51 protein-coding genes, 4 pseudogenes and 1 other annotated feature (1 of these 56 running past the window's edge) are annotated in these 57,671 nt (G+C 59.9%); of the genes and pseudogenes, 33 read left to right on the forward strand and 22 right to left on the reverse strand.

Annotated elements, in window-relative coordinates:
* The coding region (locus HGO38_RS28185; protein WP_250959195.1) for a hypothetical protein at positions 1-239 on the forward strand (239 nt) is incomplete at its 5' end.
* Between the two features lie 31 nt (positions 240-270).
* Here the strand turns inward: HGO38_RS28185 and HGO38_RS28190 are convergent.
* Both HGO38_RS28190 and HGO38_RS28195 read right to left on the reverse strand, forming a co-directional pair.
* Positions 271-1,023 (reverse strand): sulfite exporter TauE/SafE family protein, encoded by a 753-nt coding sequence (locus tag HGO38_RS28190; protein WP_250959135.1) that lies wholly within the window; start codon positions 1,021-1,023, stop codon positions 271-273.
* Positions 1,024-1,033: 10 nt separating this feature from the next.
* Positions 1,034-2,107 (reverse strand): nuclear transport factor 2 family protein, encoded by a 1,074-nt coding sequence (locus tag HGO38_RS28195; protein ID WP_250959136.1) that lies wholly within the window; start codon positions 2,105-2,107, stop codon positions 1,034-1,036.
* Positions 2,108-2,348: 241 nt separating this feature from the next.
* Here HGO38_RS28195 and HGO38_RS28200 point away from each other — a divergent pair, with 241 nt between their 5' ends.
* The 11 genes and pseudogenes from HGO38_RS28200 to HGO38_RS28250 all read left to right on the forward strand — a co-directional run bounded on the left by HGO38_RS28200 (position 2,349) and on the right by HGO38_RS28250 (position 11,956).
* Positions 2,349-3,587, forward strand: a complete 1,239-nt coding sequence (locus HGO38_RS28200; protein WP_250959137.1) for an ABC transporter substrate-binding protein — start codon at positions 2,349-2,351, stop codon at positions 3,585-3,587.
* 71 nt (positions 3,588-3,658) lie between these two features.
* On the forward strand, positions 3,659-4,687 hold the full coding sequence (locus HGO38_RS28205; RefSeq protein ID WP_250959138.1) for a carbohydrate ABC transporter permease: 1,029 nt from the start codon (positions 3,659-3,661) through the stop codon (positions 4,685-4,687).
* 2 nt (positions 4,688-4,689) lie between these two features.
* Positions 4,690-5,574: a carbohydrate ABC transporter permease gene (locus HGO38_RS28210; protein WP_250959139.1), complete on the forward strand. Its 885-nt coding sequence runs from the start codon at positions 4,690-4,692 to the stop codon at positions 5,572-5,574.
* A 5-nt stretch (positions 5,575-5,579) separates the two neighbouring features.
* Complete coding sequence (locus HGO38_RS28215) at positions 5,580-6,632, forward strand: ABC transporter ATP-binding protein (protein WP_250959140.1); 1,053 nt, start codon at positions 5,580-5,582, stop codon at positions 6,630-6,632.
* 19 nt (positions 6,633-6,651) lie between these two features.
* Positions 6,652-7,185 carry an ester cyclase gene (locus HGO38_RS28220; protein WP_250959141.1) on the forward strand — a complete coding sequence of 178 codons (534 nt, stop codon included), beginning with the start codon at positions 6,652-6,654 and terminating at the stop codon, positions 7,183-7,185.
* Between the two features lie 84 nt (positions 7,186-7,269).
* The gene (locus HGO38_RS28225; protein ID WP_250959142.1) at positions 7,270-8,289 is read left to right on the forward strand and encodes a LacI family DNA-binding transcriptional regulator; all 1,020 of its coding nucleotides are present in this window, start codon (positions 7,270-7,272) and stop codon (positions 8,287-8,289) included.
* Positions 8,289-9,257, forward strand: coding sequence for a nuclear transport factor 2 family protein (locus tag HGO38_RS28230; protein ID WP_250959143.1), 969 nt, complete (start codon positions 8,289-8,291; stop codon positions 9,255-9,257). The genes HGO38_RS28225 and HGO38_RS28230 overlap by 1 nt, the downstream gene beginning before the upstream one ends.
* Before the next feature lie 15 nt (positions 9,258-9,272).
* A pseudogene (locus HGO38_RS28235) lies at positions 9,273-9,469 on the forward strand (type II toxin-antitoxin system HipA family toxin); the annotation flags it as partial.
* A gap of 237 nt (positions 9,470-9,706) precedes the next feature.
* Positions 9,707-10,603: pseudogene (locus tag HGO38_RS28240) on the forward strand (IS110 family RNA-guided transposase); the annotation flags it as partial.
* A gap of 56 nt (positions 10,604-10,659) precedes the next feature.
* Positions 10,660-11,013, forward strand: a complete 354-nt coding sequence (locus HGO38_RS28245) for a zincin-like metallopeptidase domain-containing protein (protein WP_250959144.1) — start codon at positions 10,660-10,662, stop codon at positions 11,011-11,013.
* A 34-nt stretch (positions 11,014-11,047) separates the two neighbouring features.
* A complete protein-coding gene (locus HGO38_RS28250; protein WP_250959191.1) occupies positions 11,048-11,956 on the forward strand; it encodes an IS481 family transposase in 909 nt (302 codons plus the stop codon).
* 316 nt (positions 11,957-12,272) lie between these two features.
* Here the strand turns inward: HGO38_RS28250 and HGO38_RS28255 are convergent, their stop codons facing one another.
* From HGO38_RS28255 to HGO38_RS28270, 4 genes are all read right to left on the reverse strand, one after another.
* Positions 12,273-13,025, reverse strand: coding sequence for a GntR family transcriptional regulator (locus HGO38_RS28255; protein WP_250959145.1), 753 nt, complete (start codon positions 13,023-13,025; stop codon positions 12,273-12,275).
* Between the two features lie 145 nt (positions 13,026-13,170).
* Positions 13,171-14,301 carry a sugar phosphate isomerase/epimerase family protein gene (locus HGO38_RS28260; RefSeq protein ID WP_250959146.1) on the reverse strand — a complete coding sequence of 377 codons (1,131 nt, stop codon included), beginning with the start codon at positions 14,299-14,301 and terminating at the stop codon, positions 13,171-13,173.
* A gap of 79 nt (positions 14,302-14,380) precedes the next feature.
* On the reverse strand, positions 14,381-15,253 hold the full coding sequence (locus tag HGO38_RS28265) for an amino acid ABC transporter permease (protein WP_250959147.1): 873 nt from the start codon (positions 15,251-15,253) through the stop codon (positions 14,381-14,383).
* A gap of 3 nt (positions 15,254-15,256) precedes the next feature.
* Entirely contained in the window at positions 15,257-16,189 is a 933-nt protein-coding gene (locus HGO38_RS28270) for an ABC transporter substrate-binding protein (protein ID WP_250959148.1), read from the reverse strand.
* 616 nt (positions 16,190-16,805) lie between these two features.
* Here HGO38_RS28270 and HGO38_RS28275 point away from each other — a divergent pair.
* From HGO38_RS28275 to HGO38_RS28305, 7 genes are read left to right on the forward strand one after another with little or no spacing between them, the layout of a single operon-like run.
* Positions 16,806-17,921, forward strand: coding sequence for an ABC transporter ATP-binding protein (locus HGO38_RS28275; protein ID WP_502941657.1), 1,116 nt, complete (start codon positions 16,806-16,808; stop codon positions 17,919-17,921).
* Between the two features lie 20 nt (positions 17,922-17,941).
* Positions 17,942-18,982: an extracellular solute-binding protein gene (locus tag HGO38_RS28280; RefSeq protein WP_250959192.1), complete on the forward strand. Its 1,041-nt coding sequence runs from the start codon at positions 17,942-17,944 to the stop codon at positions 18,980-18,982.
* Positions 18,983-18,992: 10 nt separating this feature from the next.
* Positions 18,993-19,820 carry an ABC transporter permease gene (locus HGO38_RS28285; protein WP_250959150.1) on the forward strand — a complete coding sequence of 276 codons (828 nt, stop codon included), beginning with the start codon at positions 18,993-18,995 and terminating at the stop codon, positions 19,818-19,820.
* Positions 19,813-20,634, forward strand: a complete 822-nt coding sequence (locus tag HGO38_RS28290) for an ABC transporter permease (protein WP_250959151.1) — start codon at positions 19,813-19,815, stop codon at positions 20,632-20,634. The genes HGO38_RS28285 and HGO38_RS28290 overlap by 8 nt, the downstream gene beginning before the upstream one ends.
* A 31-nt stretch (positions 20,635-20,665) precedes the next feature.
* Positions 20,666-22,090, forward strand: coding sequence for a Xaa-Pro peptidase family protein (locus HGO38_RS28295; RefSeq protein ID WP_250959152.1), 1,425 nt, complete (start codon positions 20,666-20,668; stop codon positions 22,088-22,090).
* Between the two features lies 1 nt (position 22,091).
* On the forward strand, positions 22,092-22,754 hold the full coding sequence (locus HGO38_RS28300) for a flavin reductase family protein (RefSeq protein ID WP_250959153.1): 663 nt from the start codon (positions 22,092-22,094) through the stop codon (positions 22,752-22,754).
* Positions 22,751-23,569: a bifunctional allantoicase/(S)-ureidoglycine aminohydrolase gene (locus HGO38_RS28305; RefSeq protein WP_250959154.1), complete on the forward strand. Its 819-nt coding sequence runs from the start codon at positions 22,751-22,753 to the stop codon at positions 23,567-23,569. The genes HGO38_RS28300 and HGO38_RS28305 overlap by 4 nt, the downstream gene beginning before the upstream one ends.
* A 632-nt stretch (positions 23,570-24,201) precedes the next feature.
* On the opposite strand, the pseudogene HGO38_RS28310 reads toward HGO38_RS28305, so the two are convergent.
* Positions 24,202-24,843, reverse strand: a pseudogene (locus HGO38_RS28310) (IS3 family transposase); the annotation flags it as partial.
* Positions 24,448-24,604 (reverse strand) — a sequence feature (AL1L pseudoknot). Its footprint overlaps the pseudogene before it by 157 nt.
* 146 nt (positions 24,844-24,989) lie before the next feature.
* On the opposite strand from HGO38_RS28310, the gene mprF reads away from it, so the two are divergent.
* On the forward strand, positions 24,990-27,593 hold the full coding sequence (mprF, locus tag HGO38_RS28315) for a bifunctional lysylphosphatidylglycerol flippase/synthetase MprF (RefSeq protein WP_250959155.1): 2,604 nt from the start codon (positions 24,990-24,992) through the stop codon (positions 27,591-27,593).
* Positions 27,590-28,951: a virulence factor family protein gene (locus tag HGO38_RS28320; protein WP_250959156.1), complete on the forward strand. Its 1,362-nt coding sequence runs from the start codon at positions 27,590-27,592 to the stop codon at positions 28,949-28,951. Before mprF ends, HGO38_RS28320 begins: the two co-directional genes overlap by 4 nt.
* A gap of 275 nt (positions 28,952-29,226) precedes the next feature.
* On the opposite strand, the gene HGO38_RS28325 is transcribed toward HGO38_RS28320, so the two are convergent.
* Positions 29,227-30,117 (reverse strand): AraC family transcriptional regulator, encoded by an 891-nt coding sequence (locus tag HGO38_RS28325; protein ID WP_250959157.1) that lies wholly within the window; start codon positions 30,115-30,117, stop codon positions 29,227-29,229.
* 112 nt (positions 30,118-30,229) lie between these two features.
* Between HGO38_RS28325 and HGO38_RS28330 the strand changes: the two genes are divergently transcribed.
* Both HGO38_RS28330 and HGO38_RS28335 read left to right on the forward strand, forming a co-directional pair.
* Positions 30,230-31,426, forward strand: coding sequence for an MFS transporter (locus tag HGO38_RS28330; RefSeq protein ID WP_250959158.1), 1,197 nt, complete (start codon positions 30,230-30,232; stop codon positions 31,424-31,426).
* A 220-nt stretch (positions 31,427-31,646) separates the two neighbouring features.
* The gene (locus HGO38_RS28335) at positions 31,647-31,814 is read left to right on the forward strand and encodes a hypothetical protein (RefSeq protein ID WP_250959159.1); all 168 of its coding nucleotides are present in this window, start codon (positions 31,647-31,649) and stop codon (positions 31,812-31,814) included.
* Between the two features lie 240 nt (positions 31,815-32,054).
* Here HGO38_RS28335 and HGO38_RS28340 read toward each other — a convergent pair whose 3' ends face one another.
* The 9 genes from HGO38_RS28340 to HGO38_RS28380 all read right to left on the reverse strand — a co-directional run bounded on the left by HGO38_RS28340 (position 32,055) and on the right by HGO38_RS28380 (position 40,150).
* Positions 32,055-32,390, reverse strand: a complete 336-nt coding sequence (locus HGO38_RS28340; protein WP_250959160.1) for a cupin domain-containing protein — start codon at positions 32,388-32,390, stop codon at positions 32,055-32,057.
* Between the two features lie 11 nt (positions 32,391-32,401).
* A complete protein-coding gene (locus HGO38_RS28345) occupies positions 32,402-33,406 on the reverse strand; it encodes a quinone oxidoreductase family protein (protein WP_250959161.1) in 1,005 nt (334 codons plus the stop codon).
* A gap of 15 nt (positions 33,407-33,421) precedes the next feature.
* Positions 33,422-34,300 carry a beta-keto acid cleavage family enzyme gene (locus HGO38_RS28350; RefSeq protein ID WP_250959193.1) on the reverse strand — a complete coding sequence of 293 codons (879 nt, stop codon included), beginning with the start codon at positions 34,298-34,300 and terminating at the stop codon, positions 33,422-33,424.
* Positions 34,300-35,052 (reverse strand): SDR family NAD(P)-dependent oxidoreductase, encoded by a 753-nt coding sequence (locus HGO38_RS28355; RefSeq protein ID WP_250959162.1) that lies wholly within the window; start codon positions 35,050-35,052, stop codon positions 34,300-34,302. Before HGO38_RS28355 ends, HGO38_RS28350 begins: the two co-directional genes overlap by 1 nt.
* 11 nt (positions 35,053-35,063) lie before the next feature.
* Entirely contained in the window at positions 35,064-35,963 is a 900-nt protein-coding gene (locus HGO38_RS28360) for a dioxygenase family protein (RefSeq protein ID WP_250959163.1), read from the reverse strand.
* Between the two features lie 130 nt (positions 35,964-36,093).
* Complete coding sequence (locus tag HGO38_RS28365; RefSeq protein ID WP_250959164.1) at positions 36,094-37,392, reverse strand: M24 family metallopeptidase; 1,299 nt, start codon at positions 37,390-37,392, stop codon at positions 36,094-36,096.
* A gap of 5 nt (positions 37,393-37,397) precedes the next feature.
* Positions 37,398-38,450, reverse strand: coding sequence for an ABC transporter substrate-binding protein (locus tag HGO38_RS28370; RefSeq protein ID WP_250959165.1), 1,053 nt, complete (start codon positions 38,448-38,450; stop codon positions 37,398-37,400).
* A 42-nt stretch (positions 38,451-38,492) separates the two neighbouring features.
* A complete protein-coding gene (locus tag HGO38_RS28375; RefSeq protein ID WP_250959166.1) occupies positions 38,493-39,323 on the reverse strand; it encodes an ABC transporter permease in 831 nt (276 codons plus the stop codon).
* Entirely contained in the window at positions 39,320-40,150 is an 831-nt protein-coding gene (locus HGO38_RS28380) for an ABC transporter ATP-binding protein (RefSeq protein ID WP_250959167.1), read from the reverse strand. Before HGO38_RS28380 ends, HGO38_RS28375 begins: the two co-directional genes overlap by 4 nt.
* Positions 40,151-40,508: 358 nt before the next feature.
* Between HGO38_RS28380 and HGO38_RS28385 the strand changes: the two genes are divergently transcribed.
* Positions 40,509-40,958 carry a MarR family winged helix-turn-helix transcriptional regulator gene (locus HGO38_RS28385; protein ID WP_250959168.1) on the forward strand — a complete coding sequence of 150 codons (450 nt, stop codon included), beginning with the start codon at positions 40,509-40,511 and terminating at the stop codon, positions 40,956-40,958.
* Between the two features lie 2 nt (positions 40,959-40,960).
* On the opposite strand, the gene HGO38_RS28390 is transcribed toward HGO38_RS28385, so the two are convergent.
* The 4 genes and pseudogenes from HGO38_RS28390 to HGO38_RS28405 all read right to left on the reverse strand — a co-directional run bounded on the left by HGO38_RS28390 (position 40,961) and on the right by HGO38_RS28405 (position 44,961).
* On the reverse strand, positions 40,961-42,670 hold the full coding sequence (locus HGO38_RS28390) for a thiamine pyrophosphate-requiring protein (protein ID WP_250959169.1): 1,710 nt from the start codon (positions 42,668-42,670) through the stop codon (positions 40,961-40,963).
* Positions 42,671-42,751: 81 nt separating this feature from the next.
* The gene (locus tag HGO38_RS28395) at positions 42,752-44,197 is read right to left on the reverse strand and encodes an aldehyde dehydrogenase (RefSeq protein ID WP_250959170.1); all 1,446 of its coding nucleotides are present in this window, start codon (positions 44,195-44,197) and stop codon (positions 42,752-42,754) included.
* Between the two features lie 128 nt (positions 44,198-44,325).
* Positions 44,326-44,625: pseudogene (locus HGO38_RS28400) on the reverse strand (transposase); the annotation flags it as partial.
* 21 nt (positions 44,626-44,646) lie between these two features.
* Positions 44,647-44,961: a hypothetical protein gene (locus HGO38_RS28405; protein WP_250959171.1), complete on the reverse strand. Its 315-nt coding sequence runs from the start codon at positions 44,959-44,961 to the stop codon at positions 44,647-44,649.
* Between HGO38_RS28405 and HGO38_RS28410 the strand changes: the two genes are divergently transcribed.
* A complete protein-coding gene (locus tag HGO38_RS28410) occupies positions 44,941-45,918 on the forward strand; it encodes a membrane dipeptidase (protein ID WP_250959172.1) in 978 nt (325 codons plus the stop codon). The genes HGO38_RS28405 and HGO38_RS28410 overlap by 21 nt on opposite strands.
* A gap of 97 nt (positions 45,919-46,015) precedes the next feature.
* On the opposite strand, the gene HGO38_RS28415 is transcribed toward HGO38_RS28410, so the two are convergent.
* The gene (locus HGO38_RS28415) at positions 46,016-46,822 is read right to left on the reverse strand and encodes an IclR family transcriptional regulator domain-containing protein (RefSeq protein ID WP_250959173.1); all 807 of its coding nucleotides are present in this window, start codon (positions 46,820-46,822) and stop codon (positions 46,016-46,018) included.
* 700 nt (positions 46,823-47,522) lie between these two features.
* On the opposite strand from HGO38_RS28415, the gene HGO38_RS28420 reads away from it, so the two are divergent.
* The 8 genes from HGO38_RS28420 to HGO38_RS28455 all read left to right on the forward strand — a co-directional run.
* Positions 47,523-48,899, forward strand: coding sequence for an aldehyde dehydrogenase family protein (locus HGO38_RS28420; protein WP_250959174.1), 1,377 nt, complete (start codon positions 47,523-47,525; stop codon positions 48,897-48,899).
* A 4-nt stretch (positions 48,900-48,903) separates the two neighbouring features.
* Positions 48,904-49,938: a D-cysteine desulfhydrase family protein gene (locus HGO38_RS28425; RefSeq protein ID WP_250959175.1), complete on the forward strand. Its 1,035-nt coding sequence runs from the start codon at positions 48,904-48,906 to the stop codon at positions 49,936-49,938.
* Positions 49,935-51,191 carry a sarcosine oxidase subunit beta family protein gene (locus HGO38_RS28430; RefSeq protein WP_250959176.1) on the forward strand — a complete coding sequence of 419 codons (1,257 nt, stop codon included), beginning with the start codon at positions 49,935-49,937 and terminating at the stop codon, positions 51,189-51,191. Before HGO38_RS28425 ends, HGO38_RS28430 begins: the two co-directional genes overlap by 4 nt.
* Positions 51,192-51,194: 3 nt before the next feature.
* Positions 51,195-51,458, forward strand: a complete 264-nt coding sequence (locus HGO38_RS28435; RefSeq protein ID WP_250959177.1) for a sarcosine oxidase subunit delta — start codon at positions 51,195-51,197, stop codon at positions 51,456-51,458.
* Positions 51,455-54,382 (forward strand): sarcosine oxidase subunit alpha family protein, encoded by a 2,928-nt coding sequence (locus tag HGO38_RS28440; RefSeq protein ID WP_250959178.1) that lies wholly within the window; start codon positions 51,455-51,457, stop codon positions 54,380-54,382. The genes HGO38_RS28435 and HGO38_RS28440 overlap by 4 nt, the downstream gene beginning before the upstream one ends.
* Positions 54,375-54,881: a sarcosine oxidase subunit gamma family protein gene (locus tag HGO38_RS28445; RefSeq protein ID WP_250959179.1), complete on the forward strand. Its 507-nt coding sequence runs from the start codon at positions 54,375-54,377 to the stop codon at positions 54,879-54,881. Before HGO38_RS28440 ends, HGO38_RS28445 begins: the two co-directional genes overlap by 8 nt.
* Before the next feature lie 78 nt (positions 54,882-54,959).
* Positions 54,960-56,321, forward strand: coding sequence for an aminotransferase family protein (locus tag HGO38_RS28450; protein WP_250959180.1), 1,362 nt, complete (start codon positions 54,960-54,962; stop codon positions 56,319-56,321).
* A gap of 240 nt (positions 56,322-56,561) precedes the next feature.
* Positions 56,562-57,671, forward strand: the 5' portion of a protein-coding gene (locus tag HGO38_RS28455; RefSeq protein ID WP_250959181.1) for an ABC transporter substrate-binding protein. Its footprint extends 498 nt past the window's final position; the window shows 1,110 of its 1,608 coding nt (coding positions 1-1,110); its start codon is at positions 56,562-56,564; its stop codon lies beyond the right edge, outside the window.

The raw sequence follows: 57,671 nt of genomic DNA on the forward strand, positions 1-57,671 counted from the left end.
GCGACGTGATGCGGTGCTGCGCAGCCGAAATGGCTCCGCACCGCAACCCGCCGCTACCGCACAAAATGCAGCAACCCAAAACCGCCGGAGCGAACTCAAAACTGGATAAAACTTGGGGGCAAGGTCAGGCGCTCTTCTCAACGAGTGAGCGCAGGTTCATCATGTCGTCGGTCATCGGTGGTGTCCCTCAGGTTGGTCATAAGCAACCCGACCCTACCGGAAATCACCGATGGCTATGAAATCCAGCTGCAACACTCCTCGGGACACGATCTAAGGTCCGGCTAGACTGCTGTAGATCAGCTGAACCGAAATTCCCGCCAGCAGGATTTCTGCCAGGGTGTAGTAGGCCCTCTGCGGAATAACCTTTACGAGGTAGACACCGAGCAGCGTCGAAAGAACGCCGACGGGGACGAGCATCATTGAGATCTTCAGCGTGGACGCGGGGAATTCGCCCAAGGCCCAGTACGGTACGAGTTTGGCAGCGTTCATGGAGGCGAAGACGATTGCCGATGTCCCGGCATAGACAAGCTTGTCCAGCCTCTGGGGCAGGACATAGATCTGGTAGGGCGGCGCACCGGAGTGGCTGACGAAGCTGGTAAAGCCCGACAGCATGCCGCAGATCCAGCCGACAACTCTGTTGGGCCGATGTTGGGTGGCCGATAACCGGCGCAGCCCGGAATGGGCATAGAGGACATAGGCAAGACCGATCACCCCGATCATAGCTGCCACGGCGCGTTCAGGGACGGACGCGGCCAGCAGCCAGCCTAGGAATATTCCGAAAAATGCCGAGGGGATCAGGATTGACAGGTTTCTTGCGTCGTAACGCTTTCGGAAGGTCCAGACCCCGACTGCGTCGCTGATGATGAACACCGGTAGCAGGATTGCCGCCGCCCGCAGCGGGTCGGTCTGGAGTGACAGGATTGGTGTTGCCAGCATGCCGGTAACCTGCATGCCACCCTTGGAAAGGCCGACGAAGAATGTCGCCAGCACGGCAGCTACGGCAAACCCTATTTCAATGTGCATGGCGCATCGCCTACCGGAACGGCCGGTGATCGAAGAAGGAGCGCATCCGGTCGAAGACATCAATGTCCATCTGCTTAAGCAGATCGAGGATATCGAGCGGTACCCAGTTTTCGCGGATCAGGCCTTCGTGGTGGAGATAGAAATCCATGACCCGCATGGTGACTGGCCGGCCCGTCGGCCCGAGGCCCAGGAAGCCGCCGCCGTCGTGAATGGCGTAGACGCTTGGCCAGCCACCGGTGACGGAATAAGGGCCGTCGCCGATCCGAACATAGTGCCCGGCACCATGCGCCTGCCTGATGGCGTGCACTTCTTCGAGCGTACCGACTGGCCGCTTGAAGGCCTCCCGGAACGGCAGTTGGTGGTAGTCGACGAAGCCTTGAAGGCCGCGCGTGGTGCCGATGCCTGAAGGACCGTACCACATCATTTTCTCGTGCCAGTAGCTTTTCTGAGGCATGTTCAGAAGGCCCTGACGCTTGTCGACGGCGTTGTCACCATAGGCACCAAGAGCCTGATGCATGCCAAGCGTTTGCGCGATGCTGGACGCAGACTGCGCCGCATCGGTTTCGGTCAGCACAATTCCATCGGCCGTCAACGGACCCGGCCACATGCCTTCCGTGCCCAGGCTCGGAGCAAGCGGCCAGAAGCCTGCCTGGCGCATGACGTCGAGTATGTCCCAGAGGCAATTGCTCTGGACGATGCGACCGTCCTCGACCTGATGCACTTCGCCATAGCGGATATAGACGGGCCGTCCCGTCGCGGGGATTGTCAGCCACGGTTCGCGGAATGTGCCGCAGTATTGGCCAACCGTTGCCACGTAGTCGCGACCTTCGTAGCTGCCGCCGATCAGGATCGTGTCGCGCCGCTCCAAATCCGGAAACGATCGCTTCAGCGGAAGCCAGACGGTTTCAACCAATGTGTCTATACCCCGCATCTCATTGAGCGGGTGAGCGCCGCGCCAATGCACCTGCGGATGGTACAGATTGCCGATGCTTGCCTTGAGCTTTTCGGGGGACGCTTCTGCGATGGCTTGCAGGCCCTCATAGAGGCGGTGCTTACAGGTGAGAATGCTTGCCGGGCCGGACATGATGAAGCCTTCTTAAGTCTGATCGCGATCAACGCCAGGTACTATTCCTACAAAATGCATACGTATGCAAATTTTCATTTGCATTCGTATGCAGTGCTGTTAACGTTGATGGCGACCACGGATCGAAACGGTGTATGGCCGGCACTTGGCTGCTTCCTTTCGTCACCGCGGCAACAGAATTGAGAGGTCCGGAACAGGACCTCCGGGAACAGAAACCCTCTCCAGATACTGGGAGCATTCAATGAATATCATGCTGAAAACCGCATTTGTTGCGGGGGTTGCGGTGCTGTCGTCCGGCACTGCCTATGCAGGCTGCGGTATCGAGAAGGGATCCGTCAGGGTCCTCGCAAATGATTTCCCCGCGCTGCGCCAGATTATCGATGCCGCTTCGGCCTGCGCCGGAGACGGCGTGACCGTGACGCGCAATCAGACGACCGAGCACGAAAGCCTCGATGTCCCCTCGCTTTCAGCCAACCCGGCTGAATATACCTCTTCGATTGTCGCGACCTCGTCGATCCAGCCGCTGCTTGGCGCGGGGCTCATTCGCCCGCTCGACGACTACATCGCCAAATACGGCAAGAATATTTCCGACAAGCAGAAGATCTCGCTCGGCGGCCATGTCATGGCGATCGCCTTCGATGCCAATACACAGCATCTCTTCTACCGCGCCGATATACTCGAGAAGGCCGGCGTGCAGCCGCCAAAGTCCTACGAGGATGTGCTGGCTGCGGCGAAGGCCATCAAGGACAAGGGGCTGATGCAGTATCCGCTCGGCGGCACCTACAAGGCCGGCTGGAACCTCGCGGAGGAATTCGTCAGCATGTATGTCGGCTATGACGGTGCCTTCTTTGAACCCGGCACTGCCAAGCCTGCAATCAACAACGACAAGGGCGTGGCTGCGCTCAACATGATGAAGTCGCTCAGCGCCTACATGACGCCCGATTTCCTGACATTCGATTCCAACGCATTGCAGGCAGAGTTCGAGGCCGGCAAGGTTGCGCTCGCCAACTTCTGGGGCTCGCGCTACGGCGCCGTGGTGGACGACAAGGGCTCGACGCCGGATATCACCAAGGCGATCAAGGTTGCGGCGGCTCCGACCGTCGGTGGCGGCAAGATTCCCGCAACGACGCTATGGTGGGATGGCTATACGATAGCCAAGAACATCAGCGACGCCGATGCGATCGCGACGTTCCAGGCGCTTGACCATGCCTCTTCGACGGCGACCGCGAATGCCCATCCTGACGATGCCGTATGGCTGATGGACGGCTACAAGCCGGGTGCCGGTGCCGGCGGCGTGCTCGATACGTTGAAGGCAGGCGCCAAGCCTTATCCGATGAACCCCTACATGGGTCTGCTGCACACTGCGCTGGGCCGCGAAATCGTCCCCTTCATGCAGGGCAAGGAGGATGCCAAGGCCGCGCTTGCGAAGGCGGAGGCGGCCTATGTCGCCGGGGCCAGGGAGAAAGGCTTCCTGAAATAGTCGCCAACTGATCATCCTGTCGCGGGGAGGCGCGATGGCCGCCTTCCCGTCCAACCCACAGGTTTGAAGCGATGCCGCACAGAACGTTCCTCTGGTTAATCATGCCGTCGGCGCTGGCAATGATCCTGTTCATCGCGTTGCCGATCGTCTCGGTCGTCGTCCAGTCCCTTTATGTCGAAAACGATCGGGTTCTGATCGAGGTCGACAATTGCGGACCCTTCGGCTGCCAGAAGGAAGTGCGCGTCGATGTCGAGGCGACCGCGCTGCAGCAGGCCGAACACCCGCTCGGCCGCTTCAACGGTCTCGCCACCTATTTCAACCGCAACCACCTTGCGTTCGACGAAGTGGGCGAAGCCTGGGGCGCCTCTTCCGGCATGGGTGATTTTCTCGGGCGGCTGATCGGCCTGCCTTTCTACAAGGCACTGACGTTCACGCTCGCCTATACGTTCGTCGTGACGCCGATCGTCATTGCGCTCGGCTTCCTTATCGCGCTGGGGGTCAACGCGCTGCCGAAGCTGGTCAAGGGTCCGGTCATCTTCGTTTCGCTTCTGCCGATGATCATCACGCCGCTGATCGGTTCGTTGATCCTGTTCTGGATGATCGACGCGAACGGCATCATCGGCGCCAGTCTGCAGCGAATTTTCTCCGACCCCAACCTGTCGCTCAAGGCCTCTCCCGGCCTGACATGGCTGATGCTGTTCGTCTACGGCATCTGGCACCAGGCGCCATTCGCCTTCGTCGTTCTTTATGCCGGACTGCAGACGGTACCGCAGGATACGCTGGAATCGGCGATGATCGACGGTGCCTCGCGATGGGAGCGGGTGCGCTATGTCGTGATGCCGCATCTGGCACCGCTTACCGTCTTCGTCGCACTGATCCAGCTTATGGACAATTTCCGCGTCTTCGAGCCGATCGTCGGCTTCAGCGCCGAGGCTAGCGCCACGTCACTGTCGTGGATCATCTTCAACGACCTGCGCAACACCGGCACGCCGCTCTACGGCTCGGCCGGCGCCACCTCGACGCTGACGCTGATCGGCGTCTCCATTCTCCTCATGCCGGTGCTGATCCGCACCTGGCGCGACTTCAACGGGAAGAGGTAGACATGACCACGTCGCTCGCCTCCAGACAGCCGACTGCGCTTCGCCTGTTTTCGATTGCCTTCATTGTTTTGTGGATGCTGGTTGCAGCCTTTCCCTTCGTATGGACCCTGTGGGGCTCCTTCAAAGTCCAGGGCGACTTCTTCTCACGCCTGGACTGGCTGCATGCCCTCACCGGAATGCAGACGATGGCCGAGACCGGTCATGCCTTTACCGGGAGCGGCTATTACGGAGCCTGGGTGACGAGCGAGTTCTGGCGCTCGGTCATCAACACCGCAATCGTCACCATCTTCGTGGTCGTCATTTCGCTGACCTTCGGCACGCTCGGCGGCTACGCCCTGTCGCGCTCGAATTTCCGCTACGCGTTCTGGATCCTCATCGCCGCGCTGATCTTCCGCGCCATGCCACACATCACCCTGGTATCAGGATATCTCCTGCCTTTCTTCCAGCTGAACATCTGGGGGTATCTACCGACGGCAATCATCGTGCTGGTCGCCATCAACCAGCCATTCACGCTGTGGATGCTGCATTCCTTCTTCCAGAGCATTCCAAAGGACCTGGACGAAAGCGCCATGGTGGACGGTTGCTCGCGGTTCCAGGCCTTTCGCCTCGTGATCATCCCGGTCATGTGGCCGGGGGTGATCACCACCGGGCTGTTCTCCTTCCTGCTTGCCTATAACGATTTCGCTGTGACGGCGGTGCTGCTCAGCCAGGAAAACCAAACCATGGTGCCGAAGATCGCGAGCTTCCTCGGCACCACCCAGGTTCAGGGCAATGTCATGTATGCGGTCGCAGCTGTCGTTTCGGCCACTGCGCCACTGTTCATGCTCGTTCTTTTCTTCCAGCGCCAAATCGTCGGCGGGCTTACCGCCGGCGCCGTCAAGGGATAATTGCCATGGCCGACATTCATCTCAAGAACCTGTCCAAGCGCTGGGGCAAAGTCGTCAGCGTCGACAAGTTCGACCTTCATATCGCGGACGAGGAATTTCTCGTTCTGCTCGGCCCTTCCGGTTGCGGCAAGACGACAACCATGCGGATGATCGCCGGCCTGGAGGACGCATCTGATGGCGAGATCTGGATCGGCGGGCGGGTCGTCAACCGGCTTGAGCCAAAGGATCGGGACATTGCCATGGTCTTCCAGAGCTACGGCCTCTATCCGACAATGACGGTCTACGAGAATATTCGCTTTCCGCTGAAGGTGCGAAAGATCCCGAAGGAGCAGCATCATGAACGGGTGATGCGGGCCGCGGCGATGGTCGAGCTCACGGATCTTCTGGAGCGACGCCCGGCAGCACTTTCCGGTGGCCAGCGCCAGCGGGTTGCCCTCGCTCGGGCGATCGTCCGCCAGCCGGCTGTCTTCCTGATGGATGAGCCACTGTCCAACCTCGATGCCAAGCTCAGGGTTTCGACACGGGCGCAGATCAAGAACCTGCATCACGAGCTTCGCACCACGACGATCTACGTCACCCACGACCAGATTGAAGCGATGACGCTTGCCGATCGTGTCGTCGTCATGAACCGGGGCGTCGTCCAGCAGGTCGGCACCCCGCGGCAGATTTACGACAAGCCGGCCAATACGTTCGTCGCAAGCTTTATCGGTTCGCCGGCTATGAATCTGATGGAGGGTGAGATCCTGGATGGGGTCTTTACCGGCCAGAACGTCCGGATCGCGGGATTTACGACCAAGGCTTCAGGCCGGGTGACCGTCGGTTTCCGCGCCGAGGACGCGACAGTCAATATGCAGGGCGGCGAGATCAGCGCGCCGGTCTATGCACTGGAACTCCTAGGCGACGCGTCTCTGGTCACTCTCCAGGCTGGGGGAGGGCTTGTCGCCATTAAAGTGCCCAAGGATTTCGAGGCCGATATCGGCAGTCCCTTTTCGGCCTCTGTTCCTGCCGCAATCTGCCATCTCTATGACCCGGTAGCGGGCAATCTCATCGAAACTTGACACAAGAGGAGTTACCCAGATGAAAGGCGCACGCCCGCAGCAGGCTGTCCTGACCAAGGACAACGACCAGACCAAGACGGCCGAGACCCGCGCCGTCATCGAAGGCATGGTCGATGGTCTCAATGATCACCGTATCGATGATATCGGCGAGTTCTTCTCCGCATCCTTCCGCTGGCTTGGCAATGCGGGCTGCGGGACCAAAAGCGGGCTGAAGGAATTTCAGGAAAACTGGCAGCGTCCCTTCCAGGCGGCCTTTTCCGACAAGGTCTGCGTCGACGAGGCACGCCTCTTTGACGGAGAATGGGCAGCTGCCTTCGGCCGGCAGGAAGCCACCCATTCCGGCGAGTTCATGGGCATCGCCCCGACCGGCAAGCGGGTCGAGATCCGCTACATGGATTTCTGGAAGGTCAAGGATGGCAGGATCGCCGACAACTGGGTGATGGTCGATTTCCCGTATGTGATGCAGCAGCTGGGCGTCGATCCGTTCAACGGGCATGGCTGGGAGGAATATGATGCCGGCCGCAAGGTCGCGCCACGGCCTGACGCCGCATGATGAGCACCATCCAGGGAGGAGCATTTGCATGATGGGCCCAATTTTGAATGCGTATCGCCTGCGCGATCAGCGGGCAGGTGGTGCATGGTAAGCGATAAGGTGACATCGCTTGACGTCGCGCGGCTGGCAGGTGTCAGCCAGTCCGCGGTCTCCCGTGTCTTCACGGAAGGGACCTCGGTCTCGAAGAAGACGGCGGAGAAGGTCCGGTTGGCAGCCGAGCAGCTCGGCTACCGGCCAAACGTGCTGGCCCGGTCGCTGATCACCGGCAAGAGCCGGATCATAGGCCTGGTGGTCGCCAATCTCGACAACCAATTCTACCCGTTGGCGCTTGAGCTGTTGTCAAAGGCATTGCAGGCGCGGGGTTATCACATCCTCGTCTTCATGGCTTCCAATTCAAGCGATGTCGCCGAGAGCGTGATCCAGGAATTGCTGGATTACCAGGTCGACGGCATCATCACCGCATCGGTGGCAATGACCAACGACCTGACCGGGCAGTGCGTCGCGGCCGGCATTCCGATCGTGATGTTCAATCGTGGCCAGGACGATCCGCGTCTGTCCGAAGTCACGTCAAACAATCTGCTTGGCGGCCGAGCCGTTGCCGACTTCCTGCTTAAGGGTGGGCACAGGCGGATCGCGCATATCGCCGGCTGGGCGGGATCGTCCACCGGTCGGGATCGCGCGAAAGGCTTCATCGAGCGGCTTGCCGAATCCGGCGTCGAGCCCTTTGCCATCATCGACGGCATGTACAGCCGCGATGGGGCGGCTGAGGCTGCGCGCAGCCTGTTCATTGGCGCCGAAAGGCCCGACGCGATCTTTGTCGGCGGCGATTACATGGCCTTTTCGGTCATGGACGTGCTGCGGCACGAGCTCGGTCTCGATGTTCCAGGCGACGTTTCGGTGGTCGGTTATGACGATGTGCCGATGGCTGCCTGGCCGGCCTACAGCCTGACCACTTTCCGCCAGCCAGTGGAGGAAATGGTCGCTGCCACAGTGGCCACGCTTCTCTCTCTGGTGGAGGAGGGAAGCGATCAGCCGCAGAAACTTCGCATCGAGGGCTCGCTGACGGTGCGGGGCTCGGCACGCAAAACGAAAGGACAGGACTGATGAAGGGCTTCGACCCCAAGTTCAAGGATTTCCCCGATTACATCATCGGCATTACCAAGGAGATCTGGGAAGATCGCGGCATTGCCACGCTGCATCAGTATTACGCGCCGGACATCGTCGTCCGCTCGCCAACCTCGGTAGTGATCGGCAACAATGGCGTCATCGCCGCGACCATGGCGACGCTTTCGGAGTTTCCGGATCGCACGTTGCTCGGCGAGGATGTGATATGGTCGGGTACTCCGGAGGACGGCATGCTGTCGTCGCACCGGCTTTTTTCCCAAGCCACGCATACCGGCGACGGTGTTTACGGCAAAGCCACCGGTAGAAAGCTCTCCTACCGCATTCTCGCAGACTGCCATGCCATCGACAACCAGATCAACGACGAGTGGCTGGTTCGCGACCAGGGCGCAATCGTCCGCCAGATGGGCTGGGAGCCGCTCGCCTATGTTCGTGACCTGATCGAGCGGGAAGGTGGCCCGGATGCCTGCGTCAAACCGTTGACGCCCGCCAACGACCGCCCGGGTCCCTATGCCGGGCATGGCAATAACAACGCGTGGGGCCAGAAATATGCCGACATCCTCACCCGCCTGATGCGAGCCGACATGGCACTCATCCCGGTGGAATACGACCGGGCCTGCCAAGTCGAATATCCGGGCGGATTTACCGGTCACGGCCATGGCGATGTGGACCGCTTCTGGCTGGGCGTCCGAGCGAGTTTCCCGAATGCGGATTTCAAGATCGAACATGTGATCGGCCGCGACGATCCGATGATGCCGCCGCGCGCGGCTGTCCGTTGGAGCCTGCATGGCAAGCATGATGGCTGGGGCGTTTTCGGGACGCCGACGGGCGCCGAGGTCTATGTTCTTGGCATAAGCCATGCGGAATTCGGCTCATGGGGTTTGAGACGGGAATTCACCCTGTTCGACGAGACCGCGATCTGGAAGCAGATCGTGCTGAAGATGGAATAGGATCTATCCCTGCGCGGCGACAAACCCGGGTTCGCTCCAATTTATGACGTGCTCCCAACCGTTCCCTACGCACCGGCAGATGCCCTGGCGCTGTCGCTTGCCGGTGAGCGCTCCTTCAAGGTGGTGAATGCACAGCGATTGAAAGTCTTCGCCAATCGCCTACGTTTGCCGGAAGCCGCGGTGCTGCCGTCGAACGTGTCAACGAGCTTTGGTAGTCGCTGCAGGAGCGTGAGGTCGTTCCGGCAAAGGAGCTCGCAAAAACCGCAAGCGTTGCCCTTGGTCCACCCCAAATTCCTAATATTACAGCATCGACTGACACGTCGATAGTCGATATTTCGTCGGCCTCTGGCGATGTTGAGTGTCGCTGAACCATCCCCGTGATACCCGAGGTGTCCCGGTGCCGATACGCATGATAAACCCCTGTTATTCCCAACGTTGATGGGGTCATCTCTGTATGCCGAATCACAGCCTGCGCCGCTTCGCATCACTGGGCGCGGTTGCTGACGGGGTTCGGAAATGAGGTAAAGCTGATCGCGCCACATTTGGTGAAGCCCTACGTCAAGCGCGGCAAGAATGATGCCGCCGATGCCGAAGCGCTATGCGAGGCGATGAGCCTCCCGTCGTTTGTTCCGGTGAAGAGTGCGGATCAGCAAGCCGCGCTGATGTTCATGGGCATGCGTGAGCGCTCTGTCGCCGCACAGACGCAGCTTGCCAATACAATTCGTGGCTATGCAGCAGAGTTCGGGCTGACTGCAGCCAAAGGCATGTTTCATATTCCGCTCCTTCTGGAGCGCATCATGATCGACGAAACCGTACCAGTCATGGCGCGTGATCTGCTCGCATCACTCGCTGAGGAATTTGCCCAGTTGGGTGTGCGCCTGAAAGAGGTGGAGGCAAAGCTGATGGCCTGGTATCGCAACAATGAATGTTGTCGCCGTCTTGCAAAGATCCCTGGCGTCGGACCAATTGGCGCGATCTTGCCGGTGATGAAAGCGCCTGCACCGGAACAGTTCACATCCGGAAGGCAGTTTGCCGCCTGGATGGGCCTGACGCCCAAAGATCATTCGACTGCGGGCAAAGTCAGGCTCGGTGTTATTACGAGAGCCGGCGATGAAGCATTGCGTAAGACACTGGTTGTGGGCGCAACCTCATCGCTTCGACAGATAAGAGCGGGACGAGGCAGGCACACTTCATCATGGCCTGTAGAATTGCTCAAGCGCAGGCCGCCAAAACTCGCGGCTGTCGCGTTGGCCAATAAGATCGCAAGGATCGCCTGGAAAATGATGGTGACCGGCGAGTCTTATACGGGCAACGCTGCGCGACCGGCTGTGGCCTGCGCGGCGTAAAGAGATCAGTCGGTCACGGTCAGCCGGATACAGACGCTACCGTGCTGAACTGATGCGTGAACTTGCAGGAAACGAGTAGATGGTGTGATCGCTCGATCCGAGACGCGGTACACTTCGCAGATGCCAATGGCCCAACGAGGCCGAACAAGTGTTTGGAACCGACGTCGCGGACTGAAGGTTATGCCCGCGAGGAATTGGTTGCCGAGCTTGGCGCAGCATTTTTGTGCGCCGATCTGGAATTGACGCCGGAGCCTCGTGCGGACCACTCGGCCTATATTCAGGGCTGGCTTAAGGTGCTGAAGGAAGACAAGCGCGCAATCTTCAGCGCCGCCGCCCATGCGCAGCGCGCCGCCGATTTCCTGCGCGGTCTGCAAAGCGTTGCGGACACCGAGGAAGGAGCCGCCGCGTAAGAATGCCCGACTGACTCCCTTGCGTCGAGCGGAAATGGCTGTCGCCGTTCTCGGTGGCACGCTTACCAAGGCGCAGGCTGCCTGCGTCTATGCCGTTTCCCCGAAGATCGTGTCGCGCTGGGTTGAGCGCTTCAAACAGGGCGGGCGCTCTTCGATGGCCGACCGCTCGTCGCGGCCCAAGAGCAGTCCCCGCCAGACAGATGCGGTTTTGAGCGAGCGCATTGCCGCCCTTCGTCGCCAGCGCCTCACCGGCAAGCACATCTCCTTGGAAACAGGCGTGTCGCCCGCCACGGTCAGCCGCGTCCTCAAGCGGGCCGGCCTGTCCCGGATGAAGGACATTGCTCCAGCCGAACCCGTCGTGCGCTATGAGTATGCCGAGCCAGGCGGCCTGATCCATCTCGACATCAAGCGCCTCGGTCGCTTCAATCGGGTCGGCCATCGCATCAGCGGCGACAGGGCCGGCCAGAGCAATTCACGCGGCATTGGCTGGGAATACGTGCATGTCTGCATCGACGATGCCTCTCGCATCGCGTTTACCGACATCTTCCCGAACGAGAAGGCTGAAAGCGCCATCGCGTTCCTCAAGGCGGCCTTGAGTTATTACGAAAGCCTCGGCATTACGGTCACACGGGTCATGACCGACAACGGCTCCTGTTACATCGCCAAGGATTTCGCAAAAGCCTGCAAGGCGATCGGTCTCAAGCATATCCGTACCAAACCTTATACACCAAAGACCAACGGCAAGGCGGAGCGCTTCATCCAAACCGCGTTACGAGAATGGGCCTACGCACGTGCATATCCATCCTCAGATCATCGCAAAGCGCATCTGCCGAGATGGAACCACATGTACAATTGGCATCGCCCTCACGGCAGTCTAAAATCACAAACGCCGATCAGTCGCCTCCCTCATATGCGGGACAACCTCTTGAGGCTCCACATCTAGTGACGTTGGAAGGGGTGTTTTGCGCCTTCGTTCCTGTCATTCGGAGCTTCTTGCTAAGCCCTGAAAAGCCGCCATTGGTAGACAGGGCGAAGGAGCGGAGCAGAAATCACTGCAGTTGTAGGCTGTCGGGGCGGGTTAGCGCGCGCCGACCTGTTCTTGCGGAAGCGCACATCCTCTAAATTCTGATGCCCTAACATCGAATAGGTCGCGTACTCTTCCGCTTAAATGTGCGAGCGCCGCGCGCGGAGTTGTTTAGCGAATATCGCTCTGGACCCGCAGTTCTGGATTCAACTTCCCGGCCTGTCGAATACCCTTCTCAGGAAAAATTCTCTAAAACGGCCAGGAATGTGTGCCGATCGCCTTGTCCCTCGGTCAGCCGAACGCGCCCCTCGATGTCGGCCAGATGGTGATCCATCAGCTGTTGTGCTTTTGACAGGTCCTTTGCTTTCAGGGCGCCGACAATCTGGCGGTGGTGATCGGCGCCGCAATCGTCTTTCCGCTCTTCCTCGTAAAGCGCCATGACGAGGGAGAGACGCGCAACGATCTTCGACAGCATCTCCGTCAAGACGGCATTGCCACCAAGCTCTGCCAAAACGACATGGAACTTGCCCGACAGCACCGTTTTCGACTTTTCATCACCATGGTGATGGATGTGCTCTTCCTCATCAGTCAGCTTTTCCAGCGCGTCCAGCTGATCGGTGGTCGCGTGGTGCAGGACAAGCTCCAGTATGACATGCTCAAGCTTGCGCCGGGCCTCGAACAAAGCCTTCGCCTCTTCGATGCCGGGCTCAGCCACAAACGTGCCGCGGTTTTTCTTGCGTTCCAGAAGATGGTCGCTCTCCAGAACGCCGAGCGCGCCCCGCACGACCGTGCGGCTCACGCCGAAGTGGTCGGCAATCGCGTCCTCAAGGATCTTGACGCCGGGCTTGAGCGCGCCTTCGCCGATCGCCGTGGCAAGGGTGATGCGGATGCGTTCCGTAACATCGTCATGGGCGCTCTCGGCCGCGTCCACCGGGCCGTTGGCCTTCGGTGCAGGCTTGGCGCCCTGACGTCGTGTCGTCCTCTTCATGTCTGTTTCCACCTCAGATCAAGCGACCTAATTATTTTCATGGGAATATTCCTGCGTATATGCGTTCGGTGCCAAAAGTCGAGATCTTCCCACGGTTTTTCGGAGCACCGGCAACAACCGCCGCCGGTGCTGAAACTTTGCCCCGTCAGGCTGCCCGCTGTTTCGTGGACGGCGTCGAGAGCGGAATTCCAGTCTCCGTGCAAACCTCTTCGATATGTCGGGCCGAACTTTTGATGAACTCTACCGCTTCGCTGTAGCCATAGGACTGGTTCTCATAGGTCGGGTAGCCATACTGGCTGGCCTCATAGGATTCCCAATCCGGAATTTCACCGGAGGCCACGCGTTTCTCGAACGCGTCCACCAGGGCCAGATAGGCCTCCAGTTCTTCCGTGCTCAGGTCGGGATGGCCGGCGCGCCAGATCGGATCGTTGATCTCGATGCATTGGCGAGGATTGGGTATGCGCGGCCTGTCCTCGACGGATGCCGCGACCTCCAGGGAGAGGTTCAGGTCGGGATTGGCCTTGGCGAGGATGGGGATGATCGCCGCGAAATCGACAATGCCGCGACCGACGGGCCTCGTCTGGAAATCAAGACCCCCTGCTGTATGGCCGACATAGGCATCCTTTATATGGGTCTGGCGGACATAGGGAGCCACGCGTCTTGCGGCAAAGACCGGGTGCTCTGCGCGTTGAAGGCCATTGGCCGTGTCGAAGACCACGCCCATGCAATCCTCACCCACCTTCTCGATCAGCCGGAGGATTTCGAAGGAGGTGATCTCGTCATGGGTCTCCGTGTTGAGATGGACGCCATGGGCGCGCGCCACGGGGGCAAGTTTCAACAGTACCCTTTCGATGGCCAACAATTGCTCGTCCCAGGTGACATCGGTCCGGAAGCGGTCATTGGCTAGGCGCCCGCGATATTCTGATTTGAAATTTCCCGGCGACACCCAGAGCTCGCGGCAGCCGATGGCCGCACTTGCTTCTATCATGCGGGTGAAACCGAGCATGACGTCGCCATCGCCGATGGCCCGGAGCTCCGGGGCCTCCGCACTGCAATAGGGGTTGATTTTGCCGACGCCCGCTTCGAGATAAAGGCCAAGCTCGTCGGCTTTGGTCCGGATGTCGCGTAGTTCGCCCTTGTCCAGCGTCGCGCTCATGTCGAGGATCGTGCTGAAGAAGATGCCACCGAGACCCAGTTCCTTGACGTGGTCCAGGCTTTTGAGCGGCCCGCGTTTTTTCGCTTCGGGCAGTTTCTGTCCGTCTATGCCTAGTCTCATGATCTGATCCTTGATGTTTCCTGATCGGATGCGCTGCAATGGCGATCCTGGTTGGTTGATGGATTGAACGGGCGATATGTCAGGCGCGTCGGGGCGTGCCTTGCTGCGCATCGGCGTTCCGGCCTTTCGGGGCTAGGTGCTTTTCCAGAAAATGTTGGCCGATCGATGCGATGGTTGTGATGAGCAGGTACCAGAGCGAGGCCACGCACAAGAGCTCGATGACAAGGAAGTTGCGCGCGTAGATGGCCTGCGCCTGGGTCAGCAAATCCTGCATGCCGATGACGGAAACGATGGCGCTGGCCTTCAGCATACCGATCGCCTGGTTGCCGGTCGGCGGCACGATCAGGCGGATCGCCTGGGGCAGAACCACGGTTCGAAGGGTCTGGAGCGGGCGCAAGCCCAGTGACGAGGCCGCCTCGCGCTGGCCACGATCGACGGCCGTCAATCCGCCGCGAATGATCTCGCTCATGTTCGCGGCTTCATGCAGGCCGAGCGCCAGGAAGCCGGCAAGCGCCGGCGTGACGAGTTCGTTGATCGAGATGGAATAGTGGCCCACGCCCACCATCGGAATGAACAGCGCGATGTTGAACCAGAAGAAGATCTGGACGATGAGCGGTACGCCGCGAAACCACCAGACGAAGGCGACGGCAATCGCTTTCAAGACGATATTCTGGCTGGTGGCCATGATCGCAACGATGCAGCCGAAGGCGACGCCGAACACCATCGCGCCCGCCGTCAGTTGCAAGGTGAGAGCAACGCCGTCGAGGATAACCGGATCGACCATGTAGCGGGGTATTTCGCCCCACTGAACAGTCTGGTTTCGTGCGATCGTGGTGGCGAAGAGCGCCAGCGCGAGGATTGCGCTGGTACCGGTTGCGATCTGCCCCCACCGGATCGGCTTGCCGACCGGAGGTGCGATGGCCATGCTGACGGGTTGAGCAAACAGCGACATGGCTCAGTTCACCGGCATGCTGGCGGCGTCGTTGAACTTGACGGTCGTCACCGCCAGCGGACCGAGGCCCCATTTTTCCATGATCGTCTTGTAGGCGCCGCTGTCGACCATATGTTGCAAGGAAGCGATGACCGCGTCCCGCAGCTCCGGATTGTCCTTCGACGTCAGCATGCCGAGATAGCCGACAGCCAGGCGGACATCCGGCAGGGCCTGCAGGCCGACGCCCTTGCCGGTCTGGTTTTCCGTGGTGTAGACGCTCGTCGCATAACCGTTGACGGTGGCGTCGGCGCGGCCGGTGCGAACGGCCTGCAGAACGTCAGGCATTTTCGGGATCGACATGATGGTCATCGCTGTCGCGCATTTTGCCGATGCGGCTTCCACCAGGCGCGCCTGGAACGTGCCGACGGGCACGGCGACCTTCTTGCCGCAGAGGTCCTCCATGCTCTTGATGCCAAGGGGATTGCCCTTGATGGTCATGATCGTCGTGGCGTCGAACATGTAGTCGATGACATCGACCTGTTTTTCCAGCTCCACATCGTCGTTGATGCCGGAGATGGTCATGTCGAAGCGCTTGGACAGGACGGCCGGCACGATCGCGGCGCCGGCGCCGACATTGGTCATCTGTACATCTATGCCGAGAATGACGCCCAGTGCTGCGGCAATATCGGCATCGATCCCGATGAGCTTTCCGTCCTCTGCCTGGAAGCTGATCGGCGGCGTCAGGTCGGTTGCCACCTTGATCGTCTTTTTGTCCTTGATCGCAGGTGGCAGGCGATCCGCGAGTGTCTGTTCGAACGCGACGCCGGGCAGTTTGGCGACGTCCGCATCCGGCACCATCTTGACGGCGGACCCTTCTGCGGCCTGTGTCGAGGTTGCAAGCAGCGCGAGCGCGATACCAGCCAGGCCGCCTTTGAGACTTTTTGTGAAGCTGCGCATGTGATCCCCTTGTCGCTTTTTATCGGCGTGAATTTACGCAAGCCTTAATGCAATCGGTGTGCCACCTTGGTCGATGGATTTTTAGTGCACTGTTTTTAAATGATTATTTTTGGCGTTGGCGGTCTTCAGAAGTTACGAATAAAGTTTCGCATAAACATTCGAAAAGTGCTGATTAAAAAATCGGCGCGCGTATCGATCCAGATGCGTGAATTGGCGAGCGGTTGCCTAAGTCTCTGCTTTGGCAAGGCATTTTTCTGCTTACCCGTCTGGCGTGGAGAATGGTCTGTAGCGATTCCATCCGAAAAATCCCTCATTCAAGCCTCAAATGCTGCTTAATGCGTGAGCGATTTCGACGAAAGTTGCACATATTTTATATTCGGCAGTATGTTCGGATAAATATTATTGTAAAGGTTCGAAACCTACTAAATCATAAATAAGCATATATAAACAGTAAGTTGTGGATACTGACCGGACGTAATCCGAAAACTGGCATGCCGATTGCAGCTCCCCTGCCATGACCCAAACAGAAGCCAACATCGTCGTCCGACCGCGTCTCTGCCTGGTGCCGCCAAGCGCCGAGCGCTTGGACGACACGGCGCAACCGAAGGGGATATTCATGGCAGGGGCCTCGAAGGTAGGAGAGGGCAAGCAGCTTAGTGTTCGGGGTCTGACCCACAGTTACGGTGGGCAGAACGCGATCAAAGACATCGCGTTCGAGGTCGAGGCTGGTGAGATCGTAGCCCTTCTGGGGCCAAGCGGCTGCGGCAAGTCCACCGTCCTGCGGGCGATCGCCGGACTGATCCAGCCGAAGAGCGGGTTCATCCAGCTCGGTGGCCAGGATCTTGCCAATGTGTCCGCAAGGTCCCGTGGCATCGGCATGGTGTTCCAGAACTACGCACTGTTTCCGCACCTGACGGTGGCCGAGAACATCGCCTATCCGCTGGCCTGCCAGCAGGTGCCGCGTGCGAAGGGCAGGGAGCGGGTCGAGGAAATGCTCTCGCTCGTGCAGTTGAAGAGCTATGGAAACCGCCTGCCGCGTGAACTCTCGGGCGGCCAGCAGCAGCGCGTGGCCGTTGCCCGCGCCATTGCCGGCCGTCCCTCGCTTCTGTTGCTCGACGAGCCGTTCGGGGCGCTCGACCGGGCGCTTCGCTTCGATCTGCAGGTGGAGCTTCTGCATTTGCAGAAGACGCTCGGGATCACGACGCTGATCGTTACCCATGACCAAGAAGAGGCGCAAAGCCTTGCCGGTCGCCTCGTGCTGATGAACAAGGGCAATGTCGAGCAGATCGACACGCCCATGGCAGTCTATGACCGGCCGAAGACGCTGTTCGTCAACACCTTCATCGGCCAGGCCAATATGCTGCATGGCACCGTGGAGGGGCTGGACGCAGAGGCAACGACCATTGCGCTCACGAATGGCAAATCGGTTGTTCTGCCGCGCCGCCTGAACTTTACCATCGGCTCCAAGGTCACCATCACTTTCCGTCCAGAAGACGTGCGTCTGTCGACGGCCGCGAGCGGCTTTGCATTGCCGGCACGGCTGACCGTGTCCGTCCCTCTTGGGCCGACGCTCGTCCATGACCTTCTTCTCGAGGATGGCACGGGCCTGCGCGCGTCGCAGGTCCGGGGACCGTCTACCTTCATTCCCGAGCCGGGAGCCCAGCTCTTTGCCGAAATTGACACCACAAGGTGTCACGCCTTTCCGAGCGAACCGGAAGCATCCAGTGAATGAACAACAACAGAGGTGAACAGATGCAAGATCTCAACATTACACGACGTCATTTCGGACTGCTCGCCGTCGGTGCGGCGGCAGCCGCCACACTGCCTTTCGCCGCACGCGCGGCTGGGGGAACCGCAGTTGCCGCGACTTTCCCCGGCAACTGGGAAGATGCCTATCGCACGGTGCTGACGCCGCTCGTGAAGGAAGCCGGTTTCGACCTGACGGTTGCCCCCGCCATGGCGCAGGATCAGCTTGCCAAGGTCATGGCGAGCCCCGGCAACCCGCCTTATGACACGCTGCTGATGTCGCCCGGCCAGATGGCCGTCGCCATCGAGAACGACCTGATCGAGAAGATCGATCCGTCTAAGCTGAAGAACTGGAGCCTGCTCGATCCGGCCTTCCAGGGCGAGTACGGCCCGACCGTGACCGTCGAAGTCAACGGGATCGCCTATAACCCGGATCTGGTGCCGGCTCCGAAGGGCTATCGTGATCTGTTCGAAAATCCTGTCTACGATGGTCTGGTGTCCTGGACGGGCTTCGCTTCCAATACTGGCGTCATGGCCTATTCCGAGATCGCCAAGATCTTCGGTTCCGGCCCGACCGACATGGACGCCGTGTTCAAGCTGTTCAAGGACCATCCGGAGCATCTGAAAGGTGTCGTCGCCAGCACCAACCACCAGATGACACTGTTCCAGCAGGGCGAGATCGCCGTCTTCATGTGCTCGACCGGCAATGTCGCGAAGCTGAAGGCATTAGGCCTCAAGGCCGAGTTCGTCCAGCCCGAGACCGGCTCGCCGGCAGCTCCGGTCAACATCCACCTGACCAAAGGCTCCAAGAACCCGGATGCAGCCTATGCCTATATGGATGCCGCCATCTCCAAGGTAGCGCAGGACAAGCTGAAAATGCCGCCGACCGAGATGTTCCCCACCAACAAGGACGTCGAGCTCACGCCCGGTATCGAGGCCTATGTGAAGCGCGAACAGCTTGCCTCGCTGGTCTATCCGGACTGGGCGGCGATCAACAAGAACCGTGCGGAATGGATCCGCCAGTTCGACGCTCTTGTGGCCGGTTGAGGGTCATAAAATGAAAGCGAGCGGCTTCCCATACGTTCTGCCGATGCTTCTGCTGTCGGTGGCGTTCTTTGCGACGCCGCTCGCCGTTCTCGTCGGGTTCAGCTTCATCGGCCCCGACGGCCCCGCCCTTCACAATTACGTACGTTTTCTGGGCGATGCGTTCAATTACCGCGTTCTGGTCAACACAGCCACGCTCGGCCTGCAGACCATCGCCAGCACCACCCTGCTCGGTATTCCAATAGCACTTCTCTATTGGCACAGCGGCAAGACCGCGCGACAGATCATCATCTTTCTGACCCTCATCCCGATGCTGACCAGCAATGTCGTGCGCACCTTCGCGTGGATTGTCATCCTCGGGCGACAGGGACCGATCAGCGAGACCTTTGTCGCTCTTGGGCTTGCGGATCGTCCGTTCACGCTGATGTCCACCGAACTCGGGCTCGTCATGGCCATGTGCCAGATAGACCTGCCGCTGATCATTCTGCCGCTGATCGCCATCCTGTCCCGCACGCCAGTACAATTCAGCGAAGCGGCACAGGTCTCGGGTGCCGGACCGTGGCGGATTTTGGTGACGGTTCTGCTGCCGATGATGCTGCCGGGCCTGCTGGCGGGCTGGATTCTCGTCTTTGCCAGCACCAGCGCTTCCTTCGTCACCCAGGCTGTCATCGGCGGTGCCCGCAACGTCTATGTACCGCAACTGATCTATCGCGAGGTCGGAACGCTGTTCGACTGGCCGATGGCGTCTGCGATTGCCGTTGTCCTGCTTTTGTCGACCGGTATCCTTCTCGTCGCCATGACCATGATTTCCCGCCACAGGAGGCTTGTCGGCCATGCATAGTCCTCGCGAAAATCCGTTTCCCGTCTTTCTCTACAAGGCCTTCGTCTTCGGCTTCGGTGGCCTCAGCCTGATCTATCTGGTGGCGCCGATTGTCATCGCGATCACCATGTCGTTCACCGCAGGCCAGACGCTCAAATACCCGCCGGAGGGATTTTCGCTCCGCTGGTACGAGGCGCTCCTCGATCCCGTCCGCTCCGGAACCGAACATATCGCAGCCGGTAATTCGCTGAAGATCGCAGCCCTTGCGGTGCTTGGATCGCTGCTGTTTGCCGTGCCGGCCACCATCGGCATGGCGCGGATGTGGCGCAGCACGGTGAATGCACTCGAGCCGTTTCTGCTCGCGCCACTCGTCCTGCCAAGCCTCGTCTACGGTCTGGCAGCGCTAATTGTCGCGAACTTCGTCGGCTTCCAGCCGTCGCTCTGGCTCACCGTGATCGGCCATGTCGTCGTCTTCGGGCCGCTGATGTACCGGGCCGCATCGGTGGTAGCGCAAGGGATCAACCCGTCGCTGGCGGAAGCCTCCACCGTTATGGGCGCGACCTGGTACACAACGCTCCGGCGCGTGATCCTGCCGCTGCTGGCTCCCGGCATCCTTGCCGGTGCCTTTCTCGTCTTCATTCAATCGCTCGACAACGTTTCCGTCTCGCTCTTCCTCGCCGATGCACAAACCACCGTGCTCCCGCTCCGGATGTTCGCGCTGATCGAGGAGTCGCTCGATGTCCGCGTGGCGGCGATGTCCGGCATCTTGATCGCCCTCACGCTGGTGGTGATGCTGGTTGCAAGACGGGTGCTGACGCCCTCCCGGCAAGCCTGACCTCATAAAAATACTTCTGGAAGGAATACCCATGACCATCCATCCCACCAGGGCAGGCGCCTACCGCATCGGATCGCTGCTTGCCGATTTCCAGCCGGATTTCGATTTTGCGGCACCGCTGCCTTTGCCAATCGAAGAGTTCGAGGACCGCCTGCGTCGTATTCGCCGCCAGGCCGTCGAGGCCGGTCATGATGCGCTGATCGTGCATACTGGCGGCGTCGGCTGGTTCCACACGTCGAACGCCTATCTGCGCTATATCTGTGACTGGATGCGCGAGGGCGTGCTGATCATCCCGACGGATGTCGACAAACCGCTGACGCTTTTGTCCTTCTTCACCCAGTCCGTGCTTCTGCCGCCGGGTGGAGAGCCTGTCCTGGTGGAAGACATCTGGCAGATCGGCCCGATCGGTCGCGAGTATGCCGACCGTCCAGGTGACTCAGTGGTCAAGACGGCGGAGAAATGCGCCGAACTGTTGGCAGGCATGGGATTGTCGAAGGCGCAGATCGGCCGTATAGGTGATCGCACTTCGCTGACCTTCTGGGCGGCGCTCGACGAGCTGATGCCAAAGACCATGTTCGTCGCCGACAATGCCATTCTCGACCGGATGCAGAAAGTTCGCTCGCCGCGCGAGATCGACATGTTTCGGGCCGCCGCCCAGCTGGTCAGCATCGCCACACAGACAGCCTATCATGTCGCCAGGCCCGGTGTGACCGACCATGAAATCTATGCCGCCTTCACGCAAGGACAGCTTTCCTTCGGCGGTGAAACCGGTGACGGCTATCAGATCGGCATCAACGAGTTCGGCACCCATTGCGGCAAGCCCTATGGCCATGTCGTCCGACCGGGCGACCTCATCAATCTCTACGTTTCCAACATCACCTATCGGGGATACACCGCCCAGACAGCCCGCATGATCGCGGTCGGAGAGATCACCAAGCGGCAGGAGGAGGTGCTGGCGGCCTGCACCGAGGGCGTCAAGCGGGCGGAAAAGCTGATCCGGCCCGGTGCGCTGATGCGTGACGTCAACAACGCTGCCTTCGAGCCGATGATCGAGCGCGGCATGCTCTCGTCGCCGGAAGCGCGCACCATGCCTTACAACTGGGCGCCAATGGACGATGGCAGTGCGCGACTGATCCCGCGTCAATATGTGAAAAACATCGACTGGGAGGCGCAGGGCCGCACGCTGATGCATGTCTACCCGGCGACCCATGGGCCGCATAATCCCAATCTGGGTCATTCCGTCGGCATGGCCGGCGGGCAGAACAGCTTCAATATCTCGTCGCACAATTACGATCGGATGGAGGAGGGCATGGTGTTCGTGCTGCACACGCAGTGGCTCGAACCGCTTTCGGCGGGGTGCAACGTGGGTGACATGTATGTCGTTACCAAGGACGGATTCGAGAACCTCTCCCGCCATACGCCGCTTGAAACACACCGCGTAGCAGTCGAGGCCTGACATGACCGAGCATACCCATTTCGATTTCGCCAAGCTCAATGAGCGTGAACGTTACAAAATACTCATCGGAACCGTGATCCCGCGCCCTATCGCGCTGGTGACGACGGTCGACAAGGATGGGCACCCTAATGCTGGGCCCTTCAGCTTCTTCAACGTCCTAACCCACGATCCGGCGATCGTCGCGATCGGGGTCGAGAACTATTCCGACATGCGCTTCAAGGACACCGCCCGCAACATCCGCGAAACGGGCGAATTCACTGTCCATATCTGCGATAATGCGCTGGTCGACCAGATGGAGGTCTGCGCCATCAAGTTCGGTCCCGAGGTGGACGAGATGGAGGAAGCAGGTCTTGCGACCGTTCCTGGCCAGATGGTGAAAAGCCCCCGTATTTTGGCCGCACCCGCAGCACTGGAATGCCGCCGCCATACGACGCTTCAGGTCGGTCCGGCCCGTGAGATCATTCTCGGTGAAGTCGTCGGCGTGTTCGTTCGCAGTAACGCGGTCAACACCGCGAACCTGCATATCGACCAGCAGCTCATGGACGCCGTCGGACGCATGGGCGGGCACACTTATACCCGCACCCGTGATCAGTTTGACATCAAGACGCTCACCCCGCAGAAATGGGAGAATCGCAAGGCCGTTGAGACGTTGGTGGCAGAATGAGTAATAATAGGTATTTTTCGCAGGTTGGCGGCCTTCCGCCGCAGACCCAGACCCTGTCCAGCAAGGCCGTCTTCAAGACGGCCTATGCGGTGATCCCGAAGACGGTGATGAGCGACATCGTCACCAGCGTCTTGCCGCATTGGGATGAAACCAGGGCCTGGATCATCGCGCGACCACTGAGCGGCTTTGCCGAGACCTTCGCCCAGTACATCATGGAAGTGAAGCCCGGTGGCGGCAGCGTCAGGCCGGAGCCGGACGCAAGGGCATCGGTGGCGATCTTCGTCGTCGAGGGCGAGGGCACGATTACCTATGACGGGAACGACTATCCAATACGTGCCGGATCGTTTGTCTATTTGCCTGCTGCAGCGAAATGGGCTTTCAGCAACGAGAGCGCTGCGCCGATCCGGTTTCACTGGGTCCGCAAGGCGTTCAAGGTCGTGGACGGCCTGCAACCGCCGCCCGCCATCTTCACCCATGAAGACGACTGCGCGATGCACGCCATGCCTGATACCGAGGGGCGCTGGGCGACCACCCGCTTCATCGATCCGTCCGACGTGCGCTACGACATGCACCTCAACATCGTCACCTTCGAGCCGGGCGCCATCATTCCCTTCATGGAAACGCACATTATGGAGCACGGGCTCTATGTGCTCGAGGGCAAGGCCGTCTATCGCTTGAACGAGGACTGGGTCGAGGTCGAGGCCGGTGACTATATGTGGCTGCGCGCCTACTGCCCCCAGGCCTGCTATGCCGGCGGCCCGGGACGCTTCCGCTACCTGCTCTATAAGGATGTGAACCGCCATCCGGATTTGTGAGGTGAGTTGGGTTTCTCCCGTCTGCAAGTAAAGGGAAGGTCCCTGATGCGTACGCCGCTGCGACGTTCTTCGAATACCTGCTTCTTCTTGATCACGATGGCAGCGTACATTCTTCTTTCGGCTCACCTAAGAGCAAGAGCCTACGCATTCTTCCTGTAGCCAATGGTGGCTAATGGAGAATTCAAATCGGTATTGCAGAACATGATCCTGCCGCACTCGGCCGACTGGCTTGGAACGCCGGCAGGCAAGTCGGAGGTGCGCTGGAGCTGTCGGAGCGTACGGAGATTTTGCTAGGCGAGGCCCTGTCTCGGACCAGCTGCTTCCTGTACTGGAACGTTATGAAGTCCGCGTCTTCTATCTTCCGGATGGAAGCGGACATTCTCCTTCCGGCCCTATATCGCGCGACAGGGTCGTCGGTTCGTATCTCTCAAGGCAGCATATAAGTCTACGCTGCGATTTTGGGAACGCGCCGCTCGGTCAATCGCAGGAATCGTTGGTTGAGAGCCCCCGCAACCACTTCAAACATAAATCAATTACCGCTCCCATCTGATGGGGGCGGTTTTTGCGTTTGGGGGATTGGAAAACCCCAGAGCTGGTGACCTGAGGCCCAAATTCCCTCCGCTTTTCGGGAGAGTCTTGGGTTTCTTGCCACGAATGATGCCTTGAAGACCCATCATTCTTATGAGTCTGGCCACGGTGCAGCGGGCGACATCGAAGCCTTCTCGCTGCAACTGTCGACAGACTTTCCGCACGCCATAGACCTGGAAGTTCTCGTTGAACACCCGGCGTATCTCGACTTTCATGGCAATATCATTCCGTTCGCGGGCCGATAGGTGGTCCACGTCCGTGCGCTTGGCGATAACCTCATAATAGGTGGACGGGGCAATCGGCAGCAGCCTGCAGATCGGCTCGACCCCAAGCACCGAGCGGTATTCATCGATGAAGGAAATCATCGCTTCAGTGGGCGGTCGAGCTTCCTCTTACCCTTTCGGTGAATGTATGCATTCGCCGAAAGGGTCCTGGGCAAAATACGCCGAGGCTTTGCGTAAAATCTCGTTCGCCTGACGAAGCTCCAGGTTCTCCCGTTCCAGAGCCTTCATTTTCTCAGCTACGTCACTCGGCAAACCTGCACGCTTGCCGCTGTCGACCTCGGCCTTCCTCACCCATTCATGGAGCGTATGCGCCGAGCAGACGATCTTGGCCGCTATCGATGATACCTCCGCCCAACGGGACGGATGTTCGTCGTCTTGCTTGTCATAGACGTTGCTTCTCACGAGTTGGGGTCTCCGGCAAAGCCGGCGCGGTTCATATGCTTGCATTTTAGCTGCCTTAATTTGGAACCAATTCGGGCGTCAACCATCGCCCGACCAGGCTGGGAGCCGGTTTCTGAAGGGTACGCCGTCAATCCGGATAGGGTCGCATGACATCCAGCGCTGAATTCTCCCCTCCACGCGACAAGGCCGAACTGGTTCCGCAGGCTTCAAGGCTCAATCGCTATGCACGCCCGCTCGCCGCCATCGCTGCCCTCTTCGTGTTCGCCGCCGTCGGTTATGCGATCTACAGGCTCACCGAAGAGGTCACCTATGCGGACGTCGTCAACGGCCTGCGCTCGACCGGGCCCGGCTCGATTGCGCTTGCCATCCTGTTCACCGCACTGAGCTTTGCCACGCTCTGCCTCTACGACATAAATGCACTCGCCTATATCGAGCGCCGTCGCCCCTTGGCCGAAGTCGCGCTCACCGCCTTCAGCGCCTATGCCGTCGGCAATGTCGCCGGCTTCGGCGCGCTGTCCGGCGGGGCGATCCGCTACCGCGCCTATTCCCGCGCAGGCCTGTCGCCGGACGATATCGGCCGCGTCATCGCTTTCGTCACCGTGTCCTTCTCGATTGGCCTCGTGCTCGTGACGGCGCTGGCTCTGCTGCCGGTCGCCGGCCAAATTGCACCCCTGATCGGCCTGTCTGAGAGCGTGCTCGTCGCCGGCGACGTCATTGTGCTGGCCGTACTCGCGGTCCTGCTGGTTCTGGCGAGCGGCAACGGTATCACGATCGGCGGGCGGCGCCTGCGCCTTGCTGACAGTCGCACCATGTCGCGGCAGTTCATCGTCACCGTGCTCGACGTCGCCTTCTCCGCCTCCGTGCTCTACGCCCTGCTGCCGGCGGGCGCCGACATCAGCTGGCCGACTTTCTTTGCCGTCTACGCTGTCGCGATCGGCATCGGCGTGATCAGCCACGTGCCGGCCGGCATCGGCGTCTTCGAAACGGTGATGGTCGCGGCCCTTGGCAGCCATCTGGGCACCGATGCCGTGCTCGCCTCGCTCGTCGCCTATCGCCTGATCTATTACGTGCTGCCGCTGATCGTCGCGATCATCCTCGTCACCATCGCCGAACTCCGGCAACTGGCCGCCACGCCATTCTCCGCCGGCGTTGTCCGCACGGCCGGCCGTCTCGCTCCGACGCTGCTGGCCACCCTCGCCCTCCTGCTCGGCGTCATGCTGGTTCTCTCCAGCGTGACCCCGGCACCGGACAACAATCTCGACGCGCTGGCCGAAGTTCTGCCTCTGCCGGTACTCGAAGGCGCGCATTTCCTCGCCAGCATCCTTGGCCTTTTGCTCGTCATTGTGGCACGCGGCCTTGCCCAACGGCTGGACGGTGCCTGGTGGTCGGCGATCTTCGTGGCGCTGGCAGCGCTCGTCCTGTCGCTGGCCAAGGCGGTCGCCATCTACGAAGCCGGTTTGCTGGCGCTGCTGCTGCTCGGCCTCGTCGCCAGCCGTCGCCTGTTCCAGCGCCCGGCCTCGCTCCTGCAGGCGCTGAACTCCGCTTGGTTGCTTGCCGTCGGCGTCCTTCTCGTCGGCGCCATCGCCGTCATGCTCTTTGTCTATCGCGACGTCGAATACAGCCACGATCTCTGGTGGCAGTTCGAATTCTCCGCCGAAGCACCGCGTTCGCTACGCGCTGTTCTCGGCCTGACGATCTTCTCGATGGCGATCAGCCTGTTCAGCCTGCTGCGTCCGGCAACCTTCGCTATGCCACTCGCTGGCGAAGCCGATCTGGACAAGGCGGTGCAAATTCTCGACGCCCATGACATCGCCGATGCCAATCTGGTTCGCACCGGCGACAAGAGCGTGATGTTCTCGCCCGATGGCCAGGCCTTCCTGATGTATGCCCGCCAGGGTCGCTCCTTCATCGCCTTCCTTGATCCGACCGGCCCCAAAGCCTCGCGGGACGAACTCGTCTGGCAATTCGTCGAGACCGCCCGCGCCGCCGGCTGCCGGGCCGTCTTCTATCAGGCCTCCCCGGCGCTGCTGCCCGCCATCGCCGACGCCGGCATGAAGGCCTTCAAGCTCGGCGAACTCGCCATGGTCAATCTCGCCGATTTCGACCTGAAGGGTGGCCGCTGGGCAAACCTGCGCCAGACCGCCACCCGCGGCGAACGCGACGGCCTAACCTTCGAAACCATCCCCGCAGACCAGGTCCCCGCGATCATGGATGACCTGCGCCGGGTTTCCGACACCTGGCTCGACCATCACCGCGCCCGCGAAAAGGGTTTTTCGCTCGGCGCCTTCACCGACGCCTACATGACCGCCCAACCCGTCGCCATCCTGCGCTGCGAAACGCGCATCGTCGCCTTCGCCAATATCCTGCTGACAGCCACCAAGGAGGAAGCCTCGATCGACCTCATGCGCTTCTCCCCCGACGCGCCGAAAGGGTCGATGGATTTCCTCTTCGTCCGACTGATGAGCGAGCTGCGCGACCAGGGGTATCGCCACTTCAACCTCGGCATGGCGCCGCTATCCGGCCTGTCGCGCCGCCAGGTCGCCCCGATCTGGGACCGCATCGCCAGCACCTTTTACGAACACGGCGAACGCTTCTATAACTTCAAAGGGCTGAGGGCCTTCAAGGCCAAGTTCCATCCCGACTGGCAGCCGCGTTACCTGGCGGTCGCCGGCGGTCTCAACCCTGTCCTCGCGCTTCTCGACGCGACGCTCCTGATCGGCGGTGGACTGAAAGGCGTGGTGAAGAAATGACGTCGATCCTGAAAGCCTTCGCGCTGATCCTGGCGCTGTCGACGGCCTCGGGTGCTCTGGCCGAAGACACGCCGCCGCTCGACACCGGCATGATCCCCGCGCCCCTGACGCTGCTGCCGGACGATACGCCCAAGGCGCTCGTCGTCCTGCTCTCGGACGCGAGCGGCTGGCAGGGTGCCGACCAGCAGCAGGCCGAACGGCTGCAACAGAACGGCGCCATCGTCGTTGGCATCGACACGCCGAAATACATGGCCTCGCTGGCCAAGGATACCGGTGACTGCATCTACACGGTCTCGGATATCGAGGAGCTCGGCCATCAGCTGCAGCGCAAGGCCGGCAACTCGGCCTTCCTGCCGCCGATCATCGCCGGTCGCGGCCAGGGCGGCGCCTTGGCACTGGCGATCCTCGCGCAGACGCCGAAGGCGACCATCGGCCAGACCCTGGCGCTCGATCCCGAGGCTGGCATCCCGGTCATCAAGCAGTTCTGCACCCCCGCCAAGAAGACGCTCACCGGTGACCGCATCGTCTACGGCCTGACCGATGGCGATCTGCCTGACCCGGCTACCGTCCTGTTGAGCGAGGCCGCCCCCGCCGATGGCCGCGATCACGTTGCAAGCCTTGTCGCGGCCCATCCCGATATCGACCAGCGGGATGTGAAGGGCGACGTCGGCAGCGCCTATTCTGACGCGATCGACGAATTGATCGCGCTCGGCAATTCCGCCGATACCCCGCTCGGCCTGCCGCTCACCGTTCTCGAAACCACGCCGACCCGCGATGCCATGGCGGTGATCTATTCCGGCGATGGCGGCTGGCGCGACATCGACAGTGAGGTCGCCGCCAATCTGCAGTCAGACGGCATCCCGGTCGTCGGCGTCGACTCGCTGCGCTACTTCTGGTCGGAACGCACACCGGAGGAAACGAGTGCGGATCTGGGCACCATCATGCGCACCTACCAGAAGCGCTGGAAGGTCCGGCATGTGCTCCTCGTCGGCTATTCCTTCGGCGCCGATGTTCTGCCGGCTGCCTTCAACGGCCTCTCCGACAAGCTCAAGGCGCGCGTGCCGCAGCTGAGCCTGCTCGCCGTCTCCCATCAGGTCGACTACGAGATTTCGGTGTCGGGTTGGCTCGGCGCCAGCGGCGGACAGGGCGCCGGCGATCCGCTCGATGACATCAAGCGCATCGACCCCACCCGGGTCCAGTGCTTCTACGGTGCGGACGAAGAGGACGATGCTTGCCGCGATCTCGTGGGCAGCCCGGTGGAAACGGTGGAACTCCAGGGTGGTCACCATTTCGACGGGGACTATCCGGCGCTGGCCAAGCAGATTGTCGACGGACTGTCGAAGCGTCTCAGCCAATAGGCAGACCGAACGTAAAGAGGAGGCCGCACTCGGTGTGACGCCCTTTTCCTCGACGAGGTCATCGAAGACTGGGAAGTCCTGGCGACCGCCAAGATGCCCCAAGGGCAACGCTGTTGAGTGGGATCGCATTTCGGCTGTTGTAGCGCAGTGATCGGTGGATTTGCCCGCATCAGTCATTACGTCTGCCTCGATCTGGTCACCCCGCCGGCCGACTTCGGCACTGCCGCGCGGCGGTCGGGCAAGGGAGGCGGATGCCGCCTTTGCCGCCGGTCGATCTAAAATGCCTTGACGATCTGCTCGGCGCCGACCCGGGGAGGGTCGGCGGCGTGTGATGGCCTTTCATTGGCGGGCAGGGACACCGTCCCTTTGAGATACTGACGTGGCGAGCTTCCAAGCATGCGACGAAACATCGTTGTGAACGCAGCGATGCTTTCGTAACCGACATCCAAGGCAACGGTTGTCACCGCATCGCCGGCCGTCAATCGAGGCAATGCCGCAAAGAGACACGCTTGCTGGCGCCAGGTTGCGAAACTTACGCCGGTTTCCGCGCGGAAAAGCCGGGTGAAGGAGCGACGGCTGATGCCAAGCCGCATCGCCCAGTCGTCGATCTCGGACCGCGCGGCCGGCGTCTTCAAAAACTCGCGACAAAGCGCTGCAAGCCGCGGATCTCCCGGAAACGGAAGACCGAGCGGACGATCGGGAAGACGATTGATCTCGTCCAGCAGCAGGGCCCGGACCAGCATCCTACGATGATCCGTTGTCGACCTGCTGCCCTCATCTGCCAGTTCGGCGATGAGGCATGTGGCGAGTGCCGTAATCTCGACGACACGGGGCCCGTCCATCGTCAGCGCCTCTTTCTCTATATAGATGGACTGCATTTCCACCTGGCTGATGGTTTGGGCCGAATGCTCCAGACCGGCCGGGATCATAAGCCCATGACCAGGCGGGATCATCCATCGCCCCTCGGCAGTGCTCACCACCACCACGCCCTCGCGCGCGCACCAGATCTGGGTTCGTGAGTGACTGTGAAGGGGCACCCTATGTCCTGCCCGATAGATTCGGCGAAGCGCCAGAACGGGATCATTGGCACCTTCAATGAGAACCAGGCTCTCCGGATGATCATTTGATAAGCGTTTGCTTGTGTCGGTCAGATCCACAGTTCGCATTTGGCCCACTCACGAAAGAAATAGACCAAAACACAAAAGCAGGCCATCGGCAATCCTTGTAAAACGGCGTTAAAACAAGCCGCATATGAGCGGCGTACGGAAAGGAAACACCATGGCCAATGTTGTCGCCGCTGGCGTCAGCCCCCAACGAACTGCATTTGCCGTCATCGCTGCCGCCAGCTTTTGTCACATGCTGAACGACATCATGCAGTCCTTGCTGACCTCCCTTTATCCATTGCTCAAGGCCAACTACGCGCTTGATTTCATGCAGATCGGTTTGCTCACCTTCGCGTTTCAGGTGACGGCCTCGCTGTTGCAGCCTGCTATTGGAGTGGTAACCGACCGTTGGCCAATGCCATTTTCGTTGCCGGTGGCCATGCTCTCGACATGCGCGGGTCTCGTCACGTTGGCCTTTGCCCATAGCTATCCGATGCTGGTGCTCGGTGCTTGCCTCATCGGGATTGGTTCAGCCATTTTTCATCCGGAAGCATCGCGCGTGGCACGGCTCGCATCCGGCGGACGCCACGGGTTGGCCCAATCCTTCTTTCAGGTTGGCGGCAACACAGGCACCGCCATCGGGCCACTTCTCGCAGCATTTATCGTCATTCCGCGCGGACAGGAGAGCCTGAGTTGGTTTTCCGGGATTGCACTCGTCGGCTTCGGTGTGCTGTCCTGGGTCGGCCTTTGGTATAGCCGCCATCGCCGCAGTGCCGCCGGGCGCTCGACGGTCAGTCGCGCCTTGCCGCTGTCCAAGGCCCGAGTTTTGGTTACGCTGGGTGTTCTGGTGGTTCTCACCGCCACCAAGAATGCCTATCTCGCCAGCCTGTCGAGCTATTTTACCTTCTATACGATAGCGCGCTTCGGTCTTGCCCTTCAGGATGCGCAGATCCTGCTGTTTCTGTTCCTCGGAGCATCTGCCGCGGGCGTGTTTTTCGGAGGGCCGATCGGAGACCGCTTCGGCTCGATCGTCGTCATCTGGTTCTCTATTCTTGGCGTCATTCCGTTTGCGCTGCTGCTGCCCTATGCCAATCTGTTCTGGACGGGCGTTCTCGTGGTGCTGATCGGTTTCGTGTTTTCGTCGGCCTTTTCCGCGATCGTTGTGTTTGCGCAGGAACTGGTCCCAGGGCGAGTGGGACTGATTGCTGGCATGTTCTTCGGCTTCGCCTTTGGTTTCGGAGGCATCGGAGCAGCGGTACTGGGAGTATTCGCCGACCGGGACGGTATTGAATTCGTCTACCAGGTCTGCTCGTTCATGCCGCTTCTGGGCTTGTTGACGATATTCCTGCCAAGGCTCCCAAGCCATCGATAAGGGGTACTTATCCTCTGGTGTCCGTAACGATCTTGGAAGAGTGCGTATCTCAACCCAACTGCAACCGATTTCGGATGCGGTTGTGCAGTTGCCTCGGCTCCACGAGTAGATCGCCCGTTCGCCGGTGGGCGAAGGTTTTGTCGAACGCTCCCACGTCACCTGCGTTTGCACCTGGCGTGGATCGTTGGCGCATTCGCCCACCTCGAAGACCTGATACTGCATGCGCGCGACCGCGCCGGCTGCCGACGATGTCGTCCGAGGAGGAGGAGGGGGCGAGGCCGAAGAAGTTATAAGCCCGCTTGCCGCCGAATTCGACGCCTTTGATGCGGTGCTGGCCTGCTCCGACGCCGCGAGCGAGCTGGCAAAACTGCCCCTTCGTCAGGCTTGACCAAAAAGCCTCTGAATTAGCCGAACTGCCGAATTATCTGCGGGTGAAACGCGACTGGGTTGCGCGTGGCAAACCAGGGAATGAGCCTCGATTTACAGATGATGCTTCTTGCCTTGCCTCGATGGTTGCCGAGGCTTGATCGATGGGCTACGGCGGGCGCGATTTGCCACCATCGGCGGCCGAGTGTCCTCATTCCGGGGTTTGTACCAAGGCTGTATTCGAACCATCAGCCGTTTGCATTCAAGCATGAGGCATGGCCAGCAGGATGGAAGCGGGCGCGTTTGTGCGGTTGACAAGCGCCCGGGCTTCTCCGGGAGCCAATCTGCAGGAATCCATGAATTTGAGCGTGACAGACCCGCTTGCCGTCTCGACCGTGACCTCGCCGTCGATCACGACATAGATCTTCTCCACACTTGCGTCCTTCATCGACGTGTGACCTCCCGGGAGAAGATGAGACAGGCCAATCCAGATGGAATCGGTTTGCGTTGCCTCCTTTCCCTGCAAACGGAGACAGTGCATGTCGTAGTGTTCTGGCGCTTGATAGGGCCTTGCGTCACAATAGCGCATCACTTGCATGAAGGAGCCCCTCAAGGTTTAAAAAGCACGCGATCGGAAGTGCCCCGCAGGACTGAGGCATACGCCTTTGAAGCGTCGGCGAGGCTATAGCAGGTGGCCGGATTGATGGGAAAAGGCTTTAGTTTTCCGTCTTCGAATTTCGGTTTCAGCTTGTCGAAAATCCTTGCACCATCGACGGAAGAGAGGGCGAGTGTGTCGATACCGATGTATTTGTGACAGCCCCGGAAAAAGTTGAAGATATCAAAGGGTACGGCACGGTCGAAGGTGGAGATGAAAATCTGCCGGGCATATTTCGCCATTGTCTTGTTGGCAACCTCGAAGTAAGGACTGCCGACCGTGTTGAACACGATGTCAGCGCCATGGCCTCCGGTTTTCTCACGAATGATGGAGGCGACATCCTGTGTCTGGCCATTCAGCATCTCGATCGGACTTTTGGCATGGCCGATGAATGTGCCGGTATTGTATTCGACGGCGAAGACATTGGCGCCGGCCATCGTCGCAAGCTGTATCGCCGCTTGACCGACTTTCCCGTTCGCGCCGCAAACCAGAACCACGTCGGTCGGCTGTACGCCGCCCGCTTCGCGCAGGCCTTCGAAAGCCGTGATGAACGGAACACCGATGGAGCCCGCTTCCTCCATCGTCAGGTTCTCCGGCTTGGCACGCACGGCCTTTTGGTCCAGCACCATCCATCGTGCGTGGCTTCCATTTTGGCTGATGCCGAGTTCACCGCCGCCGCCCCAGACTTCAAGCCCGACCAGTGAGGCCGGCCCTTCCCGGACGATGCCGCCAAAATCCCGGCCCGGTGTACGCGGCCAGATGGCGTGCGGCATATGGCCGAGGGAAGCCTTCACGTCACTCGGGTTGACGCCTGCTGCAACGATTTCGACCAGGACCTGACCCGGACCCGGACGCGGCACGTCGACATCAATGACGTCGATCTGGAGATTATCGAGATCGGGGGACTTTTGCGTGAGCCACAGAGCTTTCCCGGCCTTTTGTGCAGTTTGCGTATCCATAAATCTATCTCCCGATCAGCTTTTCAATCCAAGAATTTTCCGTGCCTCGCCTGGTTCGGCGATCTGGGCGCCAAGCTTCTCGATGAGATCGCGCGCCCGTTCGACCAGTTCGCCATTGCCTTTGGCGAGCAGCCCTTTCGAAATATAGGAATTGTCCTCAAGCCCGACGCGGACATGACCGCCCAGCAGGTAGGACTGGACCGCCATGGGAAAGGACATGCGGCCGACGCCGAAACCTGTCCATACGGCATCGGGCGGCAGCATCCGCGCCGCGGTTGCCATGATATCGGGCGACGATGGAAAGCCGTATTTGACGCCCGTGACGATGGTGAACATGGCGGGTGAGCTCAGTACACCCGCCTTCAGCAGATCCTGAGCAAGCACAATGTGACCCGTATCGAACACTTCAAGCTCGGGCTTGGAGCCGGCCGCATTGATGATGTCGGCCATGATCCTGATGTTCCCCGGCGTATTGATCACCACTTCGTTGCCAAAGGTCATGGTGTTGAGATCGAGCGTGGCGATATCGGGCTTGAGTGCAACGATATGTTCGACACGCCTTTCCGGCCGCATCAGGGTGGTACGAGGTCCGGCGACGGCGGGATTGTCGTCGCTGGGATGATAGCGTCCACCGGGTCCCGTTGTGAGATTCAGGATGATCGCGTTGTTCTTGGCGCGGATACGCTCCACCACGTCGCGATAATGCTTCAATTCCATCGAAGGCTTTCCCGTCTCGGGATCGCGCACATGGATATGAACGATGGCGGCGCCGGCATCGGCCGCTTCAAGGCAGGAACTCGCGATTTCGGCCGGTGTGACCGGAAGGCCCGGATGGTTTTCCCGCGTCGTCAGGTTTCCGGTGACCGCACAGGTGATGATGATTTTAGGCTGCATCACAGGTGCCTCCCGCCATCGACGACAATCCTGGTGCCAGTCGAAAATGTGAGGTGGGTCGCACAAGCTACGATGGCTTCGGCAACATCGAGAGGCGAAGTGATCCGTTTGAGCGGCGTCGCCGCTGCTGTCTTCTCGTTGAACTCCTTGCCTCGTCCGGGAACGAATTGGGTATCGACAGCGCCGGGCGACACTGCGAGCACCCGGATGTCCGGCGCCAGTGCTCGGCCCAACGAGTTTGTCATGATGTCGATACCTGCTTTTGCTCCACAATAGGCGACATTCGAGCCGATGCCGGTAAAGCCGGCAATCGACGAGATATTGACGATAAGCCCGTTCCCCGTCGCTTTGAGCGCCGGTGCAAAGGCCCGAATGGTGGCGAAGACGCCGCGCCAGTTATTGATGAATATCTGGTCGATCAATTCGTCGGTCAGCGCGTCGAGATCCGCGTGCGGCACCGGCTTTGTAATGCCCGCCGCATTGATCAGAATATCGACCCTGCCAAATCGCTTCAGCACGGCGTCACGGAACGAGGTGATCGACGTCGTATCCTCGATCGCAACGGGGAAGGCCGTGTGGTCCGTGCCGTGCAACGCGGCGGCAATGGCTTGCGCACGCTCCTGACCGGATCGATAGCCGACGACGACAGTCGCTCCCTCTGCGGCCAAAAGCTTGCAGGTCTCGCTACCGATGCCGCCAGACCCGCCCGTGACAACGGCAACTTTTCCGGCAAGTTTAAGGGAAGAAGACATCCGTTATGTCCCTAAATCTTTTTGCCGGTGATCGGCGGAACAGGGAAGGTCGGAACGCCGCGGGTGAGCTTGAATGTGTACTCGCAGACGAAAAATGGGGGCGTCGCCTCCGGATAGGCGGGATCACCCTGCAAATGTTGGACAAAATCGCCGACAATCTGCGTTTTGGCGCCGAATACGACATCGCTTGCCAAAGCCTCCGGCGTATCGGCGAAAATCTGGGTGACGAGTGTCTTGTGGCCAGGCGCCGAAACGATGAAGTGGATATGCGCGGGCCGCATGGGAGCGCGGTTCTGAGCGCGAAGCAAGTCTCCCACGGGCCCGTCGGTCGGAACCGGATATCCTGCCGGTTTGACCGATGTGAAACGGAATTCACCCTTGTCATCGGTGCGAAAAACGCCGCGAAGGTTGAAATCCGGTTGTTCGGCGTCCTGATTTTCGTAGAGACCGACAGGCGAGGCCTGCCAGACATCGAGCTTTGCACCAACAATCGGCGTACCGTCGGCGCTGGTCACCTTGCCGCTGAAAAAAAGCGGGGAGCCCGGCGTATTCAAACGGGCGATACAGTCTCCGTTTTTGCAGTCGGGCGCATGGCCGCGGTAGAAAGGACCAAGCAGGGCGGACATGGTTTCGCCGTGCATTCCATCGTTGTTGATAAGATCGATCAGCGTCGATGCTCCGAGAACGTCCGCTGCGAGAACGACCTCGTTATTGGTGTCATTGGTGGAGTGGCCAAGGGCCGCAATCCAGCGAAGAGCCGCCTCGAATTCTTCTTCGGTGGGCCGCGTTTCCCGGATGAAATGATGAAGATGCGTCACCGCCGAAGCCATGATCTGCTTGAGGCGGGCATTGTCCGTCCTCTCCATCGCGGCAAGCACGACAGGCGTAACTTCATTTTCCTTGGAGATCAAACTATGCTCCATGCGATTAAATCCATCGTTGTTGTTGCGCTATTCCGCAGGTGTTTTTTCTTAGACGCGCCCGAAAACTGGCGGCTGCGCAGATCACGCAGCACGCGTTCCTTGACCTGCCGGAGCAGGTTCATTCTGCGACGATCAAATCCAGCGGGAAATCATCGACGCATTCGGCACCATCTTGCGTGATGATATACGTATGTCCGACAAACATGCCGAGGAGACCGTCGGGCGTGATCGGGTTAGGCTCCGGCATAATTACCATTCCCGGACGAAGCACCTGTTCGAAAGGTTCGGCATGCGCCTGTTCCTTGAATATATGCGGACCATCGGAAACGAGATCGATGCCGTGTGCATGGATCGGCCGAGATTGAACGCCATTCTCGCGGAAAAAATCACCTGCCTTGCGAATGTCCTCTATATTCGCGCCGGGCTTCAGCGTCGCTGCCATAAGCTCGAAGCCCGGCTTCGCAATATCATTCCAGAAGCGTGACACTTCGATGGGCGGCTGGCCGATGCAGACAGGAGATCCGATCTGCGCAGTATATCCACGATAGGATGCCGCGAGTTCCATGTTGATGATATCGCCATGCTGCAGTACACGCTGGGATGGACGTGGATTGCCGAACACCATGGCCGGGTCTGCCATCGGGGTTGACCCGATGATCAGGAAATCGATATCGCCGCCGCCTTCGAGAATGGCAGCACCTGCCGCCGCTCGCAATTTGTATTCGGGAATGCCTGATCGCGCCCGCTCGATGAGCGCTTCCATCGCGGCCTGCACGAGTTTGCCGGCCTGACGAACGCAATCCAGCTCTTCCGTGCTATGCACCGAGAGGAGCTCGTGCATGATGCCGTGCGTCATGACGATTTCGGCGTGTGGAAGGCCTTTTTTCAGCGTTTCTACCTGGTTCCAGGGCATATGATCCTGATGTCGCGGATCGACTTCCAGCAAGCCGATCCGAGCGCGTTCGAGCCCGAGTTCTTTCAGCCGCTCGATCATCACTTCGGCGTATTTGCCGCCACGACTGCCGCGCACGTCGGCAATTGCGGCAGCGACTTCCCGGCGCGTTGCCTCGCAATGCGTGCCGCCCATGGAATAGACGAGTGTCGGCTCTCCCTCGAGTGGCACCAGGACGTAGCAGGCCAGCGCATGCCATTCCCAATGGCCCGTGAGCCACAGCATTCCGCCGCCCCAGCTCCAATGGCTGGGGCCGCCGGGTACTATCGCCGCTTGCAGCCCCATTTCGCGCATTTTGGCTCTGAGGGCATCATAACGTCGCTTGTATTCCGCCGCAGAAAACTGTTCGTAGATCGCATCGCGATAGTAGGGCGTGCCACGCATGCGGTTGAAAGCGGCATTCTGGTCGAGGCGGTGGCGAACCTCTTCCCAGTTTCCGGCGTGAGGCGTTATGATTGCGTTCATCTTCCTCAATCCTTGCAAGAGCCGATAGTGACAGGTCCGCCCGCTGCGGCGACCGCCTCATTCGCGAACGCCAGATCGACGACTTGATCAAAGGATGGCTTCTTGTCCGGAGAAATGTCGCCATTGGCAATCGCATTGTCGATCGACCATTCTGTATGCGCTTTGTTGAAGCCTGTATTCACCGCCCAAATGCAATTCGCTGTGAGGAAATCATACGCGAATTCTACGGCTTCCTTCGACTTCTCGGTTGCCTTGACCATGATCGGAACGACCTTGTCCTTCTCGGTGTAAATAAGGCGATTTGCTTCAATCATACTGGCGATCGTATCGCGCAGCAGGGTGCGGTCACGCGCTATCCACTCGGTAGACGCCCCGTAGCTGTTGAAGGCCATATTGGGCAAAAGCTCTCTCAGCGAGGTGAGAACATGCACGCCTGGTTTCGACTTTTGCGCGATGTAAAGGTCTTCCGGATGCAACACGACGCCATCAATCTGGTCCGTTAGCAATCCGGGTAGGCGCCCGGCAGTACCTTGCGAAACGAAGGTCGCGTCGTTCAGCGTCAGGCCCGCCTTTTTTAAGACTTCGCGGCCCATCAACCAGTTGAATCCGCCTGTACCGCCGGCTGCCGATAGCCTGTTGCCCTTGAGGTCGGCGAAGGTTTTGATTTTTTCCACAACGGTGTAAGACTGAGGTGGCCGGGGCAGAAAACCCCAAATCTGCTTGGCGCGAATACCCTGGGCAATTGGCGCCTCGGGCAGGCTGCCAATGGCTGTGCCCTGGGCTACCGCAGTGGTTGCCGTGCCCGCACCACCGCCATCGAATTGAATGATGTTGGCATCGATACAATGTTTGGCAAACAGACCGAGCTCCTTGGCGATATAAGGCGTGGTGTGGACCACGTTCGGCGGGGTGACGCCGACGCCAACGTTCACTTTTCGCAGGCCGTTGGGACAATTTGCCTCTTCGGCCCAGGCACCCTTTGTCGTGGCAACAAAGGTTGCCAGAAAAATCACACTCACAAGTCCTATGTAGCGAACTTTCTGTTCTACGTGTCTCATGGATTCTCCTCCCCAGGAAATCGATTTGTTGTTCAGAATCGGTCAGTCATTGTCTTTTCGAGCGGCCCATGGTGCAACGCGAGCCTCGATGATGCGCAGGAGCCACGTAAGGCTGACCCCTAGAAAACCGAGCAGGACAACCGGTACGAACATCCGGTCGATCTGGTAGGTATTGGCCGTCCGGACGATCAGATATCCAATGCCGGATATGGCCGTATAAAGATCGGCAAGCACCATGCCGATCAGGCCGCGACCAAGGGCAAGACGCAAGCCCGTCATGATAAACGGCAAGGCGGCGGGTAGAATGATGTTCGTCCACAGCTGTCTTTCCGAGCAGCGGAAAGCCTGGCCGACTTCAAGGAGCTTCGAATCGACGCCTCGAACGCCCTGATACGTGTTGATCGCCACCGGAAAGAAAGCGAACAGGAATAAGATCACGACCTTGGCACTCGTATCAAAGCCCACCCACATCACGATGAGCGGCACCAGCGCGACGGTTGGGATCGAGTACAGGAATGTTAAAAGCGGACTAATCGCGACATCGAACATCCAGTAGCGCGCAAGCAGCAAGCCCGCAGCAATTCCGATTATGCATGCCAGCGCCATGCCATAGGCAAGCACAAGAAGGCTTGGCGCCAGATAGGTCCATAGTTCTCCGCTCCCGATCATGGTCACCGCCGCTTTGGCGACGGCAACCGGGGTTGTAAAAAGTACGGGATCGACGCTTCGGCCAATGACCTGCCAAATGATCAATATCGTTATGAGGGAAGCGGCGCGGATCGCCGCTGTCTGCATCATGCGGCTGGAAAACAGGCCGCGGATGGCGCCAATAGAGCCATTGGCGCTCACATTCGAGTTCCTGACAATGATCATGCGACCTCTCGGGGTGCCGTGGTACGTGAAAGCGGTCCACGCAATTGGTGCCACAGATGCAAACGCAATTCGGCAAAAGCCGGATCGGAACGGATCGCGTCGATATCGCGAGGCCAAGCAAATGGCACGTCGATCATTTCGCGAATGCGGCCCGGCCTGGCACTCATGACAGCGATACGATCACCCATGATGATGGCTTCATCGATCGAATGAGTGATGAAGACCATTGTCTTGCGCTCTTCCGGCCGCTGCATGAGGCTTACCAGTTCCTCCTGTAGGATCTCCCGTGTTTGCGCATCAAGGGCGGCAAACGGCTCGTCCATAAGGAGAACGGATGGATTCATCGCAAGCGCGCGAACAAGGCCCACCCGCTGCTGCATACCCCCGGAAAGCTGATAGGGATAACTTGCTTCGAAGCCGTTGAGGCCGACAATGTTGAGGTAGTACTCAACGCGCTCTGCAATTTCCGCCTTGCTGCCGCCATTGATCTTAAGACCGAACGCCGCATTTTCGTACACAGTCTTCCACGGCAAGAGCCCGAAATGCTGGAAGACCATGGCAACCCCCTTGGGAGGTCCCTGTACGCGAGTGCCCTGCACCGACAATGTACCGGAACTGAGCGAAGTAAGGCCGGCTATGGCGCGCAGCAATGTTGTCTTGCCACAGCCTGACGGGCCGACAATGCAAAGAATTTCCTGTTTGCGGACAGAGAGATCGAGATCGCTGAAGGCGGTTACCGTACCGCCAAAGACCTTCATCGCATTGCGCGCGTCTATCGCGAAATCGCTTCCGTCAGAAGCGATTCCCTGGGTATCTGGATGCAACAAAGGCTTCTCCTCCTAAGCATGTTGCCAGGCCACTATTGTCAGCCTTTAGAGAAGCTTAGTGAATTTAGTTTGGCTGTCAACTAGTTTGTTGACGATTTGAACTCTGACAGAACCGTTCGTGATTTTGCCCGCTGCAAGGGATCGCAGTTCGGCCTAACGGTGGGCGCGGAAGCAATTGAAAGAAAACAGCACCGGACGAAAATATCGATCACAAGCGGTTTGCCGCTTGTCGACAGCATGCTAAATCCCAATTTTCCAACATTTGAAGAGTTCGATGCGTAAACCCAGGGAAAACAAGCCTTCGAGGCCTCGCAAATACCGAAAGGCCCAGCCGGCAAATCCGCCGGAAGCGCTTGATATGGGTATTCTGAACAGTTTTCTCGGCTTCCACTTGCGCTTGGCTCAGGAGGCATCGTTTCGTATGTTTGCGCGAAAGGTCGATGAGCTTCAGGTGAGACCCCAGCGTTACGCGATCCTGACGATCATCGGCAATAATCCGGGGGTCACGCAAAAGCAGCTCTCTATTGCAAGCGGTCGGGACAAGTCGACGCTGACGGCTGCTCTCAGCGATTTGCACCGCAATGAATTCATAGACAGACGGTCTGTTCCGACTGATCTTCGCAGCAGCACACTGCATTTGACCGAAAAAGGCCAGAGGCTGCTCGAGGACCTCACAAGGCACGCCCGTGACCACGAAGCCGAGTTGGATGCGATCATGGGGCCCGATAAAGCTCAGATGATCGCATGGCTGCGCAAGTTGACGGCCGCTCTTTCAGCCGCCGACGTGAAGTCCGACGATGATGATTAGGATCAGGGTGCTATCCTGATTTCGACGAGAGCCTGGGTCTTTCTGGTCAACACGTGATCAATCGCTTTTGCCAGAGTGGCTTGCAGATCGCGTCCATGTTGAACCCGTGCCGTCCAGGCGCGGCTCGCAGCTGCGACCAGGCAGAAATCGGGCGAAGGCGCCAGCGAAACGAGCGGCATGTCGTTGGATCTGGCTGCGAACCCATCAGGGTAAATGCCGAGCACGGATTGTCGCACGGCTCCCCATGAACTGTTGTTCAACACAAGGACGAGAAGCGGGATTTCAAGCGCCTCTGCAACCTGATGGCAGGCGACCGGATTGGAAAACATATAGGATCCATCCCCCATGGTCGCGATGACCAGCCGGTCCGGATCCGCGAGCTTCATGCCCAAGCCTGTGGGAAACGACCAGCCAAGACCGCCGGAATGCGGCTCCTGGAACCAGGCACCATGGTGGCTGATGTCGAGCGGCTCCAGCGGTACGCCAAGTTCGGACAGGATGGATGCTTTGCGACCTGCCAGAGCCCGGCTGAGGCAGAGACTGACAAATGCCTTCGAGACCGCATCGCCATCTCCGGACTCGGCCTCGCGACGGACCTCCTGCCTGCGGGCTTGCGCGGCCGCGGCAACGACATCGCGTCGAATCTTCCGCGCAGCTTCCGACCCGGGCAGATAGTGCTTTGCCGCCTGGTTGAGCGCGACAAGCGTATCGCCAACATCTCCGACAAGATTGGCGGTCGACGGAAAATGGCGGGTCGGAAAACGGCTATAAAGCGGATCCTGGCCGATATGGACAACCTTGCAGCCAAGCGCTGGCTGATGGATGTCCGGCGACCATGGTGCCAGGCAATCGATCACGAGCACCAAGTCGGCATTGGCCAACCACGGTGCCGGATCGACCCCTACGGCCATAGGATGGTCGGTTGCCACCGCCAGCTGTATGGCCCAATATTGGCAGACGGGAATTGCCCATTCACGTGCCATCTCCTCCAGCGCCGCAAACCCTTCCTCGGACTGAGTTCCACGTTGCGCTATAATCAGGGGACGCTTGGCTTCGGATAGGAGCATGGCGACATGCTCGAGGTCCGACAAGCGCGGTGCGGCGACCGCCGGGACCATGAGCGGAGGCAAATCAAGGCCGTCGGACGGACAGGGCTCGCACAATATCTCCCGTGCAAGACTGACATAGACCGGCCCGCGCGGGGTAGAATTGGCTATGGCATGGGCACGATCAACGGTGTCCATCGCCTGCTCGGGGAAACTGAGATCGCAGTCCCATTTTGTCGCCTCCCGCACAAGCGCGGTCTGGTCACGCATTTCCTGACCCCAGCCGATCGGCACGGTGCGGGCTCCAAGCCGGTCTTTCTCCGCAAGCGGGGTACGTCCGGAAAAAAGCAGGATCGGCACATGTTCGGTAGCGGCATTGATTGCGCCCATGGCACAGTTTGCCAGGCCGACATTCGTATGGGCCATCACGGCCTGGGCGCGCCCGCTGGCGAGATAATAACCGTAAGCGAGCCCCATGGCCGCACTCTCATGCGGCACGACGACGGCACGCGGGAGGGGTATGTTGCGCGCCGCGGCTTCGGCCAGACCTTCGATAATCGGGGGGAAATCCGTGCCTGAATTGGCAAAGATGTAATCGACACCGAGTGCTTTGAGACGCGCGAGAATTGCCCCGCCGGCGGTGAGTGTAGGTGTTCCGTTCGCCATGCTTTACCCTGAAACTGCCAGCGGCCATCGCAGCCGGAAGGGGTCTTCCGGCCTGCCAAACGATCGCGTGCGACCTTCGATTTAAAATGGATAGTGCTGGTCCGGATCTTCGATCGTGATCCAGCGCAAATCTGTGAATTCCGCGATGGCCGCCTTGCCGCCGAACCGCCCGTAGCCGGACCCTTTCACGCCGCCGAACGGCATCTGAGCCTCGTCGTGAACGGTCGGACCGTTGATATGACAAATACCGGCTTCGACGCGGCGTGCCACGGCCATGGCGCGACGGATGTCGCGGCTGAAAACGGAGGACGACAGCCCGTATTCGGTATCGTTGGCCACGCGGATCGCTTCGTCGTCCCCCTTCACGCGGATGATACTTTTCGCCGGCCCGAACGACTCCTCGCTATAAATGCGCATCTCCGGCGTCACGCCGTCGATCAACGTGGCGCTCATGATCGCGCCGTGACGTTCGAAGCCCGCGATCAGGTGTCCGCCCTTGGAAACCGCATCGTTGACCATGCTCTCGACGCGTTCGGCCGCCTCGACCGTGACGAGCGAGCCGAGCACCACATGCCCTCGTGGATCTCCGGCCGGCAGAGCGCGTGCTCTTGCGGCGAGTTTTTCCACGAACACATCGGCCACCTTTTCATCGATGATGATGCGTTCCGTCGACATGCAGATCTGGCCCTGGTTCATGAACGCCCCGAAAATGGTGGCATTGACCGCAGCATCGAGGTCGGCGTCGTCCAGCACGATGAGCGGCGCCTTGCCGCCGAGTTCGAGCAGCACCGGCTTCAGGTGGCGCGCCGCCATTTCCGCAATGATCTTGCCCACTCTGGTCGAGCCCGTGAAATTGATGCGCTTCACAGCGTGATGTTCCACCAGCGCCTGCACGACCTTCGGCGCGTCGGCGGGTGCGTTGGTCAAGATATTGACGACGCCCTTCGGTAGGCCGGCTTCCCGCATGACGTGTCCGATGAGGCGATGAACGCCCGGACACATCTCAGACGCTTTCAAAACGACGGTATTGCCGCAGGCCAGCGGCATGGCGATGGCGCGGGTACCGAGGATGACAGGCGCGTTCCACGGGGCAATGCCGACGCATACACCAGCCGGCTGGCGCAAGGCAAACGACATGTTGCCTGGTTTGTCGGACGGTATGATCTCCCCGGCGATCTGCGTCGTCATGGATGCCGCTTCTCGCAGGATACCGGCGGCGAACATGGTATTGAAGCCGCCCCAGGGCGCGGTGGAGCCGGTCTCCGTCATCATCAGTCGGATAAATTCCGGCGCCTTGCTCTCCATCACGTCCGCCGCCTTGAGCAACAAGGCGCGTCTCTGGCCTGGGCCGGTCGCGGCCCATCCTGGAAAAGCTGCCGCAGCTGCATCCACTGCGGCATTCGCGTCTGCGACCCCGCCGGCCGCTGACCGGCTCGCCACCTCTCCGGTAACCGGATCGCGACGTTCAAATGTCATTCCGTCAGCGGCAGCTTGGTCTTCGTTATCGATTAAAAGTTGAATGTCCATACGTTTCCCTCCTCCCTGCGATTTGCCTGCAGCGGGCTCCTTATGGACAAGCTAGCCGAACACGATCGGACGCGCAATCTAGTTTTGCATCAAACTATAATTTGAGTTGAAGATCGCGGTTGATGAAGTTCGAGGAGCAGTGCACCGACGAGGCGGACGATGGCCTCGTCGTTAGGGAAGATGCCGACGACATCTGTGCGGCGCTTGATCTCGCCATTGAGTCGTTCGATCGGGCTGGTCGAGTGAAGCTTGGTCCGATGCTGGGCTGGAAAGGCCATGTAGGCGCGCACATCAGTTTCGGCGTCGTCCATAAATGTGCCGCGCTTCGGCCATCTGACACGGAGCTGATCGGCGACATGCCGCCAAGTCTGCACGGCACTGTCATGATCGGGCTGGATAAAGGCCTGGCGGGTCGCGGCCGCGACCATGGTGTGCTGGCCTTTGGGAATTTAAGCGTGCGCATTGCGCATCGCATGAATGTAAATCCATGGGAAGGCTTGTCTGGCATCACAAAAAAGTTGTAAATACGAACAAATGTTCATAAAAATTGTTGGTTCGATGACCTGGCGGCCCGTGACGCCTGTGATGTCAGCCTTGGACGGAGTTTGAAGACCCCGGATCTCGGCCGCAGTTGCCGGTACGCCGCGCTCACACCGCGGGCGTGAAAACGATAAAAAAATGGCGTTGTCGCGGATCAGGTGCCCCTTGCCGGCCGCCTCGCCCCACGCATGGAGAGAAGTTACATGAGCCGATCGAATCTGCACGACCGTTCCATCGTTATCGACGGGCTGATCGTATCAAGATGGAGCCGCGAGCTTTTCGAGGCGATGCGGACGGGTGGGCTGACGGCCGCAAATTGTACCTGCAGCGTATGGGAAGGCTTTGAGGAGTCCATGCGCGCCGTGGGACAGTGGAAGCTGTGGCTGCGTGAGAACGATGATCTTATTTGCCAAATATACACCGTCGAGGACATCGCCCAGGCGAAAGCGCAAGGTCGCGTCGGCGTCATTCTTGGCTGGCAGAATTCTGACGGGTTTGGAGAGGATGTCAGGACCGTTGCACTCTATGCGGAACTGGGCTTGCGCGTCGTCCAGCTTACTTATCACAATGCCAATGCGGTCTGCGCGGGCTGCCTGGAAACCATCGACCGGGGGCTGACCGATTTCGGCCACGAGCTGGTCGAGGCCCTGAACGAAATCGGTATCCTCATGGATCTCAGTCACGTCGGCCCGCAAACCTCAATCGACGCGATCCGCGCTTCCAAGAAGCCGCTTGCTTACACCCATTGTGCTCCCAAGGCACTGAAGGATCATCCGCGCAATAAAACCGACGAGGAACTGCGCATGGTCGCGGAGGTCGGTGGCATGGTCGGCGTCACGATGTTCCCACCCTTCATGCCAAGAGGCAGCTTGTCTACGCTGGATGATTATCTCGACGTCATCGAATACGTCATCAATCTCTGCGGCGAGGAACAGGTCGGCATCGGCACGGATTTCACGCAGGACGTGACGCCGGAACGGATGGCATACTTTCTCCGCTACAAGGGCCATGGTCGGCAGCTTTTGCAGCCGAAAGGAGCGGTTTTCCCCGAGGCCTTTTGCCGAATCGAGCAATATCCGAATCTGACGAACGCCATGCTGGGACGGGGGTGGAACGAAGGCCGCATTGCGCGCGTGCTCGGAGAAAACTGGCTTCGCCTGTTCGGCGAAGTCTGGAGTTGATTTTTCGAAGCCTGACGAGGTTGTCGCTATTGTGCCGGCAGCCTCGATAGCGACCCCGGCACGTTTCAGGCGGGCGCGCTTGCGCGGGCACCTTTCATCATGAATTGATATCGGACCGGCCGGCCTTGAGGGCGATCTGCAACTGATCGGCGACATTCTGCACAATGGGCAGGATATCTGTGAGTAGCTTCTTGGTTGTGACGGCGCTCATGCTGGTCAGGGCGGTGATCGCGCCTGCGACCTTCTGCTTGTTGTCGAAAAACGGCACGGCAAGCGAGCGCACGCCCACTTCGACTTCCTGCTCGACCAATGCGTATCCGCGGCCCCTGACCAGTTCCAGTTCACGGCGTAACAGGTTGGGGTCGATGGTGGTCTTGTCGGTCAGCAGAGTGGGGCGACTGCTTTCGATCAGGATGTCGATCTCCTCGGGCGGGTCGAAGGCGAGCATAGCGCGACCGGTTGATGTCGACAACAAAGGCAGGCGACGGCCCACTGGAACAGTGACCGCCAGGGAACGCTGGGCAATAGCTCTTGCGGTATAGACCGACTCATCTCCGTCGCGCACCGCCAGCGCTACCGTTTGTTCGGAGGCGGCGCTGGCTTCTTCGAGAAGGGGCAGAGCAAAATCGGAAAATGGCAGCGCCGAAAGATAGAGATAGCCGAGATTCAGCACTTTGGGCGCGAGGCGGAAAGAGCGACCGTCTCGGGCTACGTAGCCGAGATGGGCGAGCGTCAGGAGATAGCGCCGGGCGCTCGCCCGGTTCATGCCGGTCCGGTCGGCGACCTGAGACAGACTCATGGCCGGACTGGCGGCATCGAAGCTGCTTAAGACATTCAAACCGTGCTCGAGCGACGCGACGAAGTCGCGTGGTCTGTCTTCGGAGTTGATTTGGTCGTCGCTCATGAATCCCTCTTCTCCAAACCCCGCATGTGGGGGGTCTCATGCTGTTTGATTGCCTAATTTTGATTGGCTTATCTTGGACTGATGCCATGTTCGATGGCAGTGACAAATACAGGAAGCATATCCCGGTTGTATATGATCGGATTTACGGCGCCGGTGCTGAATTGACAACCCTGCGAAGCGCCGGCCCCCTCGTTCACCGCCGGCGTGTCTCCTGCTGAGCCTGCGACACGTCGCCATGGACGGTTGTCAATCGGCACGCATGTCCTGGCTTCGATCGAGGCAACTCCTGCCTTGAAGCGCAGGTCTCGTCCATGGGAACCGACTTCTCAAAATGCTGAATGACACCCATCTCCAGGACTGCGATTGCGGAATTTCGACGTATGCAGTGTGAACAGATGTTTCCATATAGTGAGTGCCTTACGGGTGCAAGCTGCCTCGTACCCGAGTCCAAGTGCGGCAGATTATCGGGCTGGGACGAAAAATAGGCTGACTCTGCAGGCTTATGCTGCAACTATCATCGTAAAGTCGGCAAGCTATCGCACGCGAGGTTTCGAAAAGATGCATGATGCGAACATATGTTCGTAATATGATTTTTATTTCTTGCGCACCAACGTTCACATGGCGTATGTTTTTATATCGCATAAAAAGGACATACGGGGTGCCAACGCCAATGGTTATGGAGATGTTGATAGGGGGCCGCTTGGTCGGTGCGGATGGTGCGTTCGACGTGATCGATCCGGCGACAGGCAAGACATTTGCAGAGGCGCCGGAATGCAGTCCGGCGCAGCTCTCCCAGGCTATCGCCGCCGCCTCGCAAGCCTTCAAACTGTGGTCGCGTCAGGATATCGCAGAGCGCCGCCGCGTTCTCGTCGCCTGTGCAGAAAGAGTGCGTGCGCATGCCGATGAGTTGGGGCGCCTTATTTGCCGTGAGCAGGGCCGTGCCTTGCCGAAGGCCATCGGCGAGGTCATGGGCGCGGCGCGCTGGTTCGAGCATACGGCCGGAATCGACTTGCCGGTCGAAGTGCTGCGCGATGACAGTGACATGCGCGTCTCGGTCCACCGTCGCCCGCTCGGCGTCGTCGCCGGCATCGCGCCCTGGAACTATCCGGTCATCTCCGCCGTCTGGAAGATCGCACCGGCGATCCTCGCGGGCAATGCCATCGTCATCAAGCCTTCTCCCTTCACGCCGCTTGCCACGCTGAGGCTCGGGGCCATTCTGCAGGACATCATTCCCGCGGGCGTGCTGACGATCGTCAGCGGCGGCGACGAGCTTGGTCGCGCCTTGGCTGCGCATCCAGATATCCGCAAGGTTTCGCTGACCGGTTCGGTCGAGGCCGGCAAGAGCGTTGCCCGCTCCAGTGCCGATGACCTGAAGCGCATCACACTGGAACTGGGCGGAAATGACGCCGGCATTGTCCTCGATGACGTCGATCCTGAAGCGATTGCAGAAAAACTGTTCTGGGGCAGTTTCCAAAATACCGGGCAGGTCTGCTCCGTCATCAAGCGTCTCTATGTGCATGAAAATGTCTATGAGCCGGTGAAGACGGCGCTGCTTGCACGCATCTCAGCCGCCCGCGTCGGCAATGGTTTCGATGAAGGCGTTGATCTTGGCCCGCTCACCACGGCGCCTCAGTTCGAGCGGGTGCAGGAACTGGCAGAAGATTCGCTAAAGGCCGGCGGCAAGCTGCACGGCGATGCCGCAATTCCCAATGTCGGGGGTTACTTCATGGCGCCTAAGCTGGTGACCGGTCTGTCGGACACCGATCGGCTCGTTGCCGAGGAGCAGTTCGGACCTCTGCTTCCCATCCTGCCGTTCAGCGATGAAGCTGAGGTTATCGAGCGCGCCAACGGCACGAAGTTCGGGCTGTCGGGCTCTGTCTGGAGCGGCAGCGCCGAACGTGGTGCCGAACTGGCCGCCGAACTGGACTGCGGTACGGCCTGGGTCAACCAACACCTCACCATCCTGCCGATCTCGCCTGTCGGCGGGCACAAATGGTCCGGCATCGGGGTTGAGAACGGCCCTTGGGGACTGGCGTCCTACACCGATATCCAGACGATTTCCGTTGCCAAGGCCTGATTGAATGTCCGTAGCATCCAGCATTGTTTCGCATCTCGAATCCTTTCCCCGACTGCGCACGCTTCATGGGCCAACGCCGCTCGATGAAGCGTGCGCCCTTTCCCGCCATCTCGGCGGGCCGCGGATCTTTCTCAAGCGTGACGACCTGACGCCTGCGGGTCTTGGCGGCAACAAGGTGCGTAAGCTCGAATTCATTCTCGGCAAGGCGATCGCCGAAGGCTATGACACGATCATTGCTTGCGGAGGCTATCAGTCCAATCTCGCACGCATCACCGCGGCCATGGGTGCACGCGCCGGCCTGCAGGTCGAACTCGTGCTGGGCGGCGTGCCTGGCGAGCCGCATCCGGTTTCCGCCAACCTGCTTCTCGACCATCTTCTCGGCGCCAACATTCATCTGGTTGAGACCGAGCCGCGTTGGGATTTCGGAACGACGATAGAGGATCTTGCCGAGCGCCTCGTGAAACAGGGCAGGCGGCCGATGATGATGCCGCTCGGCGGCTCCAGCCCTGAGGGCATGGCGAGCTACGTTCTGGCGACGGCCGAAATGATGCAGCAGTTTGCCGAAAACAAGATTGCACCTGAGCACCTCTATGTCGGTGTGGGCTCCGGTGGCACCTATTCGGGCCTGGTGCTTGGTGAGTGCAATCTCAAGCCGAGCTATCACGTCACCGGCGTAAGCGTCAGCCGCACGAGCGAATTCCTGGTCGAAAAGGTTATCGACGAAACGACCCGTGCGCAGGAAATTCTTAGCTTGCCGAAGACGCCAAAGGCGTCGGACCTCACGGTATTCGACGATCAGATCGGTGCGCATTATGGTGCGATGACTGAGGCCGCCGAAGAGGCGATCCACCTTTTGGCCCGGCTGGAAGGTGTCCTCGTCGATCCCGTCTATTCGGCCAAGTGCCTGGCAGGGTTGATCGATCATATCCGCACGGGCCGGATCGACAAGGATGACACGGTTGTCTTCCTGCATACCGGCGGAACGCCGGCGCTGTTTGCCTATGATCCTGCGGTTCTTGTGCCTGAGTTGCGGGTATGAGTTCCTATTCCGCCCTTTCCCTGGCTTGGAATGCCCTGAGCGGGCATGGCGGTTGGAAGGCCGCCTGGCGCGATCCGGAGCCGCGCAAGCACTACGATGTCGTCATCATCGGCGGCGGCGGACATGGACTGGCGACGGCCTATTATCTGGCGAAGAACTACGGCATCGCAAATATTGCCGTGCTGGAAAAGGGCTGGATCGGCGGCGGCAATGCCGGGCGCAACACCGCGATCGTTCGCTCCAACTACTTGCTCACGCCGAATTCCCATTTCTACGAGCATTCCCTGAAGCTTTGGGAGGGCCTCAGCGCCGATCTCGAATTCAACGTGATGTTCAGCCAGCGCGGCATGGTCAACATTGCTCACAGCAATGCGGAGCTGTCGGCCCTGCATCGGCGCGGCAATGCCATGCGGCTGAACGGCGTCGACGCCGAGTTGCTATCGCTTCCCGATCTCGGGGCGCTGATGCCGGGGCTGGACCTGTCACCGCAGGCCCGTTTTCCGATCGTGGGCGGGCTCATCCAGAAGCGCGGGGGCACCGCGCGTCACGATGCCGTTGTCTGGGGCTATGCCCGCGCCGCCGACCGGCGAGGGGTCGACATCATCCAGAATTGCGAGGTCAAGGCGTTGCGGCGCGACGGCGACCGCATTGTTGGTGTCGATACGACGCGCGGCGTGATCGAGGCCGGCAAGGTCGCGATTTGTGTCGCGGGGCATTCGAGCCAGCTTGCGGCGATGGCGGGTTTGCGATTGCCGATGGAGAGCCATGTCCTGCAGGCCATGGTTTCCGAACCGGTCAAGCCGATGCTGGATGTGGTTGCCGTTTCCGGCGCGCTGCATGTCTACATCAACCAGTCCGACAAGGGCGAGATCGTGATGGGCGGCGATATCGATGGAAGCAATTCCTACGCCCAGCGCGGCGATCCCCATATTCTCGACCACGTCGTGGAATCGGCAATCTCGCTTTTCCCCTCGCTCCGGCGATTGCGGATGATGCGCAGCTGGGGCGGTATCGTCGACATGTCCATGGATGGCAGTCCGATCATCACGTCCCTTCCGATCTCTGGCCTCTACCTGAACGCCGGTTGGTGTTACGGCGGCTTCAAGGGCACTCCGGCTGCTGGCGATGCGATGGCCCATCTCGTGGCAACCGGCGAGCCGCATCGCTTTGCCAGACATTACACCCTCAATCGCTTCGATACGGGCGAACTGCTCGATGAACGAGGCTCTGGCTCAAGCGCGTGGATGCATTGACCCATGCGTATTAACTGTCCCTGTTGCGGCGCTCGTCCGGTTGCGGAGTTCACCTACGGAGGTGCGGCTCTCGAGCGGCCCGACGTGGCGGCGCCCTTCGGTTCAGCCGAGGCGCCCGCGCAGAGTTGGAGCGACTACGTCTATAGACGCGACAATCCTCTCGGTCCCAACCGAGAGCGCTGGTTTCACGCTGCGGGATGCCGCCAATGGTTCGTGGTGACGCGGGACACGCGCAACAACGACTTTCTGCAAGAGGTGAACCCATGAGTGGTTGGCGGACAGAGGGGGGTGGAACCGTCATCGATCGCGGCAGGCCTCTCACCTTCCGTTTCGACGGAAGGGCGTATACCGGTTATCAAGGCGATACGCTGGCCTCGGCACTGATCGGCAACGGCGTCGATATCGTCGCCCGCAGCTTCAAATATCACCGCCCACGTGGTGTCGTGGCCTATGGTTCCGACGAACCGAATGCTCTGGTCGAGGTGGGGGAGGGCGCTCGTCGCACGCCAAATCTCAAGGCCACGCAAGTCTGGCTGGAGGACGGTCTTGTCGCCCGCAGCCAGAACAGATGGCCCTCGGTCAAATTCGACCTGATGGCAGTTAACGATGTGATCTCGCCGCTCATTCCATCCGGATTCTATTACAAGACCTTCAAATGGCCGGTCTCGGCCTGGCCGCTTTACGAAAAGATCATTCGCAGCGCGGCCGGCATGGGTCGGGCGCCGACCGAGCCGGACCCGGATCGTTACGAGACCGTGTATCGGCATGTGGACGTCTTGGTGATCGGCGGCGGTGTGGCGGGGGTTGCTGCTGCCGAGGCGGCCAGCAGGGGCGGCGACAGCGTGATGATTGTCGATGAGCAGCCCGTCTTCGGTGGGTTGGGCACCGATGCCGACACGCAGGTCGAAGAGAAGACCTATGCGGACTGGCGCGATGGCATTGTGCAGGCACTGTCCGCGCGTCCCGATGTGCTGATGGTTGCCGGCGCGACTGCCTATGGCCACTATGACGGCAACGAAGTGGCAATCGTCGAAAACGGTGCACCGGGCGTGCGCCAGCGCCGCTGGATGGTTCATGCCGGACGCATCGTGCTGGCAACAGGCGCTTTCGAACGGCCTCTGCTGTTTTCCGGAAATGACCGTCCCGGCGTCATGATTGCCAGTGCAGCGTTTCATTACCTCGACCGCCACGGCGTCGCGGCAGGACGGCGGGCTGTCCTGTTTACCAATAACGACAGCGCCTATGAAGCGGCGTTCCGTCTTCAGGCAGCCGGTGTCGAGATCGCGGCTGTTGTCGACTGTCGTCCCGAAGTGAACGAGAGATTGCAGGTTCGTGTCCGCGCGGCCGGTTTGCGCCTGTTTCTCTCCCATCGCATAGAACGCAGTCACGGCAAAGGCCGGGTGAAGGGGTGCACGATCCGTCCCTTCACCGCTGGTGGCGCGCCTGTCAGGCTGTCCTGCGATCTGCTTCTCACGGCAGGCGGGTGGTCGCCCGCCGCCCAGCTCTATACCCATGCTGGCGGGCGTCTCCGTTATGATGACCGTATCTGCGCGATGGTGCCGGATGTCACTGCCTGGGAAGGTCGGACATCGACCGGCATGGTTGCTGTCGGGGCCTGCGCCGGGATGTTCGATGTCGAGGACTGCATTGCCGCCGGTCGCGCTGCGGGTCAAGGCCAGCCGGTTCCGCATAAGGCGCCGGCTACGGTGTTCCCAGTCGAACCGCCCCCGGCCGCGCCTAAGCAATTCGTTGATCTGCAGAATGACGTGACGACAGCCGATCTGAAGCTTGCGGTGCGCGAGGGTTATCGTTCGGTCGAACATGTCAAGCGCTACACGACGCTGGGCATGGGAACCGATCAGGGCAGGCTTGCCGGTCTCAACGGTGTCGATGTCATAGCGCAGGCGCTAGGTCGCACGACGGCGGAGATCGGTAACAGCAGGCCGCGCCCGCCCTATTCCCCGGTGACGTTCGGTGTCATGGCCGGCACTTTTGTCGGATCCTTGTCGACTCCGGCGCGGACGACCCGCATGCATGGCTGGCACGAAGCCCATGGGGCCGTCATTGCGAATGTCGGCAGCTGGCGCCGTTCACAACTCTATCGGCGTGAGGGCGAAGGCGACATGCAGGCGGTGATCCGCGAAGCCGCGAACACGCGCCTCAATGTTGGCATATCCGATGTTTCCACGCTCGGAAAGATTGACCTTCAGGGGCCGGACGTCGCTCGCTTGCTGGATTACGTCTACATCAACGGCTGGCAGACCTTGAAGCCCGGCCGCTGCCGATATGGCGTGATGCTGCGCGAAGACGGCATGGTGATGGATGATGGAACCGTGACCAGGCTTTCCGAGGATCGCTGGTTCATGACCACGACGACCGGCAATGCAGAGCGCGTCTTTGCCCATCTGGAACGCGTGCGTCAGGTGGAGTTGCCTGACCTCGATGTGACCATCACGCCGGTGACAGAGCATTGGGGTGCAATGGCCATCGCAGGTCCGCGATCCCGTGATCTGCTGATGGCACTCAATCCCGACTTTGCGGTCGATAATGAGGCATTGCCCTTTATGAGCGTGGCCGAAGGCCGGCTCGGGGACATCGAGGCGAGAGTGTTGCGGGTCAGTTTCTCCGGCGAGCGCGCCTATGAAATCTACGTGGCATCGGGCGATGCCCTGCGCATGTGGGAAACCATCATCGAGACAGGTGCCGCATTCGGTCTGATGCCCTATGGCACGGAAGCCATGATGACGATGCGCATCGAGAAGGGGCTTTTCGTTCCCGGTTTCGAGGCCGACGGCCGCACGGTGCCCGCCGATCTGGGGCTGGCGCGGATGGTCAGCACGAAAAAGGAGTTTTTCGGCCGAAACTCCCTGACGCGCCCTGCTTTCACCGCCCCGGACCGCAAGCAATTGGTGGGGATCATGGCGGTGGACCGTACACAGGCCATCCCGCGCGGAGCCCAGATTGTGATCGATGCGGCCGCCGTACCGCCGGTGCCGATGGACGGTCATGTCACCTCGGTCACCTTCAGTCCCGAACTCGACCGCTGGATCGCACTGGCGCTGGTTTCTGGCGGTGCGTCCGCGCATGGCCAGCAGCGCATCGCGGCCTCACCCCTGACCGGCGAAAACGTATCGGTGACGCTCTGCGACCCCGTCTTTATAGACCCAAGAGGGGAGAGGCTCCGTGGCTGATCTGTGCAAGATGACACGCTGTTCCGCTGTCGCAATGGTGGAAGTAACCGGGATTGCCGGCGCCTGGCCGGCCGAATTGAGCGCCGTCGTTGTCGAAATGGGTGCTGGCGGCTTCGTGCTGAACCTCTCGCCGGAACGACGGATCGTCCGACTGGGTGGCGTTGTCGCGAAATGGCATCAGGCGGTCGCCGACGCTCGCGGCAGGCTGGTGGATGTCACCCATGCCTGGCAACGCGTGGTTATCGAAGGCCGCTGGGCGCGGGATCTGCTCGCACGGGCGATCGATCTCGATCTCCAGTCCCGCCACTTTCGGGCTGGACAGGTCGTGTCGACGCTCTGCGGTCGCGTGCCGGTGATCCTGCATGCCACGGGCGAGGAGAGCTTCGATCTCTTCGTCGCGACGAGTTACACCAATTGGCTGTTCAAATGGCTTGAGGTCGTTCGAGCGCCGTTGGTTGGCGACGGGGACGAAACCACTGCCGCGCACGAAGAGATTTGACGGACGGAATCGTGACGATCCTGCCCGGCATGACAACTGAAAAGCATCTTGGATCATGGGCCACAAGGGAGACCATCTATGAGTAACACAGCCGACGCCCTCAAGCATGTCTGGTTCCATGCCACCGGTTCGCAGACCCTGCGCTCGGATGGCGGCATGACCGTTTTCACCAAGGGTGAAGACTGTTATCTGATCGATGAGAACGGAAATCGTTTTCTCGACGGTCTCTCCGGCGGCGCATTCGTCACCAATATCGGTCACGGCAGGGCTGAAATCGCGGAGGCAATGGCCGCCCAGGCTCGCGAACTCGCCTACGTCTCCCCCTACAACTTCGTCGCCCCACCGACCGTGAAGCTGGCCAAGGTCGTGGCCGATCTCGCTCCGGGTGATCTCGAGCGCGTCTTCTTCACATCCGGTGGTTCCGAAGCGGTCGAGACGGCGATGAAGATCGCCAAGCAGTATCACTGGCTCGGTGGCGACCAGAAGCGGACCAAGGTTATCAGCCGGCGCGGTTCCTACCATGGCTCGACCCAGTATACGATGAGCATCAGCGGTGCCAGCCATGACTTCAACAACAAGATCTTCGGTCCTTTGGTTCCCGGCTGCATCCAAGTGCCGCACAACAACTGTTATCGCTGCGAATATGGCCTGTCGCGCCCGACCTGCAAGACGCTCTGCGCCAGCATGATCGAGAAGGCGATCCTGCATGAAGGTCCTGAAACGGTTGCCGCGATCATCGCGGAGCCGGTACCCGCCGCTGCCAGCATCTATCCGGCGCCCGACGAATATCTGCCGATGCTGCGCGAGATCGCCGACAAGTACGGTGTGCTTCTGATCATCGATGAAGTGATCAACGGCTTCGGCCGCACAGGCAGCATGTTTGCCTGCGAACAGTGGGGTGTCGTGCCCGATATCATGACCATGGCCAAGGGCCTGACCAGCGGTTACGTGCCGATGGGCGCCGCGATCGCAAGCAAGCGCGTGGTCAGCCGTTTTGAGGAAGCAAGCGGCCGTGAAGCCGGCCTGAACCATGTTCTCAGCTTCGGTGGGCATGCCGTTGCGGCTGCCGCCGCGCTCAAGAATATCGAAATTCTTCAGAATGAGAATCTGGTCGAGAATTCCCGCGAAATGGGCAAGTACCTGCTCGATGGTCTGGACTCGCTGCGCAAGCTGCCGATCGTCGGCGATGTCCGCGGCCGCGGCCTGCTGGTAGGCGTCGAACTCGTCCGTGACAAGCAGACCCGCGAGGCATTCCGTCCGCAGGATCAGATGTCTGTACGAATGACCAACTATTTACGCGAGGAAGGCATCCTTGCCCGCACTTACCAAGTCGTCGAGTTCGGTCCGCCGCTGACCGCTGGCCGAAAAGAGGTCGAAATGATCGTATCGGGCATGGAACGAGCAGTTCTCCGTTTCGCCGCAGATATGCAAATATCTTGAAAAATAAGGGAAAAATGTAGAGAAGAGGATAACGCAACCATCTAGCGTTTCTCTTGAGAGTTCCGGGCGAGAGAGTGGCTTAGCCACTTCCTTGTTCGGTTTCGGCCAGCGTTTCAATTTGCTGCTTCGCCGGTCTTTCGGCACAAGTTGCCGGAAAATGTGTAATATAAAAACAAAAGTTCGCATCAGTAAAAAGTTTGACTATCATGCCTTAGCAGCTAACCAAAAAGGGGAACTTGCATGCTAACACGCAGAACACTACTGGCATTGACCACCGCAGCGCCTTTCGTTGGCTCCGGTGTCTTCGCAACCCGGAATGCATTTGCGGCGACGCCAAAGGCTGTCGTTGTCATGGCCAAGCAGATCGATGACCTGGGCACCGGTTTCGATCCGGCAGAAGCCTATGACATCACTAACCTTGAGGTCATTCCCAATCTCTATCGCGGCCTCATTGCTCCCGATGCGGCCGACAATACCAAGGTCGTCGGCGACCTCGCCGAATCCTGGACCGTCAGCGATGACGGCACCACCTTCACCTTCGTCCTGAAGACTGACTCCAAGTTTCCGTCCGGCAATGCTCTGACGGCCGAAGACGCGGCCTTCTCATTGCAGAGGGCGATCAAGCTCGATCAGCAGCCGGCGTTCATTCTTTCGCAATTCGGCTTCACCAAGGACAAGGTCGATGAGCAGATCCAGGCCGTGGATGCCAAGACCCTCGTCATCAAGCTTCCTGAGGCAGTCGCCCCGAGCTTCCTCCTGCTCTGCCTGACGGCGCCAATCGGCAGCATCGTCGAGAAGGCTACCGCACTCGCCCATGAAGTCGACGGCGACATGGGCAATGGCTGGCTCAAGACCAATTCCGCCGGCTCGGGCGCCTACCAGCTCACCGAATGGGTCGCCAGCGATCACGTCGCGCTGGATGCCAACCCGCATTCCGGCAATCCCGATCAGATCCGCCGCATCTACATCCGCCACGTGGCCGATCCGTCGGCGCAACTGCTGATGCTGCAACGTGGCGATGCCGACATCGCCCGCAACCTGACGCCAGAACTTCTAAAGACCGCTCGTGCGGATAATGACATGACAGTGGTTTCCGCGGGTCAGGCCGTTTCGGTTTACGTGGCGATGAACCAGGCTGTTCCCACCCTGCAGAACCTCAAGGTTCAGCAGGCGATCAAATGGGCCATCGACTACGACGGCATCGCCACGAACATCACGCCGAACATGTACACGGTCGCACAGGGCTTCCTGCCGCCGAGCCTCCCGGGCGGTCTGAAGGACAAGCTCTTCACCAAGGACGTTGCCAAGGCCAAGCAGCTTCTCGCTGAAGCCGGCTTCCCGGACGGCTTC

This window comes from Rhizobium sp. CG5, from assembly GCF_023701945.1.
Classification (GTDB): Bacteria; Pseudomonadota; Alphaproteobacteria; order Rhizobiales; family Rhizobiaceae; genus Allorhizobium.

Coding starts and splice junctions, on each gene's coding strand:
- HGO38_RS28365 (WP_250959164.1), bottom strand. CDS start 37,392: ATGAACGCAATCATAACGCCTCACGCCGGAAACTGGGAAGAGGTTCGC.
- HGO38_RS28375 (WP_250959166.1), bottom strand. CDS start 39,323: ATGATCATTGTCAGGAACTCGAATGTGAGCGCCAATGGCTCTATTGGC.
- HGO38_RS28210 (WP_250959139.1), top strand. CDS start 4,690: ATGACCACGTCGCTCGCCTCCAGACAGCCGACTGCGCTTCGCCTGTTT.
- HGO38_RS28345 (WP_250959161.1), bottom strand. CDS start 33,406: ATGGATACGCAAACTGCACAAAAGGCCGGGAAAGCTCTGTGGCTCACG.
- HGO38_RS28205 (WP_250959138.1), top strand. CDS start 3,659: ATGCCGCACAGAACGTTCCTCTGGTTAATCATGCCGTCGGCGCTGGCA.
- HGO38_RS28370 (WP_250959165.1), bottom strand. CDS start 38,450: ATGAGACACGTAGAACAGAAAGTTCGCTACATAGGACTTGTGAGTGTG.
- HGO38_RS28190 (WP_250959135.1), bottom strand. CDS start 1,023: ATGCACATTGAAATAGGGTTTGCCGTAGCTGCCGTGCTGGCGACATTC.
- HGO38_RS28390 (WP_250959169.1), bottom strand. CDS start 42,670: ATGGCGAACGGAACACCTACACTCACCGCCGGCGGGGCAATTCTCGCG.
- HGO38_RS28415 (WP_250959173.1), bottom strand. CDS start 46,822: ATGAGCGACGACCAAATCAACTCCGAAGACAGACCACGCGACTTCGTC.
- HGO38_RS28340 (WP_250959160.1), bottom strand. CDS start 32,390: ATGCAAGTGATGCGCTATTGTGACGCAAGGCCCTATCAAGCGCCAGAA.
- HGO38_RS28215 (WP_250959140.1), top strand. CDS start 5,580: ATGGCCGACATTCATCTCAAGAACCTGTCCAAGCGCTGGGGCAAAGTC.
- HGO38_RS28200 (WP_250959137.1), top strand. CDS start 2,349: ATGAATATCATGCTGAAAACCGCATTTGTTGCGGGGGTTGCGGTGCTG.
- HGO38_RS28305 (WP_250959154.1), top strand. CDS start 22,751: ATGAGTAATAATAGGTATTTTTCGCAGGTTGGCGGCCTTCCGCCGCAG.
- HGO38_RS28225 (WP_250959142.1), top strand. CDS start 7,270: ATGGTAAGCGATAAGGTGACATCGCTTGACGTCGCGCGGCTGGCAGGT.
- HGO38_RS28355 (WP_250959162.1), bottom strand. CDS start 35,052: ATGTCTTCTTCCCTTAAACTTGCCGGAAAAGTTGCCGTTGTCACGGGC.
- HGO38_RS28260 (WP_250959146.1), bottom strand. CDS start 14,301: ATGAGACTAGGCATAGACGGACAGAAACTGCCCGAAGCGAAAAAACGC.
- HGO38_RS28230 (WP_250959143.1), top strand. CDS start 8,289: ATGAAGGGCTTCGACCCCAAGTTCAAGGATTTCCCCGATTACATCATC.
- HGO38_RS28425 (WP_250959175.1), top strand. CDS start 48,904: ATGTCCGTAGCATCCAGCATTGTTTCGCATCTCGAATCCTTTCCCCGA.
- HGO38_RS28270 (WP_250959148.1), bottom strand. CDS start 16,189: ATGCGCAGCTTCACAAAAAGTCTCAAAGGCGGCCTGGCTGGTATCGCG.
- HGO38_RS28430 (WP_250959176.1), top strand. CDS start 49,935: ATGAGTTCCTATTCCGCCCTTTCCCTGGCTTGGAATGCCCTGAGCGGG.
- mprF (WP_250959155.1), top strand. CDS start 24,990: ATGACATCCAGCGCTGAATTCTCCCCTCCACGCGACAAGGCCGAACTG.
- HGO38_RS28435 (WP_250959177.1), top strand. CDS start 51,195: ATGCGTATTAACTGTCCCTGTTGCGGCGCTCGTCCGGTTGCGGAGTTC.
- HGO38_RS28280 (WP_250959192.1), top strand. CDS start 17,942: ATGCAAGATCTCAACATTACACGACGTCATTTCGGACTGCTCGCCGTC.
- HGO38_RS28335 (WP_250959159.1), top strand. CDS start 31,647: ATGCGCGCGACCGCGCCGGCTGCCGACGATGTCGTCCGAGGAGGAGGA.
- HGO38_RS28350 (WP_250959193.1), bottom strand. CDS start 34,300: ATGCAGCCTAAAATCATCATCACCTGTGCGGTCACCGGAAACCTGACG.
- HGO38_RS28195 (WP_250959136.1), bottom strand. CDS start 2,107: ATGTCCGGCCCGGCAAGCATTCTCACCTGTAAGCACCGCCTCTATGAG.
- HGO38_RS28410 (WP_250959172.1), top strand. CDS start 44,941: ATGAGCCGATCGAATCTGCACGACCGTTCCATCGTTATCGACGGGCTG.
- HGO38_RS28325 (WP_250959157.1), bottom strand. CDS start 30,117: ATGCGAACTGTGGATCTGACCGACACAAGCAAACGCTTATCAAATGAT.
- HGO38_RS28300 (WP_250959153.1), top strand. CDS start 22,092: ATGACCGAGCATACCCATTTCGATTTCGCCAAGCTCAATGAGCGTGAA.
- HGO38_RS28265 (WP_250959147.1), bottom strand. CDS start 15,253: ATGTCGCTGTTTGCTCAACCCGTCAGCATGGCCATCGCACCTCCGGTC.
- HGO38_RS28255 (WP_250959145.1), bottom strand. CDS start 13,025: ATGAAGAGGACGACACGACGTCAGGGCGCCAAGCCTGCACCGAAGGCC.
- HGO38_RS28440 (WP_250959178.1), top strand. CDS start 51,455: ATGAGTGGTTGGCGGACAGAGGGGGGTGGAACCGTCATCGATCGCGGC.
- HGO38_RS28250 (WP_250959191.1), top strand. CDS start 11,048: ATGGCTGTCGCCGTTCTCGGTGGCACGCTTACCAAGGCGCAGGCTGCC.
- HGO38_RS28385 (WP_250959168.1), top strand. CDS start 40,509: ATGGGTATTCTGAACAGTTTTCTCGGCTTCCACTTGCGCTTGGCTCAG.
- HGO38_RS28395 (WP_250959170.1), bottom strand. CDS start 44,197: ATGGACATTCAACTTTTAATCGATAACGAAGACCAAGCTGCCGCTGAC.
- HGO38_RS28450 (WP_250959180.1), top strand. CDS start 54,960: ATGAGTAACACAGCCGACGCCCTCAAGCATGTCTGGTTCCATGCCACC.
- HGO38_RS28285 (WP_250959150.1), top strand. CDS start 18,993: ATGAAAGCGAGCGGCTTCCCATACGTTCTGCCGATGCTTCTGCTGTCG.
- HGO38_RS28320 (WP_250959156.1), top strand. CDS start 27,590: ATGACGTCGATCCTGAAAGCCTTCGCGCTGATCCTGGCGCTGTCGACG.
- HGO38_RS28290 (WP_250959151.1), top strand. CDS start 19,813: ATGCATAGTCCTCGCGAAAATCCGTTTCCCGTCTTTCTCTACAAGGCC.
- HGO38_RS28295 (WP_250959152.1), top strand. CDS start 20,666: ATGACCATCCATCCCACCAGGGCAGGCGCCTACCGCATCGGATCGCTG.
- HGO38_RS28275 (WP_502941657.1), top strand. CDS start 16,806: ATGGCAGGGGCCTCGAAGGTAGGAGAGGGCAAGCAGCTTAGTGTTCGG.
- HGO38_RS28330 (WP_250959158.1), top strand. CDS start 30,230: ATGGCCAATGTTGTCGCCGCTGGCGTCAGCCCCCAACGAACTGCATTT.
- HGO38_RS28220 (WP_250959141.1), top strand. CDS start 6,652: ATGAAAGGCGCACGCCCGCAGCAGGCTGTCCTGACCAAGGACAACGAC.